Source organism: Ferruginibacter sp., from assembly GCF_028288465.1.
Taxonomy (GTDB): domain Bacteria; phylum Bacteroidota; class Bacteroidia; order Chitinophagales; family Chitinophagaceae; genus Ferruginibacter.
Genome location: NZ_JAQBNR010000042.1, coordinates 1 through 57671 on the forward strand (window position 1 = coordinate 1; position 57671 = coordinate 57671).

At 42.3% G+C, this 57671-nt stretch carries 40 protein-coding genes (1 of these 40 running past the window's edge); 23 read left to right on the plus strand and 17 right to left on the minus strand.

Annotated features, from left to right (window positions below):
* Positions 1 to 132 precede the first annotated feature (132 nt).
* Positions 133 to 1569 (minus strand): RNase adapter RapZ, encoded by a 1437-nt coding sequence (locus tag JWR61_RS16155; RefSeq protein ID WP_301928785.1) that lies wholly within the window; start codon positions 1567 to 1569, stop codon positions 133 to 135.
* A gap of 213 nt (positions 1570 to 1782) precedes the next feature.
* On the opposite strand from JWR61_RS16155, the gene JWR61_RS16160 reads away from it, so the two are divergent.
* Both JWR61_RS16160 and JWR61_RS16165 read left to right on the plus strand, forming a co-directional pair.
* A complete protein-coding gene (locus JWR61_RS16160; RefSeq protein ID WP_301928786.1) occupies positions 1783 to 3024 on the plus strand; it encodes an SGNH/GDSL hydrolase family protein in 1242 nt (413 codons plus the stop codon).
* A gap of 165 nt (positions 3025 to 3189) precedes the next feature.
* On the plus strand, positions 3190 to 4065 hold the full coding sequence (locus JWR61_RS16165) for an esterase family protein (RefSeq protein WP_301928787.1): 876 nt from the start codon (positions 3190 to 3192) through the stop codon (positions 4063 to 4065).
* A gap of 245 nt (positions 4066 to 4310) precedes the next feature.
* On the opposite strand, the gene JWR61_RS16170 is transcribed toward JWR61_RS16165, so the two are convergent.
* Entirely contained in the window at positions 4311 to 5162 is an 852-nt protein-coding gene (locus JWR61_RS16170) for an AraC family transcriptional regulator (protein ID WP_301928788.1), read from the minus strand.
* Positions 5163 to 5328: 166 nt separating this feature from the next.
* Here JWR61_RS16170 and JWR61_RS16175 point away from each other — a divergent pair, with 166 nt between their 5' ends.
* The 3 genes from JWR61_RS16175 (at position 5329) to JWR61_RS16185 (ending at position 9594) form a co-directional block, all read left to right on the plus strand.
* Positions 5329 to 6807, plus strand: coding sequence for a xylulokinase (locus JWR61_RS16175; RefSeq protein ID WP_301928789.1), 1479 nt, complete (start codon positions 5329 to 5331; stop codon positions 6805 to 6807).
* 193 nt (positions 6808 to 7000) lie between these two features.
* Positions 7001 to 8329 carry a xylose isomerase gene (gene xylA, locus JWR61_RS16180; protein ID WP_301928790.1) on the plus strand — a complete coding sequence of 443 codons (1329 nt, stop codon included), beginning with the start codon at positions 7001 to 7003 and terminating at the stop codon, positions 8327 to 8329.
* A gap of 218 nt (positions 8330 to 8547) precedes the next feature.
* Positions 8548 to 9594: a glycoside hydrolase family 43 protein gene (locus tag JWR61_RS16185; protein WP_301928791.1), complete on the plus strand. Its 1047-nt coding sequence runs from the start codon at positions 8548 to 8550 to the stop codon at positions 9592 to 9594.
* A gap of 381 nt (positions 9595 to 9975) precedes the next feature.
* Here the strand turns inward: JWR61_RS16185 and pepE are convergent, their stop codons facing one another.
* On the minus strand, positions 9976 to 10779 hold the full coding sequence (pepE, locus tag JWR61_RS16190) for a dipeptidase PepE (protein ID WP_301928792.1): 804 nt from the start codon (positions 10777 to 10779) through the stop codon (positions 9976 to 9978).
* Between the two features lie 49 nt (positions 10780 to 10828).
* Between pepE and JWR61_RS16195 the strand changes: the two genes are divergently transcribed.
* The 8 genes from JWR61_RS16195 (at position 10829) to JWR61_RS16230 (ending at position 18110) form a co-directional block, all read left to right on the plus strand.
* Positions 10829 to 11926: a transglutaminase domain-containing protein gene (locus JWR61_RS16195; protein ID WP_301928793.1), complete on the plus strand. Its 1098-nt coding sequence runs from the start codon at positions 10829 to 10831 to the stop codon at positions 11924 to 11926.
* A 170-nt stretch (positions 11927 to 12096) separates the two neighbouring features.
* The gene (locus JWR61_RS16200; RefSeq protein ID WP_301928794.1) at positions 12097 to 12741 is read left to right on the plus strand and encodes a DUF1080 domain-containing protein; all 645 of its coding nucleotides are present in this window, start codon (positions 12097 to 12099) and stop codon (positions 12739 to 12741) included.
* 100 nt (positions 12742 to 12841) lie between these two features.
* Complete coding sequence (locus tag JWR61_RS16205; RefSeq protein ID WP_301928795.1) at positions 12842 to 13432, plus strand: Crp/Fnr family transcriptional regulator; 591 nt, start codon at positions 12842 to 12844, stop codon at positions 13430 to 13432.
* Positions 13433 to 13544: 112 nt separating this feature from the next.
* Complete coding sequence (locus tag JWR61_RS16210; protein WP_301928796.1) at positions 13545 to 14261, plus strand: pirin family protein; 717 nt, start codon at positions 13545 to 13547, stop codon at positions 14259 to 14261.
* A gap of 110 nt (positions 14262 to 14371) precedes the next feature.
* The gene (locus JWR61_RS16215) at positions 14372 to 14716 is read left to right on the plus strand and encodes a hypothetical protein (RefSeq protein ID WP_301928797.1); all 345 of its coding nucleotides are present in this window, start codon (positions 14372 to 14374) and stop codon (positions 14714 to 14716) included.
* Positions 14717 to 14851: 135 nt separating this feature from the next.
* Positions 14852 to 16459, plus strand: coding sequence for a GMC family oxidoreductase (locus JWR61_RS16220; RefSeq protein WP_301928798.1), 1608 nt, complete (start codon positions 14852 to 14854; stop codon positions 16457 to 16459).
* Between the two features lie 126 nt (positions 16460 to 16585).
* Positions 16586 to 17155: an RDD family protein gene (locus tag JWR61_RS16225; RefSeq protein ID WP_301928799.1), complete on the plus strand. Its 570-nt coding sequence runs from the start codon at positions 16586 to 16588 to the stop codon at positions 17153 to 17155.
* Between the two features lie 142 nt (positions 17156 to 17297).
* Entirely contained in the window at positions 17298 to 18110 is an 813-nt protein-coding gene (locus JWR61_RS16230) for a DUF695 domain-containing protein (protein ID WP_301928800.1), read from the plus strand.
* Between the two features lie 62 nt (positions 18111 to 18172).
* On the opposite strand, the gene JWR61_RS16235 is transcribed toward JWR61_RS16230, so the two are convergent.
* The 6 genes from JWR61_RS16235 to JWR61_RS16260 form a co-directional block, all read right to left on the minus strand.
* Positions 18173 to 20719 carry a DUF5686 family protein gene (locus JWR61_RS16235; protein WP_301928801.1) on the minus strand — a complete coding sequence of 849 codons (2547 nt, stop codon included), beginning with the start codon at positions 20717 to 20719 and terminating at the stop codon, positions 18173 to 18175.
* Between the two features lie 337 nt (positions 20720 to 21056).
* Complete coding sequence (locus JWR61_RS16240) at positions 21057 to 21806, minus strand: SDR family NAD(P)-dependent oxidoreductase (protein ID WP_301928802.1); 750 nt, start codon at positions 21804 to 21806, stop codon at positions 21057 to 21059.
* A gap of 35 nt (positions 21807 to 21841) precedes the next feature.
* Positions 21842 to 23248, minus strand: coding sequence for an efflux transporter outer membrane subunit (locus JWR61_RS16245; protein WP_301928803.1), 1407 nt, complete (start codon positions 23246 to 23248; stop codon positions 21842 to 21844).
* 363 nt (positions 23249 to 23611) lie between these two features.
* A complete protein-coding gene (locus JWR61_RS16250) occupies positions 23612 to 26776 on the minus strand; it encodes an efflux RND transporter permease subunit (protein ID WP_301928804.1) in 3165 nt (1054 codons plus the stop codon).
* A gap of 227 nt (positions 26777 to 27003) precedes the next feature.
* Positions 27004 to 28179: an efflux RND transporter periplasmic adaptor subunit gene (locus JWR61_RS16255; RefSeq protein ID WP_301928805.1), complete on the minus strand. Its 1176-nt coding sequence runs from the start codon at positions 28177 to 28179 to the stop codon at positions 27004 to 27006.
* A 274-nt stretch (positions 28180 to 28453) separates the two neighbouring features.
* Positions 28454 to 29050: a TetR/AcrR family transcriptional regulator gene (locus tag JWR61_RS16260; protein ID WP_301928806.1), complete on the minus strand. Its 597-nt coding sequence runs from the start codon at positions 29048 to 29050 to the stop codon at positions 28454 to 28456.
* 218 nt (positions 29051 to 29268) lie between these two features.
* Here JWR61_RS16260 and JWR61_RS16265 point away from each other — a divergent pair, with 218 nt between their 5' ends.
* The 4 genes from JWR61_RS16265 to JWR61_RS16280 are packed head-to-tail and all read left to right on the plus strand — an operon-like array spanning position 29269 to position 34064.
* Positions 29269 to 30342, plus strand: a complete 1074-nt coding sequence (locus tag JWR61_RS16265) for a DNA cytosine methyltransferase (protein ID WP_301928807.1) — start codon at positions 29269 to 29271, stop codon at positions 30340 to 30342.
* Between the two features lie 3 nt (positions 30343 to 30345).
* Positions 30346 to 31410, plus strand: a complete 1065-nt coding sequence (locus JWR61_RS16270; RefSeq protein ID WP_301928808.1) for a hypothetical protein — start codon at positions 30346 to 30348, stop codon at positions 31408 to 31410.
* The gene (locus tag JWR61_RS16275; protein WP_301928809.1) at positions 31400 to 33172 is read left to right on the plus strand and encodes a hypothetical protein; all 1773 of its coding nucleotides are present in this window, start codon (positions 31400 to 31402) and stop codon (positions 33170 to 33172) included. The genes JWR61_RS16270 and JWR61_RS16275 overlap by 11 nt, the downstream gene beginning before the upstream one ends.
* Positions 33162 to 34064 carry a hypothetical protein gene (locus JWR61_RS16280; RefSeq protein WP_301928810.1) on the plus strand — a complete coding sequence of 301 codons (903 nt, stop codon included), beginning with the start codon at positions 33162 to 33164 and terminating at the stop codon, positions 34062 to 34064. The genes JWR61_RS16275 and JWR61_RS16280 overlap by 11 nt, the downstream gene beginning before the upstream one ends.
* 43 nt (positions 34065 to 34107) lie before the next feature.
* Here the strand turns inward: JWR61_RS16280 and JWR61_RS16285 are convergent, their stop codons facing one another.
* Positions 34108 to 36552, minus strand: coding sequence for a TonB-dependent receptor (locus tag JWR61_RS16285; RefSeq protein ID WP_301928811.1), 2445 nt, complete (start codon positions 36550 to 36552; stop codon positions 34108 to 34110).
* Positions 36553 to 36799: 247 nt separating this feature from the next.
* Here JWR61_RS16285 and JWR61_RS16290 point away from each other — a divergent pair, with 247 nt between their 5' ends.
* Together JWR61_RS16290 and JWR61_RS16295 are read left to right on the plus strand one after the other, a co-directional pair.
* Positions 36800 to 37840, plus strand: a complete 1041-nt coding sequence (locus tag JWR61_RS16290) for a sensor histidine kinase (protein WP_301928812.1) — start codon at positions 36800 to 36802, stop codon at positions 37838 to 37840.
* A gap of 1 nt (position 37841) precedes the next feature.
* Positions 37842 to 38558, plus strand: a complete 717-nt coding sequence (locus JWR61_RS16295; protein WP_301928813.1) for a LytTR family DNA-binding domain-containing protein — start codon at positions 37842 to 37844, stop codon at positions 38556 to 38558.
* A 316-nt stretch (positions 38559 to 38874) separates the two neighbouring features.
* Here the strand turns inward: JWR61_RS16295 and JWR61_RS16300 are convergent, their stop codons facing one another.
* Complete coding sequence (locus JWR61_RS16300) at positions 38875 to 39192, minus strand: DUF3175 domain-containing protein (protein WP_301928814.1); 318 nt, start codon at positions 39190 to 39192, stop codon at positions 38875 to 38877.
* A gap of 449 nt (positions 39193 to 39641) precedes the next feature.
* Here JWR61_RS16300 and JWR61_RS16305 point away from each other — a divergent pair, with 449 nt between their 5' ends.
* Both JWR61_RS16305 and JWR61_RS16310 read left to right on the plus strand, forming a co-directional pair.
* Positions 39642 to 40175: a nitroreductase family protein gene (locus JWR61_RS16305; protein ID WP_301928815.1), complete on the plus strand. Its 534-nt coding sequence runs from the start codon at positions 39642 to 39644 to the stop codon at positions 40173 to 40175.
* Between the two features lie 594 nt (positions 40176 to 40769).
* Positions 40770 to 43067 carry a cation:proton antiporter gene (locus tag JWR61_RS16310; protein WP_301928816.1) on the plus strand — a complete coding sequence of 766 codons (2298 nt, stop codon included), beginning with the start codon at positions 40770 to 40772 and terminating at the stop codon, positions 43065 to 43067.
* Positions 43068 to 43403: 336 nt separating this feature from the next.
* Here JWR61_RS16310 and JWR61_RS16315 read toward each other — a convergent pair whose 3' ends face one another.
* A complete protein-coding gene (locus JWR61_RS16315; protein WP_301928817.1) occupies positions 43404 to 43835 on the minus strand; it encodes a response regulator in 432 nt (143 codons plus the stop codon).
* A 12-nt stretch (positions 43836 to 43847) separates the two neighbouring features.
* The gene (locus JWR61_RS16320) at positions 43848 to 47960 is read right to left on the minus strand and encodes a PAS domain S-box protein (RefSeq protein ID WP_301928818.1); all 4113 of its coding nucleotides are present in this window, start codon (positions 47958 to 47960) and stop codon (positions 43848 to 43850) included.
* Positions 47961 to 48184: 224 nt separating this feature from the next.
* On the opposite strand from JWR61_RS16320, the gene JWR61_RS16325 reads away from it, so the two are divergent.
* Complete coding sequence (locus tag JWR61_RS16325; RefSeq protein WP_301928819.1) at positions 48185 to 49750, plus strand: M81 family metallopeptidase; 1566 nt, start codon at positions 48185 to 48187, stop codon at positions 49748 to 49750.
* A gap of 147 nt (positions 49751 to 49897) precedes the next feature.
* On the opposite strand, the gene JWR61_RS16330 is transcribed toward JWR61_RS16325, so the two are convergent.
* From JWR61_RS16330 to JWR61_RS16340, 3 genes are all read right to left on the minus strand, one after another.
* Positions 49898 to 50668 (minus strand): ABC transporter permease, encoded by a 771-nt coding sequence (locus JWR61_RS16330; protein WP_301928820.1) that lies wholly within the window; start codon positions 50666 to 50668, stop codon positions 49898 to 49900.
* A gap of 12 nt (positions 50669 to 50680) precedes the next feature.
* Positions 50681 to 51463 carry an ABC transporter ATP-binding protein gene (locus JWR61_RS16335; RefSeq protein WP_301928821.1) on the minus strand — a complete coding sequence of 261 codons (783 nt, stop codon included), beginning with the start codon at positions 51461 to 51463 and terminating at the stop codon, positions 50681 to 50683.
* Positions 51464 to 51636: 173 nt separating this feature from the next.
* Positions 51637 to 54534 carry an OmpA family protein gene (locus tag JWR61_RS16340; protein ID WP_301928822.1) on the minus strand — a complete coding sequence of 966 codons (2898 nt, stop codon included), beginning with the start codon at positions 54532 to 54534 and terminating at the stop codon, positions 51637 to 51639.
* A 283-nt stretch (positions 54535 to 54817) separates the two neighbouring features.
* On the opposite strand from JWR61_RS16340, the gene JWR61_RS16345 reads away from it, so the two are divergent.
* The gene (locus tag JWR61_RS16345; RefSeq protein WP_301928823.1) at positions 54818 to 55546 is read left to right on the plus strand and encodes a DNA-formamidopyrimidine glycosylase family protein; all 729 of its coding nucleotides are present in this window, start codon (positions 54818 to 54820) and stop codon (positions 55544 to 55546) included.
* Positions 55547 to 56106: 560 nt separating this feature from the next.
* Here the strand turns inward: JWR61_RS16345 and JWR61_RS16350 are convergent.
* Positions 56107 to 57671, minus strand: partial view of a M1 family metallopeptidase gene (locus JWR61_RS16350; RefSeq protein ID WP_301928824.1) — the 3' portion only. The gene runs 409 nt beyond the window's last position; only the last 1565 of its 1974 coding nucleotides appear in the window; its start codon lies beyond the right edge, outside the window — the gene reads right to left on this strand; the stop codon is at positions 56107 to 56109.

Sequence of the window (57671 nt, forward strand, 5' to 3'; positions counted from 1 at the left end):
CTGCAGGTATTCAATATTTCTTTGCAATAAAGACTTGCCATTTACCAGCGCCAGTGCTTTGGGGTGTGTATCTGTCCAGGGTTTAAAACGGGTTCCCAGCCCGGCTGAAAATATCATGGCTTTCATAAGCAATTATCCTTTTGTTTCTGTTATCTTTTGTTCAATATGATTCACTACAATTTTCACCCCGTATTTATTTCTTAAATGTCTCGCCACTGCATCAGCAGCGTATACACTGCGGTGCTGTCCGCCTGTACAACCAAAATTGATGGTTAAATTTTCAAACCCACGGGCGATATAATCTTCTACTGAAATATCCACCACTGCATACACACTGCTTAAAAACTCCGGCATTTTAGTCTGCTGTTCCAGGTACTCCTTTACGGGCTTATCGCGGCCTGTTAATTTTTTATACTCCTCAATTCTGCCGGGGTTTAATATGCCCCGCATATCAAACACAAATCCGCCACCGTTGGTAGTTTCTTCTCTTGGATAACCACTTTTTATAAAAGAAAAACTATTCACTTTTACCAGCAGTGGCGTATCGGAACTGGCTTTAACCGGTTGGAATTTTTTAATTACTTCATCGGCTGTAATCAGGTGTAACAAGCGCTCAAACTCAGGTAATCCCAGCCCGGTGTTTTTATGTTGCATAAACCACCCGAGGTTTTGCAATGCCAGGGGAATGCTGGTTAAAAAATGTGCCTTTCTTTCAAAAAGGCCGCGAAAACCATAGGCGCCCAATACCTGTAATAAGCGGATCAATACATAACCGTTGTATTCTTCTTCAAATTTCGCCTTATCCACCGGTTGCTGTAACAGGTTTTCCAGGCAACCAATATAATACTGCAGCAGGCTGCTCTTCCATTCGTCGCCCAGGTTAGCCTTGGCCTGCCAGAGCAAAGAAGCAACATCATATTGCACTGCTCCCTTCATGCCGCCCTGGTAATCTATAAAATGTACTGCATCATCTTTAACTATAATGTTCCTGCTTTGAAAATCACGGAACATAAAATACTTATGTTCGGTATTAAATAAATTATTGCTGAGGGTTTCAAATTCATCTACCAGCTTTTCTTTATCGTACGCTATCTTCAGCGTGTCTAAAAAATAATATTTAAAATATAACAGGTCGCTCAAAATTGCCTGCTTGCCGAAAGCACTGCTGGTGATGCAGTAGGTATAATCCAGGCCGCTATCGCCATGTACCTGCAGGCCAGCCAATGCCAGCAGACTTTTTTGAAACAAATTATATACACGATCCGTAAACCCTTCCTCTTCCAGGATATTGAGCAAAGAAGCTTCCCCCATATCCTGTTGCAGGTAGGCCGTTTTGTTTTCATTTACGGCATATATTTCCGGCACCGGGCTACCACATTTTTTAAACTGTTCGCTAAAATACAGGAAGGCTTCATTTTCCTTTATATTATAATTGGTTGTTGCTATAAAAGAACGTTCCGCAGTTTTAATCCTGTAATAAACCCTGTCGCCCCCGCTTTGCGGTATGGTTTCAATGTCTGTTATGGCATCTTTGCAGTATTGTTTAAATAATTGTTTTATATGCTCCATAACCCCGTGTTATTAATGATTTTGGTAAAAATAGCCCATTTTGTTCATCGGCTAAAACTGCCGGCAGAACGCAATATTAAGGCTATTGGAGCGTTAGGCACGTATCAATGTTATTGTTGATAACAAAATTATACATTCTCTATTTCCAAAATATTTCTGACTGCTCAAATAACTTGCATAGAACAGTGAGATTTTGCTTTTAACCGATACACTATGAACCGTAAATTATTCCTTCCGCTGGTTTTAGGATTGATGCTTTGTTTATCCCATGGAGTGATTGCTCAAAAAAAAGTTGTCATTATGGGCTCTTCAACGGCGGCAGGATATGGCGCCACCAGTTATGCGCTATCCTGGGGTGGATTACTGGAAAGCAGTTTCAATGTAAATACAAGCGACGGAACTGATACCTTATTTTACAATATTGCTATCGGCGGATATACCACCTATGATGAAATGTATAGCGGTTGTTATGTACCGCCCGGAAGACCATCTCCTGACCCAATGCACAATGTTACCATGGCATTGAGTTATACGCCAGATGTGGTGATTATCAACCTGCCCAGCAATGACGAGGGTGCAGGATTTTCTATCAATGAAACCATGTATAACCTGCGGCAGATGTATAGTACCATTACCGCCTCCGGTGCCAAATGTTATATCACCACAGCCCAGCCACGTGATGACTATTCTGTAAGTCAACGGCAGGACTTATATGATATGAAGGATTCTATCCTGGCCCAGTTTGGCACTTTTGCCGTTAACTTTTGGGACGACCTTGTTACTTCCGACGGACTAAATATGCTACGGCCTGACAGAAAAGATCCTTATACAGATATGCATCCCAACGATCTTGGGCACCGGTTTCTTTTTGAGCGGGTACAAGCCAAAAACATTTTTGGATTTGTTGTACTGCCCTTACAGATCACCCGCTTTAACGGACAGTTAAAAAATACTGGTACGGAACTGAACTGGCACATAGAACAACAGGAACTAAACACTGTTTTTGAAATTGAAAGAAGTGCTACCGGGCTTGATTTTGAACCTATTTTTTCCCTTACCTCAGTTACACCCAACACTTCGGGTGATTTTGCTGCCACAGATAGAAATCCATTGCCTGGCCACAGCTTCTACCGGCTGAAAGTGACTGAACCTGCCCGTTCGCTGTATTCAAGTACCATCAGCATCAACAATAACAATAATGTACTTAAAATTGCCCGCTTATTTACCAGTAACAGTGCTTCTACTGTAACAGCAGATATCAGCAGTACAAAAAATGAGCTGGCTATTATTACTTTGGTGAACAGTGCGGGGGTTGTATTGAAGCAGACAAAACAATATTTAACCACTCCATCTACACGAATCAGTTTAGCTGTATCTCATTTGGCAGAAGGGAAATATTACCTCAAAGTTACCACGGCTGGCAATGCCCAGGCTACAAGGGCTTTTATAAAATAAAAAACTGAACTCATTATAAAACGGATACCATGCACAACGCAATGTATCCGTTTTTTATTTTTAGCAGTTTGACTACGCAAACAGGTGCTCCTGGTTTTTCTTTGTTGATTTATGGGCTGTTAATTTTTATTGTCGATATTACAGCCCAAAATAAACGATCGACACATGAAAAAACTTATCTCTTTTCTTTTCTTCATTTTTATCTGCGCCTTTTCTTTTTCCCAGGGAAAAGCCACGGAAAGCCTCGTTATCCACAGTAAGATATTGGGCAAAGATGTGAAGTATTCTATTTACCTGCCGGCTGATTATGAAAATTCGCAACGCAGGTACCCCGTGCTGTATTTATTGCATGGTTACAGCGACGACGAAACCGGCTGGACACAATTTGGTGAAATGCAAAAAATTACCAACGAAACCATTGCCAAAGGTGATGCCACACAAATGATCATCGCTATGCCGGATGCGGGTGTATCCTGGTATATCAATGATGCAGCGGGCAAAGTGCCGTTTGAAGATTTCTTTGTAAAAGAATTTATTCCCTACATCGATTCTGTTTATAAAACACGTAACAAGAAAGAATTTCGTGCTGTAGCAGGCTTATCAATGGGCGGTTACGGCTCTTTAATTTACGGAACAAAACACCCTGAATTATTTGCTGCCTGTGCGCCGTTAAGCGCTGCTGTTTGGAATGATGACCATATTGCTGAACTGCCGCAAACAGACTGGACCAACTATAAATTCAATGAATTGTTTGGTACCAATGCAGAAGGAAAAAAACACCTGACTGACACGTGGTATAAAAATTCTATCCTGAAAATTGTTGCCACCACTCCTGCTGAAAAACTGAACACCGTGCGTTTTTACATTGATTGCGGGGATGATGATTTTTTAATAAAAGGCAATATGGAATTACATGCACTGTTAACAGACAGAAAAATAAAACATGAGTTTCGCGTAAGAGACGGCGCTCACAACTGGACCTACTGGAGAACAGCCCTACCAGAGGTACTGAAGTTTGTCAGCGAAAGTTTTCACCGGTAGAGAGCATGTCAGATGGCTCATTTTTTGATGTCTGATTTTCTGAAATTCGGATAAAATTACGAATGGCAGTGTTTTTATAAAACGAGGTTAGATTTAATGCAATATTAAGATCGCCATGAGCAATTTCTCATGGCGATTTTGAATTTAGATTAATCCGCTGTTGTTATGAAAGTGCAAGCTCCTTCCAGGAAAAATAAAGTAACAACCCGGAAGAAATCAGCCATCAGACATCAAAAAATCCGCCATCAGACATTGGCCTTATCCTCAAACTCTTTGCGATACTGCGATGGCGTTAGTTGCTTTACCTGCTTAAATTGTTTGCTGAAATGCGCCCAGCTGTTGTAGCCGCTTTCGTAACAAATTTCCATTACCGGTTTGTTGCTGTTGGTGAGTAATTTACAGGCGTGGCTGATGCGCAGGTCCTGGATAAAATCAAAATAAGTTTTCTTGATGTTCTTTTTAAAAAAACGGCAGAAAGTGGGGATACTCATATCTGCAACATCTGCCACCTGCTGTAATGTTACCGGCGTCAGGTAACGTTTAAAAGAGAAGTCAATAATTTTTTCAATGGCAGGATTAATATGGTTGTTATGCGATGCAAAATTTTGTGTAAGCATGGTGTAATGCGGCGTGGTACTGATCTTCTGCAAACACTGCAACAGTGCATTCATTCGCTGGAAGCCTTTCATTTCCTGCAGCTCATTTATAAAGCTTGCAATCTCTTTTTTTAGTTTAGGATGTATTTGTATGCCGTCATTTTTTTGCAATAATTGGTACACTGATTTTAGTTCGGGCAGTTGTAAAAATTCCCGGCCAAAAATTTCCTGTTTAAAATGCACTACCACAGCACTGCCTGTTATTTTATGGTGCTGCTTTTTAAACCAGTGCGGCAAATTGCCTGCGATAAAATACAGGTCGCCGGGCTGGTACTCGCCTATAAAATCGCCAATCATGGCGGTTCCGTACCCCTCGGTAATCAGTATCAGTTCAAACTCTTCGTGGCGGTGCCAGTTGGTCTCAAAATCGGGCGTACGGTAGGTGCGGCAGGCAAAACTCTGGTGCTCTTCCAGGTGTATTTTTTGAATCAGTGTTTTCATAATGAATATCCATTAGCTGCTATCTTATCAACTATTTCGCATAAATGTATCAATAACTGATAAGATAGCATATTTTATTTTAAAAATAGCGGTTGTATAAACACCGTAAAAGCCGGACCTTTATCTTTTAAAAAACGATTGTATCATAGTGTTTTAAAATTGCTGTATGCTGTTATTAGGTATTGATGTAGGAACTTCTTCTATTAAAGTCGCCATTGTAGATGCGCAAACCCAACAATGTATTACCACGGTACAATACCCGGATACAGAAACCGGCATTACTTCATTGCAGAAAGGCTGGGCAGAGCAAAGCCCGGACATGTGGTGGGAAAATGTACAGCAGGCTATCCTGAAAGCAAACGCTACTAAAAAATACAATTCAAAAGATATCATTGCCATCGGCATTGCCTACCAGATGCACGGGTTGGTTTGTGTGGATAAAAACCAGCAGGTGTTGCGTGATAGTATTATCTGGTGCGACAGCCGTGCGGTAGAGATTGGCAACAAGGCTTTTGACGCCATCGGCCATGAAAAAAGCTTACAGCACTTACTAAACTCACCTGGCAATTTTACTGCCGCTAAGCTGGCCTGGGTAAAAGAAAATGAGCCGGAAAAATATGCGCAGATTGACAAGATCATGTTGCCCGGCGATTTTATTGCCATGAAGCTAACCGGTGAAATTACCACCAGCGTTTCTTCTTTGAGCGAAGGCATTTTCTGGGATTTTAAAAACCAGGAATTGTCAAAAGATGTATTCAATTATTTCGGTTTTGAAACTTCAGTAATACCGGAAATAAAAGAAGTATTTACTCCCCATGGTGGTATTCAGGCAGGCATCGCCGACAAGCTGTCTTTAACAGCAGGTATCCCGGTAGCATACAAATCCGGAGATCAGCCAAACAATGCTTTATCGCTGAATGTGCTGGAGCCCGGCGAAGTAGCAGCAACAGCGGGAACGTCCGGCGTGATCTATGGTGTAAGCGATCAGCTGGTGTACGATCAGCAATCAAGGATCAACAGCTTTGCACATGTAAATTTTACAGAAACACAGACAAGAATTGGCGTGTTGCTCTGCATCAACGGCACCGGCATTTTAAACAGCTGGATAAAAAATATTACCGGAAATAAATTCTCTTACAACGAAATGAACCAGGCTGCAGCTGGCATTGAGCCTGGCAGCAACGGTTTGCAGATGCTCCCTTTTGGCAATGGTGTGGAACGCATGCTGGAAAATAAACTGGTGCAAAGCCATATGCACAATATTGATTTCAACGTGCACAAACCAGCGCATTTATTCAGGGCGGCCCAGGAAGGCATTGCCTTTGCATTCCGTTATGGCTTTGATATTATGCGGGCAAATGGCATGCGTCCGTCAGTGATTCGTGCAGGCAAGGCCAATATGTTTTTGAGTGATGTGTTTACCAATTGTTTTGTAAATGCCACCAATGTTCCGGTGGAGTTGCACGACTGTGATGGCAGCGTGGGTGCGGCCAAAGGTGCAGGCATTGGGGCTGGATTCTACAAAACAGCGAAAGAAGCTTTCACCAATTCGAAACCGTTGGATCTGGTAGAACCTACACAGGCTAAATTATATGATGAACTATACGCAGAATGGAAACAATTGCTGGATAAAAATATGGGTTAGTTGAAAGGATGCCCTTTATGAATAACTATATCAATTCGGAAAAAAGCCGCCATGAAAAACAAATTATGAATGGAGCGTCGGCAATAAAGTTTAATTAAAAAGCGGTCGCCGGTCAAATAAACAAAACAACAATCAAACATACAATTTCTAAACTTCCTTATCCTTTTTTAAGATAAGGGCAAACTAAAAAAATATGTCAGTAGTAACAGGTAACAAAGAATTTTTTAAAGGCATCGGGCAGGTAAAATTTGAAGGTGTTGAAAGTGATAACCCTATGGCTTTTCGCTGGTACGATGAAAATAAAATCGTAGCCGGTAAACCCATGAAAGAATATTTACGTTTTGCCTGCGCATACTGGCATTCGTTCGTAGGTAATGGGGGTGATCCTTTTGGTGAACCAACGCATTTGCATCCCTGGAACGAAAAGGCGGATGCCGTGGAAAGAGCAAAAGACAAAGCGGATGCGGCTTTTGAATTCATTACCAAACTGGGTTTGCCTTACTACTGTTTTCATGATGTGGATGTGGTAGATTATACCAATGATGTAAATGAAAACGACCGCCGCCTACAGGCCATGACAGCATACCTGAAACAAAAGCAGGCTGCCAGCGGTGTAAAATTATTATGGGGTACGGCCAATTTGTTTTCTCATAAAAGATATATGAACGGCGCTTCCACCAATCCTGATTTTCATGTGCTGGCACATGGCGGCGCTCAGGTAAAAGCGGCGCTGGATGCAACCATCGCATTGGGTGGCGAAAACTATGTTTTCTGGGGTGGCCGTGAAGGTTACATGAGTCTGCTGAACACCAACATGAAAAGAGAGAAGGAGCACATGGCCCGCTTTTTACATACGGCAAAAGATTACGCCCGTAAGAATGGTTTTAAAGGCACTTTCTTTATTGAACCAAAACCATGCGAACCAAGCAAGCACCAATACGATTACGACAGTGAAACCGTGATAGGCTTTTTACGCCAGTTTGATTTGCAGAATGATTTTAAATTAAACATTGAAGTAAACCATGCTACTCTTGCAGGACATACTTTTCAACACGAGTTACAAGTAGCAGCCGATACCGGCATGCTGGGCAGCATTGATGCCAACCGCGGTGATTACCAGAATGGATGGGATACCGACCAGTTCCCCAACAATGTAAATGAACTGGCAGAAGCGATGCTGGTAATTTTAGAAGCCGGTGGCTTTGGCGGTGGCGGTATCAACTTCGATGCGAAGATCCGCAGAAACTCAACCGACCCTGCTGATTTGTTCTACGCACACATTGGCGGCATGGATACTTTCGCCAGGGCACTGATCGTTGCGGATGCGGTGTTGAATAAATCTGATTACAAAAAAATCCGCACCAACCGCTACGCCAGTTTTGATAGTGGCAAGGGAGCTGAATATGAAGCCGGCAAATTATCACTGGAAGATTTAAGAACTTATGCAGCTGAAAATGGCGAACCAAAAACCATCAGCGGTCAGCAGGAATATTTGGAAAATATCATCAACCGGTACATTTAATACAAAGGGTGGGTACCCCAAAAAGGGTGGCTCTCCTTGATACTTTTGCACCCGCAGTCTCCAGGTGGGTCACCCCAAAAGGGTGGCTCACCTGGAGACTTTTTTTCAAAACACAATTTCACCGGGTTATCAAAAAAGTATGGCTTAACGGTCACCTTTTAATACTCTACAAATTCACCGGGTGAGCCACCCTTTTTGGGGTGACCCACCCTCACCATATGCTACACTTCAATTACCGAACAGCTTTTTTTGTTGCCACATTGATGGCTGCATTTTTAGTCAGCTCTGCACAGCAAAAAAAGCGATTGCCTATTTCGCAACCGCTCATTACCAGCATCTATACAGCCGATCCTGCTGTGCATGTGTTCAATGGCAAAATATACATTTACAATTCGCACGATATCGATGCAGCTGTTCCAGCAAACGGTGATCATTTTGTAATGAAGGATTATCATGTGTTGTCGATGGACAGCATCGGTGGAAAGGTTACAGACAATGGTGTGGCGCTGGATATAAAAGACATCCCCTGGGCGGGCCGCCAGCTATGGGCACCCGATGCGGCTTATAAAAATGGTACCTACTATTTGTATTTTCCGCTAAAAGACAAACAGGATGTTTTCAGGATCGGCGTAGCCACCGGCAAAAAACCAACCGGTCCTTTTAAAGCCGAACCGGCGCCGATTAAAGGAAGTTACAGCACCGACCCCTGCATTTTTAAAGACAAGGATGGCAGCTACTATTTATATTTCGGTGGTATCTGGGGCGGTCAGTTGCATCGCTGGACAAATGGCGTGTACGATTCGACAACACCCCAACGCAAGCCGGATGAATTGGCGGTATTACCAAAAGTTGCGAAGCTAAACGCCGACATGAAAAGCTTTGCAGAACCGGCAAAGGAAGTTGTAATGCTGGATGAAAATGGCAAACCTTTTTACGAAGCCAGCAACGACAAACGTTTTTTTGAAGGCGCCTGGATGCACCTGTACAAAGGCAAATACTATTTCAGTTATTCCACCGGCGACACACATAATATCTGCTATGCCATGGGCAACAGCCCCTATGGTCCGTTTACCTACAAAGGCATTATTTTAAAACCCGTAGACGGCTGGACGAGTCATACCTCGATTGTACAAATAAAAGGCAAATGGTATCTGTTTTACCATGATGCGCAGCTAAGCGGCCAAACACATTTGCGCAACGTAAAAGTAACGGAGTTGAAATACCGGAAAGATGGCAGCATCATTCCCATTGATGCGTATAAATAATATTGGTCCGGGCTACAAAGCAATGTGGATCATCGTTGCCCGTCCGAACGGATTCATCCGGGCGGGCATCGCCCTCTTGTAAAATAGCAGCTTTTTTGAACGCCTTCGGTTTGTTACGATTTTATCTGCATAATAGTAACGTCAAGCCGCCTCCGCTGCATAAAATATTTTCACCGTGTTGACCAGGGTAGAAACATTACAATAAAAGCGAAAGGGCTTCCCCAGGTAAAATTTCCCTTTTTAATACCAAGGTGGGTCACCCCAAAAGGGTGGCTCACCTTGGTATTTTTTACACGCCGCAAATTTCCGGGGTGAGCCACCCTTACTGGGGTGACCCACCCCGGAAGTTTCGTTGTTCCCTTTGTGTGAAAGAACAACACCCTACAATAAGAACGAAAGGTCTTCTCCAGGAATGATTTCCCGCTTTGTGGCTTTTTCATTTTCATCCCAATAAAATAACATACCCGGTTGCCCTCCGGAAAATTGCAGGTGGGCAGCTTCCAGTTGTAAAAAAGTTCCTTCCGGCAACGCAACAATTGGTAAGCCAGGATTCATCTGCATAAATTCTTCCAGCCGCTGGTCACGGGTTTCACCATGATGGCCTGCTGGTTTTGCATTGGTATAATGTGGGTTAATTTGAAACGGCAACAAACCCAATGCATTAAAACTTTTGGGTGCAATCACTGGCATATCGTTCGTAGTGCCAATACCCGGGCCGGTAATATTTGATCCGGCGCTCCAGCCAATATAAAGTATGCCCTTGTTCACTTTATCACGGATAATATCCAGCAACTGGCAATCATAAATATCATGCAATAATTTAAAGGTATTGCCGCCACCTACCATGATCACATCAGCCTTTTCAATCGTCGCTTTGGCATTTTCCGGCTGTACGGTTATGATAGTATGAGGCAAGCTACCCAAACCCAAACGAACCATTGCTGCATAGGCTTCATAATCCCCATCTACCGATGCAAAAGGAATAAAGGCAATCGTCAAAGCGCTGTCACCCAAAAAGTTTTTAATGGGTTCCAGGGCTGTTTCCAGGTAACCACCGTTACCCGCTCTTGAACTGCTGAATACCAGCAACCGGTTTGTATGCATAGTGAAATTTAAAGTTGGCTGAATTTCAAAGATATTCTTTAAAGCGGCATTCACCATCATTGCAATTGCTTTGGAATGCATACCGCATTTTTCGCTTTTTGTTATGCTGAATTTATAATAATTTTAGTAGATGAAATCTTGCCTGTTTTCAATGTTGCTGTTAGGTTGTGTGCTTATTACAAAAGGCCAGCGGGGAAGTTATTTTATTCCAGCGGCGCAAACCTATTCTACCACATCCATAGCAAGTTACGTGCAGGATAATTTTACAACAGACCGCGATAAGCTGGAAGCTATTTATGGCTGGGTTACCGCTAACATCCGCTACGATAAAGACAGCATGTACAATATCAACTGGGGCGTGGATGAACATACAAAAGCAGCATCTACTATCAGGCGAAGAAAAGGTGTGTGCGAAAATTTTGCCACCGTTTTTACAGACATTGTTTCCAAATGTGGCATCCCGGCTTTTACCATCACGGGTTATACCAATGTCGCTGGCAATATCAAAAGAAGCGGCCATAGCTGGAGCGCTGTTCAGCTGGATAAAGAATGGCTGCTCTGCGACCCAACCTGGGATGCGGGTGTTGGTTACCATACCAACTGGTTTTTATTACCCCCGGCGCAGTTCATCGAAACACACATGCCTTTCGATCCGCTCTGGCAATTGTTACCGCAACCTGTATCGCAGCAGGAGTTTAACAATGGCCGTTCGGGTGCTAAAAAAAATGCCCTTGCCTGGAACGTCGCTGACTCGGTAGATAGCTTTATGCAACTGGATAGTCTGCAGCAACTGGAAGCAACTTCCCGGCGGATAAAGCAGGCGGGCACCAACGATGAAATGACCCGGGTTTGGCGGAATTATGTGGACATGAAAATTGCGATTGTATATGGCGATCAGGATATGAATTATTACAACGGCGCAGTGGCTGATCTTAACAAAGCCACTTCCATCTTTAACAATTTTGTTACTTACCGCAACAATCGTTTTATACCCGCCAGGCCGGATGTTGAAACTGCGGCCATGCTGAATCCCATCGATAAATTGCTGGCGGCTGCCCGCAACAAAATAAAACACATTGGTGAAACGGTAGAGAATGCACAGTACGATACCAGCAGCATTCAGGACCGGCTGAACCGCCTTGCGACAAGGGTTTTAGAGCAACAGGCTTTTTTAAAACAATATGTATCCAGCGAGCTTGCCAACAGGGAAAAGTTATTTTACAAGTAAGCAATTTCACATAACGAAACAACGGCAACAGAAGACACAAAGACTGGTTCAATATTATATTGATTCCTCTACTGCTTAAGCGACCGGTGTGGGAAACCCTTCAGATGAAACCCGGAAAAAACAAAGTAGATTCGTATCTGCAATTATTGTTTACTGATTAAATACATTTCATGAAAAAAGTCCTCCTGATTTTAGCAGTTTGTACCGCCTTGTTTTCTGTAACCGCGTTTATAGCAAAGCCTGCTGATGATGGCTGGGTTGCTTTGTTTGATGGCAAGACACTGACCAACTGGAAAGTGGGCGACCATGCGGCTACATTCAGCGTGCAGGATGGCACCATTGCAGTGCATGGCGAAACCGCCCATTTGTTTTACGATGGCCCAATACAGCAACACCAGTTTAAAAATTTTGAATTTAAGGCCGATGTGATGACTTATCCCGGATCCAACTCCGGCATCTATTTTCACACTGACTTTCAGCAGGGTGGCTGGCCCGCCAAAGGTTACGAAGTACAGGTAAACAATTCGCACACCGACTGGCGCAGAACTGGCAGCCTGTATGGCATACAGGACGTAAAAGAAGTGTATGTAAAAGACAATGAATGGTACACCGAATACATTAAGGTGGTCGGTAAAAAAGTAACCATAAAAATCAATGACAAAACAGTAGTAGAATATACAGAGCCCGAAAATTTGAAACGTGAAGGTGGTGATTCCTTACGCAGGATATCCAGCGGTACTTTTGCATTACAGGGTCACGATCCAAAGAGTGAAGTGCATTTTAAAAATATTATGGTAAAGGTTTTGCCAGAGTAGATTAATTTTTCAATTCCTTTTTAGTTTGCAAAGAGGCAAGCCCCTGTAACTGGCTTGCCTCTTTGCATTTATTCAAAACCTGAATGTTTACATTTGCTACATGAGCGTTCAAAAATTAATTGACAGTTTACAAAAGCATATCCATTTATCAAACACAGAGCAGGAAATGCTGTCCGATTTTTTAGTGTTTAAAGCCATTAAAAAAAGACAGTTCCTCCTGCATGAAGGCCAGGTAGCAAAGGAAGTCGCCTTTGTCATAAGCGGTTGCCTGCGCTCCTATTCCATCGATCCAAATGGCTTTGAACATATCCTTCAATTTGCGCCGGAAGGCTGGTGGATTACCGACATGTACAGTTTCATTTCTGAACAGGAAGGCCATTTAAATATTGATGCATTGATGGATACAGAAGTCTATCTATTAAGCCGCAAAAATCAACTCGCTTTATTTGACAAAATACCGGCACTGGAACGATATTTCAGGATCGTTACTGAAAATTCTTTGGTGAGCAGCCGCCAAAGATTGGTAGATAGTCTGAGTTTAACTGCCAGCCAGCGCTACGGCAATTTCTGCAACACTTATCCTACGCTGATACACGATCTGCCGCAAAAATTGATTGCTTCCTATATTGGCGTTACGCCGGAATTTTTGAGTAAGCTGCGCAATGAGCGTTCGAAAGTCAAAATATCTTAACCTACATTAAGCTGATTTCTTAACCTGCCTTATTGCAAATGGCAGGTGTTAATGTGCATCTTTGCAGTATCAATTTTTAATCAAACTTTTTAAAAATATAAATACTACAATTATGGCAAACACAGTATTACATAAAGCCGATACCCGTGGTGATGCAAACCATGGCTGGCTGCACAGCAAACACACGTTTAGTTTTGCAAACTATTATAATCCCGAAAGAATGCACTTTGGCGTGCTGCGGGTATTAAATGATGATACCGTTGCAGGCGGTAGAGGCTTCGGCACACATCCGCATGATAACATGGAAATCATCAGCATTCCGCTGGAAGGCGACCTGGAACATAAAGACAGTATGGGTAATGTAGCCGTTATAAAAAATGGCGAGATACAGGTGATGAGCGCCGGTACAGGAATACAGCACAGCGAATACAATAAGAGCACCAACAGCACGGTTAAGTTCCTGCAGATATGGGTGTTCCCCAACAAAAAAAATGTCACCCCGCGGTACGACCAGATTCCTTTAAACCTGGAAGACAGGAAAAATAAATTGCAGCAGATTTTATCTCCTAACCCTGATGATGCCGGTGTTTGGATCCATCAGAATGCCTGGTTTCATTTAGCCAATTTTGATAAAGGCACCACCACGGAATACCAGTTTAAGGCAAAAGGAAATGGCCTGTATGTGTTTAATTTAAAAGGCGATTTAAAAGTAGATAATCAGTTATTAAAGACCCGCGATGGCTTCGGCATCTGGGATACAGACAAAGTGCAGATTACAGCCGAAAGCGATGCTGAATTTTTACTGATGGAAGTGCCTATGACAATGTAATAGTGAATGGTCAGTGGTGAATCGTGAATAGGGAGCACAGTCACGATGCGCTGTAACATACTCACCACTGACCACTCTACATTCACCAACCCACTGACTAAAAAAATAAAATGAACAAAATACAAATATTGGTAATCGGCAGGGATGCAGACATTCTGCAAACCGTGGTCCGGTTGGTTAATAAAAATGAAGAATGGAATGCTACCGGAACAAGTGAAGACGAGGCAGCCATTGAACTGTTTCACCAGCATCCATATGATTTAGTACTGCTTGGTGGCGGCATTGAAAATGATAGCGAACTTAAATTGCGCAAGATCTTTACACTGCAAAATCCTAACATAAAAATCATTCAGCACTGGGGCGGAGGCAGTGGCTTGCTGGAAAATGAAATACATTCAGCACTGGAAAATAACGAAGGTGGCAACTTTAATATTCTTGACAATCCTTTTAGTTGATTGTTGGATGCTTCTTTAACAAGGCGCAGCAGAAAATGCTGCGCCTTTCTTTATTAAAGCTCATAATATTTGTACTTTACAGGCACTTGCCACATCTCCTTTTATAACCCGGCATGGACTTTTAAAATGATCGCTATGCTGTATGATTACATTATTATCGGTGCCGGAAGTGCTGGTTGTGTGCTGGCTAACCGGCTATCCGCCGACCCTGCAAATAAAGTCTTGCTGGTAGAAGCCGGCGGTCCGGATAAAAAAATGGAGATCCATATTCCGGCAGGCTATATCAAACTACACCGCAGTAAGGCAGACTGGAATGGTTACTGGACCGAACCGCAGGAGCACGTGTTAAACCGGAAAATTTATTTACCAAGAGGCAAAGTGTTGGGCGGTTGCAGCTCCACCAATGCAATGGCATATGTGAGGGGCAATAAAGCAGATTACAACGATTGGGCTGCGCTTGGTAATGAGGGCTGGAGTTATGACGATGTACTTCCCTATTTTAAAAAATCAGAAAATAATGAAGACCTGTTGAACGATTACCACGGGCAACAGGGTGAGCTGACTACCGGCTTCGCCAAACGTTTTAAAACTCCTTTTGCCAGCGCCTTTATAAAAGCCTCCATGCAATGTGGCTTCGCAGAAAACAATGATTACAACGGTGCGCAAATGGGAGGCGTTGGTCCATTTCAATTTAATATTAAAGACGGCAAAAGACAAAGCTCGGCAGTGGCCTTTTTAAAGCCTGCAATGAACAGAAAAAACCTCGTTGTTTTAACCAATGCGCACATCAAAAAAATTATCCTTCAACAGCATAAAGCGGTTGGCGTGGAGTTGATGACAGGTAACAATTCTACCCAAGAAATAAAGGCCGCTAAAGAAGTCATACTATCAGCAGGTTCCTTTGCCTCGCCGCAATTATTAATGCTTTCAGGCATTGGAGATAAAGATGAATTAAAGGAATTGGGTATTGATTGCTTACATCCATTACCCGGCGTTGGAAAAAATTTACAGGATCATCTTTTTTATCCTGTTAGTACGCTGGCCAGGCAGCAGCTTGGGCAAAACCATCACCTGCAGCCATTGCATCAACTGAAGGACTTGCTGCAATACCTGGCTTTTAAAAAAGGTCCGTTAACCATTGGCCCATTGGAAGCGGTAGCTTTTGGCAGTACAAACCAAAGTCCCGGCCGCGTAGATTACCAGTTGCATTTTGCTTCTTTCCAGGTGGGCAATCAATACAATGTAGATTTTTATGATGCAAAAACATTTCCTGCTGACAACGATGGTTATAGCATTTTGCCCACATTACTAAGGCCCCAGAGCCGCGGCTATGTCAGCTTGCGCAGCAACAATCCATTCGACTTCCCGATTATACAACCCAATTTTTTAAGTGCAGAAGCAGATAAAAAATTGCTGATAGCAGCCGGTAAAAAAGCCATCGAAATAATGGCCGCTGCTGCATTTGATATCTACCGCAAAGAACTGCTTTACCCACCGGATTGCAGCAGTGATGAAGCCATTTTACTGCACATACAAAAAAGTGTAGAGACTGTGTATCACCCCGTTGGCACCTGTAAAATGGGCAAGGATGAAATGGCTGTTGTAGACAATAGCCTCCGGGTACACAACATCGAAAACCTGCGGGTAGTGGATGCCTCTGTGATGCCAACAATTGTATCGGGTAACACAAACGCCCCTGTGTATATGATTGCAGAAAAAGCAGCTGATATGATACTGCAATAACATGCTGCTCTCATGAAAAGTACTCAAATAAAACATGGATGCAATAAATAAAAGTAGTTTGAGTTTTAATGAATATTTTCAACAGCCTTTCTTTCAAAACGATTGTTCAATAATTAAACCATCCCTATGTTACAAGCAACAGAAAATGTATTAAATGAGTTTGAAGAAATTCCTTCGTCTTATGGAACTTTTAAAGACCGTGTATTTGCATTGCTTATTGACGGCCTCGTTCTACTTCCTATATCTATTATTATCTGGCTTGATAAGACAACCTGGAAAAGTCAATTGGTATTAATTATCGTGGCTTTGATACAAGTATTATACAAGCCCTTTTGTGAATATAAGTACGGCGCAACCATCGGAAAAAGGGCGATGAAACTGATTGTAGTAGACAAAAGCTTTTTAAAAGCCGGTTTAAAAGAAGTAGTGATACGAAATATCTTCAACATCGTTTGGGGGATCTTTTTTTCCGGTATTACATTGCTTGTTTTTAGAACCGCAGCTTTTGCATCGGTTAATTCTAACGCCGAATTCACGCTCTTGCAGAATAAAGTATTTAATATCAATCCCTACCTGGTTGTTTATTGTATGTTGATTATAGCCGAGATTATTTTTATACTATCAGATAACAGCAGGCGGGCCCTTCATGACAGGTTGGGTGGCACTTTTGTTGTTAAACATGCTGACCTCAATTAATAATTTACCAAAAGAAAACAGTTAATGCCGAATAAATTTTGCGGCAGCAGCCTCCATTAAATTACCCTCCTTCGTGTGCCGTGGTGCGCCAGATAATACAAACTGAAATATTCCGTTATACTCATTCACCCGGTATCAAACTATGATTAAATCATACCTTATTTTAACTGTATTTGTAACGTTGGCGTTCAACGCATTCTCGCAGGAAGATGTTTGGGATGTTTATTTGACGGAGCACGAAAAAGGCACGGGATCTACATTAGTAAATATGTCTTTAAAGGACGCAGCGCCTATGCTGCGGTTACCCTACCTGCTTACAACCGGGGTAAGTTTAAACATTTGCAGTCCACACGGACTGCCGGAAAAAGAAGAGTTCAATACGCTTTACCAAATTTCCGATACAGTAAAAGCTGCGCTGAATACAAGATTGAGGGCGGTGGCGGCAGGCACGTTTTCTTACCAGTGCAAAAGAATTGATTATTATTATTTACCAGATACAACAGGCATACGCAAGTTGCTGGAGACGGCCTACAAAAAAAATTTCCCCGGGTATCAATACCACATCAATATAAAAAACGACGCTGATTGGAAAGTGTATCTCGACTCTTTATTTCCAGACGAGGAGCACCTTGACCAGCTCACCAATCAAAAAGTAATTCTTAATTTAACCGATGCGGGTGATGATTTAAGCAAACCACGAATGGTTGATCACTGGTTGTATTTTAAAACCGATGCGGAAAGAAGTAGTTTTATTCCGTACGGTGTAAAGGAAAAATTTAAGATTGCTAAAAGCTTCTCGCCTAATACAAGACTTACTTACCAGCTGCAATTGTCCCGCACAGACAAAGTTGATCTTGCTTCCATTTCACTCATTACATCCACACTCAGAAAAAAAGCCACCGAACTGCATGGTCAGTACGATGGCTGGGAAACGGTAGTTATCAAAAAGAAATAATTATTTTTTCATACCCCGAAAAAGTATTTATTGCAGCAAACATTTATTGCCGCAGATGTCAATTAAAAATCAAATTTCACCCGGCTTCTTATACCCCATTGTGAAACACCGGGGTTATCCAGGTACGTTAATCTTTTAACCAGGTCAACCCTGAACAGTTTAAAAATATTGGCAAGGCCAACACTTACTTCCACATAAGGCTTGCTGTTTAAAGCATAAGTTGTGGATGTACCGGTGGTATTGTTCTTGGGAAAATCCAGGTAAGATTGCATGGTTGACGGATTGTTTTCATCCCGTACACCTCCATACAAAATTTTCGCACTTGCCACTTCCCGCAGTTTTAATTTTTTTACCAGTGGAATTTTATTCAGAATAAAACCATTGAAATAATAATCCATGTTGGCAGAAGCATAATGGTCGCTGATAAACTCCAGTGCATTCATCAGGTTAAACGAATTAAGCTGGTAGGCATAGGTTTGATTGGCCCGGTGAATGGTGAGCAAAGGGTAAGGCAGTTTACCAAAAATATACCCGCCTTCGGCAGAAAAATCAGCATAACCCAATTGTGAAAAATACACCCGTTTAAAAATATTCAGGTTCAGGTTATGGTAATTGTATTCGCTGTTGAACAGGCCTTTTATACCGGCGATATAACGCAGTTTAAAAATCGGGTACTTATTAAAAATCGGGATGCGGTATACCTTGCCCTGGTAAAATTGTTCATGCGGCGCCCAGCGTAACTCAGCAGATAATTCGGTGGTGGTAATGTCTTTTACAGTCACCAATTCATTGTTCACCGTCTTGTCAAAAGTGATGGCTCCTGCGGGTGATTGTTTCCAGTTTTTAAATCCAAACGTGTAGGAAATATTTTTACCAAACTCCCGCACATACTCTGCTTTAAAAATATTGTTGTATAAAAATTTATCGTTGTCGCCTCTTTTAAAAGAGAGTAAAAAATTATCTTCCTGCACAAACTGTAATTCCTGTCCCGGTATTTTTGTATCGTATTGGTAACTCAGTTTTACATAGTTCATCGGGAAAGTATAGATCGATTTTTTATTCAGCGAATACGCTGTTGACAGAAAATATTTTGTCTTCTGATCTTTAAATCCGTAAGCCAGGTAATTCTCCAGGTAGATGCGTTTGCTAAAGTTCGGTGTGGTTCTGCCACCTGCCCTTATCCTAAAACCTTCCACCGGGTTAAAACTATAAAAGGCATTTACCGGACCAACTTCATACCCACCAAAATTTTTGTAACCAGCAAGCACCAACGTGGCGATATCCATAAAGCGCCTATACGATTTCATGTTCTGCAGGCTGTCAATATTGCTGTACACTTTTGCTTCAATGGCGGTCAACGGTTGGTGACGATTGGTCGTCCAAAAACTATCAGTTCCGGCAGGTCGTTCATCACCTGGATCCAATTCCCTTCTCTTATAAATGCTATCCGCAGCAGGTTGATTCACAACAAAGTTTTTAAAAGAAACAGTACGTTCGCCCATAATACCACCATCTGAATTTTTACTAAAAGCAAATTCAGCCAGCATATTACTCATTGCAAGATGGTATCTCCCATCCACACCTTTTTCAAAATCCTGTTTAATCCGCAAGCCTCTTGTCCAGTTAAGGTTGGCGTTTTTACTTACGCTCATGTTGAGCTTTTGCACGGCATAATTTCCATCCAGCGTAACGTACAAAGTACCCTTAAATAAAAGGTCGCTGGTGTTGCGGGGCATAAAGTTTAAACGCACCAGTTGAACGCCGTCTTCCTGCACCGTATCACGGATATAAAACCTATAAAAAGTCGGAGCCGAACCGGCTACGGGGCTTAAAAACTGGTTGGTTAAAATGGTAATATTATTTTCATACACATCAATATCCGCGTACAGTTTATTTACATAACTGCTGATACCATTGTTATCTACAAACTCACCGAAATTTACTTTTTTCTGACCGGTGATAAAGGTCTTTTGCTTGTCAGGATTTTTACGGAAATATTTATCCGATAAAGTTTCTTCCAGGTAAACCGGTACCAATGCTTTGCCCGCAACCTTATCTGTATCCTGGTTATCCAAAATAAAAACATAGTTTTTCAGCAGCTTATTTTTCATCAGCTTCTCCGGCTTGTTGGTAAGCGACAGTTCCATTTTTTCATACTGCTGGTACTGCACAAAATCATAGGCGCTGATCCTGTTCTTGTCTTTATTGTCAATCACTTTACGGATCAGTTCCACAGCCGGATTATCCTTGTTGCTGTACTTGCCTCTTTTTGTTTTTATCACCACGGCGTTCATCACCGGCTGTTCCATTTCAATGTCCAGCACCGTTTCTTTGCCTGCTTCTACCTCCTTTACTATTTTTTTATAGCCACCATAAGAAAACTCCACCTGTGTTAATTTGCTGTTGATGGTACTCAATTTGTAACTGCCATCTTCTGCACTGGAGATGCCTTTGCCGCCTTTAAAATACACGCTCACAAATGGCATCGGCTGATGCGTAGCGCTGTTGGTAATTGTACCTTTTATGACAGTTTGTGCCCTTGCTATATTTGTTGCTGATGCCAGTATTACAAGCACCAGTAAAAAAATAATTTTTGTAAAATTTTTCATTGCTAATTTATTTGTTGTTTGAAGCCCTGTTTAAAACTTACAGTACAGCTTACTTTTCAGCATTGCGATGCCGTATTACTTTTCAAATGGCTTTCACTAAATCCTTCCGCACCTTCCTATTGCAACCGATCTGCCGGTTCACTTTTCTAACTCTTCTCTTTATTACAAAATCAAATTTGTACCATTTATTTATCCTTAAAAATGCCTTCGTGCCTGAGCCGTACAATTAGCTGCCTGAAGCGTCCGGGAAGCGGAATGAGTTGTTCACCCTTTTGCTTTTTATTCTAAATAGTAAGTAAAGCATCCCTTAAAAAGAGATGCTTTACTTTACGCCTCACTATCTCAATCCACCAGAAACATTGATCTTTTCTCCATTTACCCAACCGGCATCATCCGATGCAAGAAACACGGCTACTTTAGCAATATCATTCGGCTGACCGATTCTTCCGAGTGGCGTGCCGGCTACCATTTGTGTTTCAAAATCGCTGCCGATGATGCCTGCAGTATGCGTGCCTTCTGTCTCTACGCCTCCCGGTGCTATTGTATTGAAACGGATTTTTTTACTGCCCAGTTCTTTAGACAAAGCCACTGCAATGGTATCCACGGCACCCTTGGTGGCAGAGTATACAACAGAGTATGCCGGAGGATTGCTGCTCACCACCGAACTGATGTTGATGATGCTGCCGCCATTGTCGCCAAAATCTTCCACCGCCTGCTGTGTAGCCAGGATGGTACCCAGTACATTGGTGTTAAACTGGCGGTGAAATTCTTCTTCCGTAACTGTTTCCAGTCCGCCAAATTGAAACACACCGGCATTGTTTACCAGGATATCAATTTGACCGTACGCTTCTTTTGTTGCTTTAAATAATTGCTTTACATCTGCTGCTATGGCAACACTTCCCTGCACCGCCAAAGCTCTTCCGCCGTTGGCAACAATTTCATTTACTACCCGTTCTGCACCTGCTTTGTCAGATGAATAATTTACTACTACCGATGCGCCTTCGCTGCCATAGGCTTTTGCAATACCGGCACCAATTCCTTTTGAAGCGCCTGTTACGATGGCTACTTTGTTTTTTAATTTTGACATGTTCTTGATTTTATATTTTAATTAAATTTTGATTGTTAATTCCAGCCGCCGCCCAATGCCCGGTATAGTTCTACTACTGCGCTCAGCTGCTCTTTTTTAAGTGCTGCCAGTTCCAGTTCGCCCTGCAATGTGTTGCTCTGTGCGGTGATTACTTCGAGGTAAGTGGCCATACCATTTTTAAATAAAAGATCTGCATTCGATATGGCTTGCTGCAGGGTGTTGACCCTTGTAGTGGCAACGGTTTCCTGCTCTTTAAGTTTGGTTGTTTTTACCAGTGCATCCGATACTTCGCCTACGGCATTGAGTACCGATTGCCTGAACTGTATCACTGTTTTTTCTCTTTCGACTTTCGCCAGTTCGTACTGCGTTTTTAATTGCTTGCGTTGAAACAAAGGCTGGGTGATACCGCCCAATGCAGTTCCAAATAAAGACGCAGGAATATTGAACCAGTTGCTCGCTTTGAAAGAATTTACACCACCCGCCGCAGTTATGGTGAGCGATGGATACAGGTTAGCTTTTGCAATACCGGTGTTGGCATTGGCAATAGTCAATGCCAGTTCATACATTTTTACATCCGGCCGGCTGCTTACTAACTGAGACGGAACACCCGATGAAATATTTTGAGCCGCGACAATATTTTTTAATTCGCTGCTGCGTTCGATGGCCGCCGGCACCACACCGGTTAAAACACTCAAAGCGTTTTCCTGGATGGTGATGGTCTGTTGCAAAAGGGGAATCAATTGTACTGCCACCAGTCGTTGCGCTTCGGCCTGTTGAACGCCCAAAGCCGTTACCTGGCCTGCATTGTATTGCAGCTGGATGATCCGTAAAGTACTGTCATTGAGCAACACATTTTTTCGGGCAATGGCGAGCTGTGCGTCCAGCATCAGCAGGTTGTAATAACCTTTTGCTACGTCTGCTACCAGGTTTGTCTGGATGGCTTTTCTTGCTTCGGCTGTTTGCAAATAAGTGGCCAGCGCTTTTGCTTTTTGGTTTTTTATTTTTCCCCAGATATCGGCTTCCCAGGAAAGCGCCAGGCTGGCACTGTAATCTTCTACATACGATTTGCCGAGAAACTGGCTCAGGCTCAACCCATTTAAACTATTGTCTGATGGCCGGTTGATGCTGGCACCAATCTGCAAATTGGCAGCAGGCAGGTTACCCAATTTTGTTTGTTTTACAATCAGCTGCGCCGCTTCGATATTTTTTACTGCAACCTGCATATCGTAGTTATTGCTGATGGCGCTGTCAACCAGTTTTTGCAAAGCCGCATCGGTAAAAAATGTTTTCCATTGAATGGTGGCGATGTTTGCGGTGTCCTCCGTTCCATTTCTGAATGCCGCTGGTGTTGTATTGACTGGAGTTGAAATATCTTTTGATACGGTACATCCGCTTAATAGCAGCAGGAATGCTGCGGTGTATGTGATGATTCTTGTTATCATTTTTTATTTTTTATTTTTTTAAACGGGCTATTGTGCTTGCTTCAACATTGTTGTGTCACTCACTTGTACTTTTATAGCTTTATTGAGCAAGCCTTCGCTTCATTTACGCTTCTTTAAAATTGTTATAGTCGCCTCCTCAGCCGGCGGGCTGCGTCACCGGAACGTCGCTGCTTTTTCCCCTTTGAAAATATGCTACGCATTTTTTTCAATTCCGACTGTGTCGGAACCGGAGAAAAAGAGGCGACTTATCCGGTGACTGTGTTCAATTCGAAGGCCGACTCGAAGAGCATCCATTTATTCAAATGACCTTATATGCCTCTCTCTGCTTTTTGCTTTCTGCTTTTGGCTTTCTGCCTTCTGCCTTTATCCTATCGCCGGTGTTACCGCTGTGTTTGGTGCATCTTTTACTACTGTCTTCTTACTCACCACCCTTTCCTGCAGCGATTGAAAGACCACGAACAAAACCGGGATGATGAAGATGCCCAGCAACACGCCTGTAAGCATGCCACCGACTGCACCTGTACCAATGGAACGGTTGCCCATGGCGGATGCACCGGTGGCTCTTACAAGTGGTATTAAGCCTGCAATAAAAGCGAAGGACGTCATAAGGATGGGCCTTAACCTTAACCTGGCTGCTTCAATTGCAGCAGCTGCAATGGTAAGCCCGGCCTTTCTTCTTTGCACGGCGTACTCAACAATCAGGATGGCATTTTTTGCCAGCAAACCTATCAGCATGATGAGGCCGACCTGTACATAAATATTATTTTCTATGCCCGCCATGTTGATGAAAGCGAACGTGCCCAGCAAGCCGGTTGGTACTGATAAAATAACGGCCAGCGGAAGAATATAACTTTCGTATTGCGCTGCCAGCAGGAAGTAAACAAACACCAGCGACATGATAAATATCCAGGTGGTTTGTGAGCCCGACTGCTGCTCTTCTCTTGTCAAGCCGCTCCACTCGTAGGCATAACCACGGGGCAAATAATTAGCCGCTACTTCCTCTACTGCTTTCAATGCTTCGCCGGAACTATAGCCCGGTTTGGGTATACCATTAATGGTAACTGCATTGAACAGGTTGTTCCTGGTGACTGTTTCCGGACCGTATACTTTTTCTAAATTGATCAGTGTTTTTACCGGGATCATTTGTCCTGCATTGTTCTTTACATTGACTTCATTCAGCGTGGAGGGATCAACACGGTAGGCAATGTCACTTTGCATAATGACTTTATATTGTTTACCAAAGCGGTTGAAATCAGATGCCTGGTAACTGCCGTAATACACCTGTAATGTCTGCAGCAATTCGCTGATAGAAACGCCCAGTTGTTTTGCTTTGGCTTCGTCTATGTTTACTTTGTATTGCGGGTTGCCCGTGTTGAAAGTGGTGAAGGCATACATGATTTCCTTGCGTTTCATCAATTCACCAATAAAGCCATAAGCCGTGCTGCTCAGGTCTTCCAGCTTGCCGCCGTGCCTGTCCTGCAGCAATACTTCAAAACCATTGGTGTTACCAAAACCTTGTACCGTTGGTAAGGTAAATGTGAATAAATCCGCGGCTGAGATGATGGATAATTTTTGATTGACTTCCGCCAGAATTTTATTGATGTCTTCTGTTTTGCCCCTGGTGCCAGGCTTTTTTAATTTTACAAATGCCAGTGCGCTGATGGGGCTGGTGGCATTGGTGATGATATTCATACCCGCTACGCTGTATGATTTTTCTACTGCTTCCACTGTGGCGATAATGCTGTCAACTCTTTCAACTACTTTCTTTGTTCTTTCCAGGGAAGCACCGGCAGGCATGTTCAGCGAATACAAAAAGATACTCTGATCTTCTGTCGGGATAAAACCTGTAGGTGTTTGTTTTACCAAAAACACCGTGCTGATGGTAATGATTACCAAACCTGCAAGAGCGATCCATTTTGTTTTTATTAAAAACTGCAGGCTGTTGCTGTAGCGGTTGGTGAGGTTGCTAAAGCCCGCATTAAAGGCGCCGTAAAATCTTTCTTTAAATCCTTTTTTTGTTTCGCCCGGCTGGTGGTTGTTCTTTAAAAACAAAGCTGCCAGGGCCGGACTTAATGTAAGCGCATTCAATGCAGAAATTAAGATGGCGATGCCCAGTGTAAAACCAAACTGTTTATAGAAGATACCGGCGGGGCCTTTCATAAAACCAACGGGAACAAACACAGCAGCCATTACCAGTGTGATGGAGATGATGGCGCCGGATATTTCACCCATACTTTTAATGGTAGCTTCCCGGGCGGGTAAGTGCTCATTCTCCATTTTTGTATGCACCGCTTCTACCACTACGATGGCATCATCCACCACGATACCGATGGCCAGTATCAAAGCAAATAATGTAAGCAGGTTGATGGTGAAACCAAACAGCTGCATAAAAAAGAAAGTGCCCAAAATAGCGACTGGTACTGCAATAGCAGGGATGAGCGTTGAACGAAAATCCTGTAAGAAAAGGAATACCACGATGAAGACGAGTATGAAAGCTTCTATCAACGTGTGCTTCACTTTTTCAATAGAAGCATCTAAAAATTCTTTGGAAGAATAAGGCACAAATGTGTTAATACCCCGGGGTAAATTCTTGTTTACGCCGTCCATTATTTTATTTACTTCAGTAAGAATATCGTTGGCGTTGGAGCCTGCAGTTTGATAAATCAGGATACCTGTTGAAGGGCCTTTATCTACTTTGGCATCGGCAGTATAACTGAAAGATCCAAATTCCACACGGGCAATGTCTTTTAGTTTGATTGCCGCCCCATCATTGTTACTTTTAAGGATGATGTTTTCGTAATCTTCGTTGCGGTTAAGCTTGCCTTTGTATTTGATGACGTACTCAAAAGATTCCTTGCTGCCTTCACCGAATTTGCCGGGCGCTGCTTCCAGGTTTTGTTCTTTGATGGCTGCGAGCACTTCCTGTGCGGATAAATTATAGGCCGCCAGCCGGTCTGGTTTTAGCCAGATGCGCATGGCATAATCTTTTGACCCAAAGATGGTGGCTTGTCCTACACCATGCACTCTTTGTATTTCGGGTACGATATTAATCCGGGCATAGTTTTGTAAAAAGGCTTCATCATATGCACTGTCTTTGCTGTACAAAGCAATGGCCATGATAATGCTGTTTTGTTGCTTTTGTGTGCTCAGCCCGGCCTGCAATACTTCCGCAGGAATCAGGCTGGTGGCCTTTGCAACACGGTTCTGCACGTTTACCGAAGCAATGTCCGGGTCGGTGCCCGACTTAAAAAATACACTCAACGTCATGGTGCCATCGTTGTTGCTGTTGGAGGTCATGTAAGTCATGTTCTCCACACCATTGATCGCTTCTTCCAACGGCGTAGCTACCGAGCGGGCCACTACTTCCGCACTGGCGCCGGGATAAGCTGCAGTAACCTGCACGGCCGGTGGCGCAATATCCGGGAACTGTGTAATGGGCAATGATAACAGTGAAACGAGGCCGAGCAATACCAGCAGTATGGAAATAACCGTGGACAGTACCGGGCGTTCTATAAATTTTTGAAACATAATTAAAATTTGAAAAAAGGGCTCCCTCACCGCTCAAAATGGAGCGGTTTACAGAGTACTGTTTGGATGATGTGTTTTAAATTGTTAGTGTTGGTATCGAAAGGATATGAGTGACAACAGGTGATTTTTTTTACCACGTAGAAACATAGATAACATAGTTTTAAAATGCAGTTGCCTTATGTTTTTCTATGTGTACTCAATACCTATGGGGTTAAATGTTTTATGAATTAGTTTTTTGTTTGAGCTGCATCGTTCTTAGGAATCAATGTTGCCTGCAACACACTGTCTGCTGAAATATTTTGTGGTGTAATTACGGCACCGTCTTTCAGGCGTTGAATGCCACTGAATACTATCTTTTCACCGTTTGCGAGGCCCTTGCTTACCAAATAATTGTTACCGCTTTTGCCGCTTACATTTATTTGTTTGCTGGTTACTTTATTGCTGTCGCCAAGGGCGAAAACAAATACCTTATCCTGCATTTCAAAAGTAGATTCCTGCGGTACCAGTAACTGGTCCTGGTGTTGCGATGGAATGCGTATTTTGCCGGTGATGCCTGAACGTAACAACTTATCGTTGTTAGCAAACAATGCTCTAAAACTGATGGTGCCTGAGCTGCGGTCAAACTGGCCCTGAACCAATTCTATTTTTCCTTTGCTGTTGTAGATGGTATTGTCGGGCAACTGAAGGTCAACAGCAGGAATATGTTGTATTTTTTCTTCCGTTGATTTGCCTTCATAACCGGCAATAAATTGAAGGAAGTCAGCTTCGCTCATGGAGAAATAGGCGTGAACGCTATTTACTGCAGATACAACCGTAAGTGGCAACGTTTCACCCTTGCCGATAAGGCTACCCTGCTTAAAAGGAATGTGGCCAACATAGCCGCTAACCGGTGCTGTTATTAGTGTGTAGCCAACAGAAATATCTGCGCTTCCCTTGCCCGAGATGGCTTGTGCATGTTCCGCTTTGGCCGCATCCAGGTTGGCTTTGGCGGTTTTCAATTGTGTTTCTGCAATTACTTTATTTTCTACCAACGGCTTCAGACGGTCATATTCTACCTGGGCTTTTTCTATTGAAGCATTGGCTGATTGTACCGTGGCAGCAGCATTCCTGCTCAGCTCGCTATATTCCCTACTATTGATTTTAAACAGTGGCTGGCCCTGGTTTACATAAGTGCCTTCTTCCACATAAATCTTTTCCAGGTAGCCGCTTACCTGCGGGCGTATTTCTACATTGGTACTGCCTTCAATGGTGGCCGGATATTCCAGCCAGGTGGTGGCAGCACCGGCATTGATTTTTATAACGGGTAAAGATGGAGGCGCCGGCGTGGGGTTCATTGCCTGGCCTGCACAGGCGGCTAAAAATAAAACGCCTGCGTATAAAATGTAGGTGATTAGCTTGCTCATAACGTGTGTAAATTGTTTAACAGTGTTAAGTAATGAATTTAAAAAAAACAGTTTTTTTTATAACTGTCAAATGCGCTCAGCAAGGCGAAAATTTCCGGATCATTTCAGCCTGCTGTTGTTGTTTTCTCCTGATTTTTTTCTTTAAAAAACGATCAGTTGGGTGAAGGATTTGTTGTTGTTGTTTTGGGTTTGATAGTGGGTAATCAATTTCATTGTGTCGTTATAACGCAATTAAATCGTTTAACAGTGTTAAGTAACAAGGCAAAAAAAATGCTTATTTCATAGAGGCAATAATACCGCCGATGGCATCTTTTAAAACCTGTTTGTTCATTTCGTCCGATGTTAATTTACGGGTCATGTTGATGGAAATTAATCCGTGTACTACCGACCAGCAGGTGTAATATTTTGTGTCCACATATTCCTCCGTTCTTTTATCGGCCGGGATAATTTCTTCTATTTTATCCCAAAGCATATTCATGGGCTTCTGTATATCCGGACACATATTCTGCATAGCACAACAGTTGACTTCCACCCCGTACATTACCTGGTACAATTCCTTTTCTGCAAAGGCGAAATTCCAGTAAGCCAGCCACATCGCTTCCAATTGCTGCGCAGGGTCGCTGTGTTCGCTGATGGCTTGTTGCATCAGGTTGCCCAGCTTTACGTAGCCCTGCCGCGTAAGTTCGTTCAGGATGGCGTCCTTGTTGGCAAAGTATTCGTAGATGATCGGTGCAGTATATTCTATCTTATCCGCAATTTTACGCATACTCAACGCCTGCCATCCCTCTTCTTTTACAATATCAATAGATGCCGCCAGGATATTATTCCTCGTGTCATCTTTCAATCGTAAAATTCTGTCTTTACTGGCCATTTGTGGTTTACTCCTTTACAGCGGTTAAATAATCTAACACTGTTAAGCAAAGGTAATAGTATTTGAATTTAACTGCCAAATTTTTTTTTGGAAAGTTTTGTTAAGGAGAAATTTCCTTCAAATTAAATGGGTATGGCAAATTCGAATTAATGACATAAAAAATATTTTTTAATACTTACAAGGAGTTCTTGATATTTTCTTACATTACGCCCCTTTCGATGATAAAAAAAAACTTCATAGGCATTGATCTTTTTTCTGGAGCAGGTGGCATGTCCATTGGTGCAATTAGTGCGGGCGTGGATGTAAAAGTTGCTGTTGAAATTGATAAATATGCAGCTTTCACGTATCAAGCTAATCATCCCAACACTACCTTATTTAATGAGGATGTCCGCAGGGTTAAAATAAATGGTATTTGCCAGGCTGGAAAAAATGATATTAAAATATTATTTGGCGGTCCACCCTGTCAGGGATTCTCAACATCAAATCAAAAGACAAGAAATAAACTGAATGTAAATAATTGGCTGTTTAAAGAATATCTCCGACTAACAAAAGAACAAAATCCGGATTGGGTAATTGTTGAAAACGTAAAAGGAATTGTTGAAACCGAAAATGGTTTTTTCTTTGACAAAATAAATACAGAATTAAAAAAACTAGGCTATACGACCACTCATGCAATCCTTAATGCAGCGGATTATGGTGTTCCACAAATTAGGAATAGAGTCTTTATAGTTGGGTCATTGCATGGAATAAATTATGAGTTCCCAAAATCAACATCAAAAAAATATCTAACTGTAAGCGATGCGATTTCAGATTTGCCCCGACTTGAAAATGGAGCTAATACACACGAATTAGACTATCAAAATATAGCACAGAATAAATATCAGTTGTCCATCAGAAAACAATCAAAAAAAGCTGTTAATAATCTTGTTACTGCTAATGCCGATTTGATATTAAAACGGTATAAACATATTCCCCAAGGCGGAAACTGGGAAAATATCCCTGTCAAGTTGATGGGTAATTATAAAGATTATACAAGATGTCATACTGGAATCTATCATCGTTTAGTAGCAGACAACCCTTCTGTTGTAATTGGCAATTATCGAAAAAATATGTTGATACATCCAACAGAGGATAGAGGACTTAGCGTAAGGGAAGCCGCAAGAATACAATCTTTCCCAGATAACTTTCATTTTCATGGGAGCATTGGATTTCAACAACAACAAGTAGGGAATTCGGTTCCTCCACTTTTAGCAAAAGCAGTTTTTAAAAAAATTATAGAATCTACGTTTTAACCTATGGCTTGGACACTACAAGAGATTGAAGTCGCATTAGAAAAAAATCTGAAAAGGAAATTCAAACACTCCCCTGCAGAAGCAACCAAGTACTTTGGTTATTATACTTATGCCAGAGACACTTTAATTAGTGAAAAAATATTTGATGCAGTAGGATCTTTAAAAAAAGATTTATCTGACCATGGACAGGATCACATTATGAATGTTTTGGCTAACGCTGGAAAATTATTAGGGAAAGAAGTCGATAAAATGGATGCAATTCAATTGTATTTCATTTGTATGACAGTTCTCTTTCACGATGTCGGCAACCTAATTGCCAATAGAGAAACACATCATCAACATAATATTATCAGGGAGATTTACGACTACGTCCGAAATAAGGCAAAAGAATTTAGTGACGAAAGGATGCTTGTACCTGAAGTAGCGAGCAAGCATTCAGGAACTGCTGGTGATGGGTCCAAAGACACAATAAAGGAGTTGCATGAAGAGACTCCGTATTTATTTGAAACTCCCATTCACACTAAGATGACAGCAGCATTATTACGATTAGCTGATGAGATGGCTGAAGGGTATCATCGAACTTCAATTTACATGAACAAATATTACAATTATCCCTATGCAGAAAATTCTAAAATTTATCATAAATATGGAGAAATAGCAAGGCCATTTATTGATAGAAAGGGCAAAAGAATTGGAATTACATATTATTTCACGTTGTGTGCAAAAGATGGAATAATAACTGAAGAATCTCATAACGACTTCATAGAACTTTACTCGTTTACAATACGCAGGATGTTGAAAATTGAAGCCGAAAGAAAATACTGCAAGTATTATTGTGAATGGCTCTCCCCATTTAATAAAACCGATATTACTTTTAATTATTTTGTAGACAACGACACTAATGGAGAGATTAAATCTAAACAAGTCCGGTTAGACAATGCACAATTAGTCTTAAACGATTTGGTATTGCCAATAGACGAAACGCTCGAAAAATTTTTTAAAGAGAAAAGTTCGTATGAACCTGAAAATGTTTTTAATTCTATAAAGTCAGCATTCGATGAAAAGTAAAAGACCAACCAACCCATTTGAATACGAAGCCGCTGTAAATTTTGCAACAGATGAACTCATTGAATACTTTGTTGAGGATCATAATTACTCGAGATTTATTCAATCAGGGCGAAATATTTTTATTGTAGGTGAGAGAGGATGCGGTAAGTCAATGACTTTGCTTTACAATTCATATCAAAAGCAATTCCGTAAAGCTGCGAAGGATAAGGTCGCTTTCGATTATTCAAAACTAGGTATATATATACCTTGTACAAACGCCTTGTTTTTTAAGAAAGAATATGAACTAATAAATAACCCCTTTAAGGTTTCAGTTTTATCTGAACATTTCTTTGTTCTCGCAATCGCATTTGAATTATCTAATGTGCTATCAACAATTAGCGATATCTGCTCCGAAGAGGAAGAGCAAGTAATTAGACAAGATCTAGACTACATCTTGAATATCAAACTTCCCTCCGAGTTTTCAGTTTTCAAAGGGCTTGTAAAGTACTTTCAAAAACTAAACAGCGAAACACAAAACCAAATTAATAATAGTGAAGACAGTTTTAGTGATCGATGTGTTTCGTTTTACTCTCTTATCATTCCTTTAGTCAGGATAATTAAAAGTATTGACAAGTTAGATCACACACATTTTCTCTTGTTAATTGATGATGCCCATGATTTAAATTCTCACCAAATTAGGGCTCTTAATTCTTGGATCGCCTATAGAGACCACTCAGATTTTAGTTTTAAGGTTGCAGTTGCAAAAGTTCGCAAACATACCTACGTGACGGCAACAGGAAGTTCCATTTTGGAGGGACACGACTTTTTGAAGATTGACATGGAAAAACCTTTTCAAAATAAGTTCTCTGATTTTGGATTATGGGCAAAAGATATTATTGAAAGGAGGTTAGAAAAATACGGCGTTGGCAAAATTGAAGCGACAACATTCTTTCCAACAAATCCAAGTGTTGACCAGGATTTAATAAAATATAAGGAAATAGTTAAAAAGAAAGCCGAAGCTATTTATACAGATTTAAACGATCCGAAGCGTCAAAAGAAAATAGATGATTATGTTTATAAATATCACCGAGCTGAATACTTTCGTAATAGGCCTGCTAAAGCTAATTTGCCTCATTATGCGGGCTGGGAAACTGTAGTCCACCTATCAACCGGAGTTGTTAGAAATCTTCTTTACCCATGTTATTGGATGTACGACAAAGAGTATTCTACATTGCTTGATGAATTGAAAGAAGACAAGGAGAATATTAAAGTAAAACACATACGACCCTCATATCAAGACGAAGTGATAAAGGAAAAGAGTCAAGAATTATGGGATAGGATTAAAAATGACTTATTTAATAATATTCAGGATTGCTCAACAAAGCAAGGCATACAAATAAAAAGCCTATTTGACAATTTAGTGCTCCTTTTCAAAGAGAGACTTTCTTCGGAGGTTTCAGAGCCGAGGGCTATAATGTTTAGCATTTCTGCAATGGATAAACTAAACTCTGCACAAGCAAAAGAGCTGGAGGATTTACTTAGAATTTCTAAGGAAGCTCAAATTTTATATGACAGAGAATCAACAGCAAAGGATGCAGGAGAGAGAGAGACATATTATGTACCAAATAGACTTTTATTTCCAATAAGAGGATTGGATGTAGTTGGTCAACATGCAAGAGTTTCAATAAAAGCAATTGAGCTTTATAAAGCTGCAATTGATGGGAAAGCAATAAATTCAAAAGAAGTTTTATCTCAAAAAACATTGTTTGATCATGAAATGTGACATTTTAATCGCAGTTTTAAGTTGGGAGGAGAGATATATCAAGGGATTGGTAAAAAGTATTTCTGAATATAACCCAGATAAAGTTCTGTTGTTCAAATATGATAATCCGTTGACTGCTGAATGGAAAATGGATAATTATAAAATGACTAAACAACTTCTTGGGGATAAATTAGTAGAAGTTGAAATTAAAGTTCAAAGGCCCGAGGAAAATTGGTTCATTTTTTTAAAAATTTTCCATGAGAATTGTAAAGGAAAAAAAGTGGTGCTTGATTCGACGACCATGACACGGGAGGCAATCTGGTTATGTCTATATAACTGTAAAATAAATGGTTGCCAAGCGAATTATATATACTATACACCCAATGATTATTCAGGGGATTGGATAAGCCGTGATCCTGGTAAACCAAGATTATTATATAAGATGTCAGGTATTGCTAAACTTGGCGCACCTACCCTTTTACTTGTAACAACTGGCTTTGACCTCGAAAGATTGGATAGCTTAATTTATTGTTTCGAACCTAAACTGACAATGGTTTTTTTACCAAATAGTAATAATGAAAGAAATAGAGAAAACTCAAAGCGATGTAAAGATTTATTAAAAAGAAAATATAACATTGAACTCTTCTATGAGTATTCTCCATATGATACGGAAGCTTCATTTAAACTAATTCTTGAAAAACTACAGCAAGCGGAAAATGGTGGGACTGATAGTTATTTAGATACTCACAATATTATTTTTAATTCTTTAGGAGCAAAAACTTCAGCAATTACCCTCTTCAATATATGGCTAAAATATCCACAAGTTGCTCTAAGTTATATTCCTTCAAAAGAATATAATAAAGAATATTCAACTGGTATCGGTGAAAGTTATAGGGGTAAGATTGAGTTTTAATTCATCTATTCCCAACAAACTATTCCAACATCAAACAACCAACTCACTCCACCCGACCCTTCTCCTCATCAGAAGCATTGTCATTGTGTCTGCTCTTTCTTGCAAAGGTGGATTTGCCAAAACGCCAGGTAAAGGCAAGGCCCAACCGTTGTGTATCTGTTTCGGTAATTTGTAAATACTGCGCCTGTTTTACACCCACTGATTTGTTGTGATATACCCAGGAATGAAAAATATCATCGGCCGAAAGGCGAATACTGGCTTTGTCTTTCCATACCTTTTTTTGTACGGCTGCGTTCACCCGCACCATTCCGCTTGTAACTGCCTGGCCGTTCAAATCCCTGCTGGCGTAATACCCGCCAAAATCTGCACTCCAGCCATTGTTAAACCGCAGCTGGTTGAGCAGGTTGATGCGGGCTACATACACATTGGTGACCAGGTTTTCGGTATAGGCTTTTCCGTTCAGGCCCATGTGCGAAAGCAAGATGTCAAGGTTTAAGTTCCACCATTTGGCGGGTGCTAGTGAAAGACCGGAGTTTAATAAAATCATATAACCCATGGCAATATTTTGAGGCCGGGTAATAAAAATAGAATCAACAGCCTGCGTGGTTTGAAAGATCACATTGGTAAACCTGTTAAAACTTAAAGCGGTGCGAAAGAGTTGTTTGTGGGTGTATTTCAGTTCAAGCCGGTACTGGTATTGCGGATTCAGCATTGGGTTACCGGCACTGTAAGAATACTGATCCCTGAAAAATACAAAGGGATTCAGCAACTGGTAGTTGGGGCGGTTGATTCTTTTTACGGCCAGCAAATTCAATGTATTGTTACCGGCACTATCCAGTTTATAGCTGAAGTACATACTGGGAAATACACCGGTATAATTTTTACTGAAACTGCTGTCGCCTGCCACCCCATTGCCCAGCTGGTTGCCGCGAAGGTTCGTGTTTTCTATCCGAAGGCCAGACTGTACGCCCCAGCGCTGCCAGTTTTTTTGACCGTTTATATACAGCGCATTGATGTTTTCATGGTATTTAAAATGGTTGGACCGGCTGTAATCAATCACAGGTATTTCCAACATCCTGTCAAAATAATCCACCACATTATCGTTGTCAACTATCGATGATTTGATACCTGCTTCCAACTTTGCTTTGTTTTTAAACGGGTGCATATAATCTGCCTTGGCCGTATAAATATTGATGAACGATGGCAACAGGTATTGAAATTTAGTAGCCCCATTCAATGCGCCATCAGGCTGAAAGATAAAATTTTCGAGCAGCTGGTTGCCATCGGTTTTATAATGCAGGTAATTGATATCTCCCGAAAGCTCCCGTCCCTTCTCATTCAGCTTATGTACCACGCTGAGGTTGATGCTGCCATTTCTCCTGTTATCTCCGCCTGTGTTATTGCTGGCACTCACTCCCATCAGCTGATCATTTTTATTATAGTTATTACCGGCAGCACTAAACCAGCCATTTCTTTTTCCGTCATTAAAATTCAATACCACACCATAGGTTGTTTTTGGTGTGACTGCATAATCCAGCCCCAGGTTAATATTAGCGCCCTGATTGTTATATTGCTGGTTGTTTGATAAAGACACTACAGAATTTAACGTGCCTTCCGCAGTATAAAATTTACGGTCATACAAATCACTGGTGTAATTCTGCTCTTTATTGAAACCAATATTTGCAAACAGGTTTAGTTTTTTACGGTTGTAATTTAAATTTACCGCATCGTTTAAACGGGCATACCTGCCCGGCGAATAACCCATAGAAATGTTGCCTGTAAAGCCCGCCATCCTGTTTTTCTTCAACCGAATGTTGATGATGGCATTGCCGGCTGCATCATACCTTGCAGGCGGATTGTCCATCAACTCAATTTTATCCAGCACGCTCCCTGGCAGGGATTTTAAATAAGCCGCCAGATCCTGACCAGACATATAGGTTTGCCGCCCGTCAATCAACACCAATGCGCCCTGGCCGTTCAGGTTAATATCGTTGTTTACACCAATGGTAATGCCTGGCGTTTTCTCCAGCACTTCCAGTGTGTTGCTGGTGGCACTGCTGATCATCGCATCGACATTCACAATTGTTTTGTCAATTTGCTGTTCTATCAGCGGGCGCCTTGCCGTTACGGTCACCCCGGAAAGGTCGATGTTTTTTGCCGGCTGCAACACCAACGGCGGCAGCAGCATATCCTGGTGTGTACTATCCACCGTAAGCAACACGGGGTTATTTTGTTTTTGCCCAACAGTTGTAACTATCAGCCTGTAAGCGCCTTCTCCAATGCCGTTCAATCTAAATTTTCCATTGTCATTTGTAAGTGTTTCTTTTATGGTGGTAGAATCTTTTGTATTTACCAACCTTACTGTTGCTAACCTGATGAGTTCGTTTTTTGTATCGGTTACCGTACCCGCCAGGGTTATTCCTGCTGTTTGAGCACACATGGTAGTGGTAAGAAAGAGGAAGAATATAAACGTGCTGATACCTTTCATTCTTTTCTATTTTACTGAGTGTTGAAATAATGAGGATACAAATATTGCGGTCATCAGGCGGCCGGTAAAACAATTGTGTTGTACATTGTAAAACGGCTGACGGAATGCGGCTGAACGCGGTTGAATAAATTGGAAAGCCGGCACAAGCTTTCCGTCAGTGCAAAGGGCACATTCGTCACAGCAATTTATCCAAGGCCTTACCGTGGTGCATATTTACAATATCCATCAACAGGTAAACAGTAAAAAAATGAGCGAAATTAATCATACAACACAGGATGTTTTTTATGGCAGAAAGCTTTATATTCTTTTAGCGGTCATCGCTTCTGTTCCACTTTTTTTGGCCATTGAATCATATGTAAAAGCAATTGGTGTACATGAAGATGAAGCCGTATCAACCGCGGCCACCATGTGTTTTATTGCGGGTGTATTTGCCGGCCGCTACCTGGCTCAGATATGGACACATCAATTAAAATCAGCGCCCAATGGCGTTATCATTTTGCTGGTAACTATAATAGTGGCTTGTGTTGGCTGGCTTTTTTTTCATGCCGATTTTCCGTTGCAGGGAAGGGTAGCTATTAACTTAATATTGTTCTGGTTGCCCTTTGCCATTTGCAGCCTGGCCGTGGGTATGCTGATAAAAATCGTAAGGGCTTATACGCAAAACCGGTTAAGGGAAGCGCAGGCGGCGGCGGCGCAGAATAAGAGTGAACTGCATTTACTGCAATCGCAACTGAGTCCGCATTTTTTATTTAATACACTCAACAACATGTATGGTCTTTCGCTTACCGAACATGAAAAAATTCCTCCGCTGCTGTTGAAATTATCTGACCTGTTGCGGTACACGGTATACGAGGCCAATGAAGTATTTGTACCCCTGAAAGATGAATTGAATTACATCAGCAATTATATTGCGTTCGAGCAGATAAGGCTTGGTGACCGGTTGGTTTTAAACATGGATATAGAGTCCGTTACAAGTGCCGATATAAAGATAGCCCCGATGTTGCTGATTGTGTTTATAGAGAATGCATTTAAACATTCCCGCAATTCCGCAGCGCAGCAAATATTTATTACCATCAGTCTCAAATTATGGGGAAATTTGATTTTGTTTTCTGTAAAGAATTCGCAAAGCAGTGCGAAAGAAGACCGCCCGCAAATGGACAAGCACAGCGGCTTTGGCCTTGCCAGTGTAACAAAACGACTGGACCTTTTATACCCTGGTGAACACCAGCTAACGGTAGACAATGCCAATGAATTATATACGGTTATGCTACAGTTAAAAAAGAAATAAGATGAATCAAATTAATTGTTTGGTTGTAGATGATGAACCGATCGCAAGAAGAATTATTGAAACCTATTGCGGCCACCTGCCATACCTGTCGGTTGTTACATCCTGCGGTACCGCCCTTGAAGCAAAGCATGTTTTACAACAACAAAAAATTGACATTTTATTTTTAGATATCAACATGCCCGTACTGGATGGCATCTCTTTTTTAAAAACATTGAAGGTACAGCCGCAGGTAATCTTCACTACCGCCTATAAAGAATATGCGCTGGATGCATTTGACCTGGCAGCCTGCGATTATTTGCTAAAGCCCTTTTCGCTGGAGCGGTTTATCATCGCCGTTGATAAGGCGGTAGAAAAATTACAACCGCAATCACTCACCGCTTCTGAACCTGTTGACACAAAATCGGATGATTATATTTTTATCAAAACCGATGGGAAGATTTTTAAGATTCAGTTCAATGATTTACTGTATGCTGAAGCCAGTGGCAACTATACCAAAATAGTCACCACCCAACAGGTATTGCTGCCAACCATGACGTTTTCAAATTTTGAAGAACAGCTTCCGCACAACCTTTTTCTACGGGTACATCGCTCCTTCATTATCAACAAATCTAAAATAAGCCATGTGGAAGGCAACCGGGTGTTTATCAATAAAACTGAAATACCGATCGGTATAAATTATAAAGAAGCGTTTTTAAAAGAGTTGGGATTTTCTTCCTGATGCGACTTAATAATTACAATGAGTTGAACGAATATTTTTCCGGAAAATAAGTCATACAAAAAAAACCTTCTCTCGAAGGTTTTGCAATGGATAATGGTTTCAGTTTAAACAGGATTGGAATTGGTTTCATTGGGTATCGGGTTTCATTGGATAATGTAAAGTTGCAACTATAATTTAAAAAGATTTGTAGTAATAGAGATTAATACGCTGTAGCAATATCCCTTTTATCCATCCGCTGAATTTCGACAGATACATTTTTTACCGAAACAACATGCTTGTAAATTAACCGCTAGTCCGAAAAGAATTTGCCCTGCATTTATTTTTGTTCCGGCTTTTTAAACGCCTTTCGCAATTCGTCTTTTGCCTGTTCCAGTATTTCTTTTCTTGCTTCGGGTAAATTTTTACCAGCACGGTTAATATAAAAATTGAGCATCGACATGGCAGATTGAAATGGCGTACCCTTGCGGCGGTGGCTATGTGTAGCAGACCGTTTTAAGGATGCCGCAATTTTTTCCGGATCAGTTCCGGCGAACACGCCATTGTCTAAATCCAATGCATTGCTATGCTCTGTTACCCCGACAGACCATTTTCTGGTTTTGCCTTTTGCAGTTGCTTTTTTCTTAGTCGTTGCCATAATTAAACAAGATTTAATTTCTTAAAAAAGTCTTTATCATTATTTAGTGAATGTCGCCAACCTTAACGATGACAAAAAAGAATAAATAGTGAATGGCTCCATCTTCTTCAACTGCCATAAATATTGTACCGTTTATTTACCCGGCTGAGATAGCTTTTCCACTAATTTTTATCAGGGTGAATTTCAGCAGCACTAATATGATTCCTTCCTTCTCACAAAAATTATAAAAAAAGAATTTCACTTCAGCTTTTGGCTGTTTGTTTGCTGCAACCATTACAGACGATCGTATGATAAGCGGTATTTATTTTCCTGCAAATAAAGATTGCTAACCTTATCATAAAAATGTTCTTGACTACTATCAGCACCAGCTCTAATAGCCGTCATTGATCATTACCTGCCGGGTGTCTACTTTTAAAAAATATTGGAAATAAAATTTAAAAATTTAGTATATGGAAACTATAACCGCCAAAGATGCCATTACAGTAATCATGGAAAGAAAAAGCGTACGTAGCTACACTGGTGAACCGGTAAGCAAAGAAGATATCGACATCATCCTTCGGGCAGCCATGGCTGCACCGGCGGCCATACATTTACTTCCATGGAAATTTATTGTGGTAACGAACAGGTCGACATTGGAAACACTGGCCGAAGGCTTGCCCTTTGCACGGATGATTAGCAATGCAGGTACCGCGATCGTTGTGTGTGCTGTACCGGAAGAAGCAGCCATGAACAGCGAAGCCTTTGCCATCCTGGATTGTACCTGTGCCAGCGAAAATATTTTACTGGCAGCTGAATCGCTGGGCCTGGGCGCTGTATGGACAGCCACTTACCCCGATAAAGAACTCATGGCTTTTGTAAGAATAACATTGGGTATTCCCTCCAACGTTATTCCGCTGAATGTAATTCCGATCGGCTATCCACGGGGCGAAGAAGATGCCCAGGATAAATTTGATCCCAGGAACGTTCACTGGCAAAAATGGTGAGCAAAAAAACGGCAGCACAGTTTATCAGCGACTGCGGGCCATTCTGCAGGCAAGCGTGTGCAACATAAACAGCAAAGGCTTCAATTTATCAAAGGGATATTTATAAGCATCGCAACGCCGGAATGTACGCTTTACTGGTGACTGTAATTGCGGAAGCAATAAATCACCGGGTTAAGATTGTTAGGATTTCACAACGGCTGTTTGCGTGAATAAACACAAATAAAAAAACCTTCTCACCGAAGGTTTTTTCATAGATAATGTTTCAGGTTTTGTTAGGATTGGCTGGTCTCAGCAGGTATCGGATTTCAGTACATTTGCTGCTGTAAATATCCACCCTTTTTAAAAGAAAATTGTAGTGAATAAAGTAAACAGGGTGTAGAAAAATGCCTACTCTTCAGCAACGGGCACACATGACATATTCATAATTATTATTCAGAGGAATAATAAACAGCTCCAGTGAAGAGAATTTTTGAAAAGCTGTAACCTTCCTGCAGCCATTCGGTTTTACCTGCTGTCCATTATTTTGGCAGGCACTTACATTATTTCTTTATTAAGCAGCAAGGATGGCTTATAATTTGTTAAGACTGCAACAAGATGAAGCGATTTAAAAACAGTTTTTTTTACCTGGCCGTAATCGGTGGCTTCTCTGTGCTGATTTATTGCATACTCCGCTGGGGTATTCAATTGCAGCAGGGCAGGGCCATCGCTGTGCCTGAAGGTGGTAAAAATAAATGGCAGGATTTTATCAACTCCCTGGTGAGTAACCTGGAGCATCCCCTGGCATTGCTTTTGGCGCAAATCATCACCATCATACTCGTGGCCCGTTTGTTTGGATGGATATGTAAAAAAATCGGCCAGCCTTCCGTAATTGGTGAAATTGTAGCGGGTATTGTACTTGGCCCTTCACTGGCAGGTTTACTTTTCCCGGGCTTCAGTGCCTTTCTTTTCCCGCCGCAGTCGCTCGGCAACCTGCAGTTCCTGAGCCAGATTGGCCTGATACTTTTTATGTTTATCATTGGCATGGAACTGGACCTGAAAGTGCTGAAAAATAAAGCCCATGAAGCGGTGGTAATCAGTCATGCCAGTATTATTTTTCCTTTTGCGCTGGGTATCGGCCTGGCTTATTTTATCTACAATCATTTTGCTCCCGCAGGCATCAACTTCGCTTCGTTTGCCTTGTTTACAGGCATCTCCATGAGCATTACGGCCTTCCCGGTGCTGGCCCGTATTATACAGGAAAGGGGCATTCATAAAACAAGACTGGGCACCATTGTAATTACCTGTGCCGCCGCGGATGACATTACCGCATGGTGTATACTGGCAGCGGTAATTGCCATTGTAAAAGCCGGCTCATTTGTAAGTGCCTTATACACCATTGCACTGGCCGTGTTGTATGTATTGCTGATGATAAAAATAGTACGGCCTTTTTTAAAACGTGTGGGTGATCTCTATGTAACCAAAAAGAACATGAGCAAGGGCATTGTGGCGATATTTTTTATCACACTGATCATCTCTTCCTATGCCACCGAAGTGATCGGTATACATGCCTTGTTCGGGGCCTTTATGGCGGGTGCTATTATGCCCGATAATGCCCGGTTCAGAAATATTTTTATTGAGAAGATAGAAGATATTGCACTGGTTTTGCTGCTGCCTTTATTCTTTGTTTTCACCGGTTTACGTACGCAGATTGGCTTACTGAATGATGTGTATTTATGGAAAGTTACCGGCATGATTATACTGGTGGCGGTAACCGGTAAATTCATTGGAAGCGCTGTAGCTGCAAAGGTGGTAGGGCAAAGCTGGAAAGACAGTTTGGTGATTGGCGCCCTGATGAATACCCGCGGCCTGATGGAACTGGTGGTACTGAACATTGGGTATGACCTGGGGGTATTGAAACCTGAACTTTTCGCCATGATGGTGATTATGGCTTTGGTGACTACATTTATGACCGGTCCTGCATTGGATTTGATTGCCTGGGCCTTCCGTTCCAACAACAGGGCAAATAAAACAAATGCACTAACCGATGACCAGTACAATATTTTAGTATCTTTCGGCAACCCGGAACGTGGCAGATCTTTATTGCGGCTGGCCAATGACCTGGTAAAAAATACAGCCAAATCAGCCATCACCGCCATGCACCTGTCACAGGTGAATGATCTTCATTTGTACAATATTGATGCATATGAAAAAGAGAGTTTTGCACCTGTAATTGAAGAGTCGGCAAACCTGCAACAAAAAATCACTACCTTATTTAAAGCTTCCGCCAATATCAATGCGGAGATTGCAGAAGTGGCCAATAAGGGCAATTATGATTTGCTGCTGATTGGCGTTGGGCAGTCCATTTATGAAGGCAGCCTCCTCGGGAAAATTTTAGGCTTCACTACCCGTATCATTAACCCCGAGCGCTTAATGGACCAGGTAGCCGGCAGGGAAAGTCTTTTTGAAGACTCGCCTTTTGATGAACATACAAGACTGATATTATCCAAAAGCAATATCCCCGTGGGTGTGCTGATTGATAAAGGATTTCAGCAGGCTGACATTGTATTTGTTCCTGCTTTGTCTGAAAAAGATGGCTGGCTGGCTGAATACATTGAAAAGCTGGTACACAATGCCGGCTCCATTATTACCGTTGCTGACGGATACCAGGTTTTGCAAAAAATAAGAGTATTGGCCATCGCAGGCGAAGAAGCTGAAGATACCATCAACGATGATATTCAATTTGTAAATGAACAACTGGTGGACAGCACCTTTTTGCATCAGCAAAGCCTGATGGTAATCAGCGAAGAAAGCTGGCGAAAACTAATTGAATCAAAAAGCGACTGGCTGGCGAATATTCCTTCAACACTCATACTCTCTTCAGGCGTCAGGCAGGGCACAAGGTGGTTAGGCTAATGGTGTATTCATTTTACCTTATATCAAATAGTGTTTCACCGTTTTATAAAAATGAAAAAACCTTCGCGAAGGAAGGCTTTTCATAGACATTTTTTTTAGTTTAAACAGGACTGGATTGGATCGGTTTTGGTTTTTGTTCGGTAGGAATTGGATATTTGTTTGATGATGTAAAGATGCAACCCTTTTTTAAAACAATTTGTAGTGATTAAAATAGATATCCTGTAGCAAAAATTCTACCTGTATTTACCTCTCTTAATCGTACCGTTTCTATTAAATATTTTTACAGCAAGCCGAAACGTCAGACAGGAAGGGCCCACATTTTATATGAAAGAACATTTATCTTTTACCCGGCAGCTTTACAATGTTAATCCAGAAGTCTTCTACTTTTTCAATAGCGGTGATAAACTCCTTTACTTCCACCGGCTTGGTAATATAACAGTTGGCATATTTCCGGTAGGAGTCAACGATGTCTTTCTCAGAACTGGAAGTGGTAAGCATAATAACCGGTATCTGCTTCAGCGTGTCAGATGTTTTAATGATCTCCAGTACTTCCAGCCCGTTTTTTTTCGGAAGATTCACATCCAGTAAAATTAAATCAGGCGCCATCGCATCCATGTAAATACCGGTACGATTTAAAAAATGAACGGCCGCATCTCCGTCTTTTACCACGCTTATGTGGTTGCAGATGCGGCCTTCCTCAAGGGCTTCTGTTGTTAATACGATATCTCCTTCATTGTCTTCTACCAACAGGATGTGAATCGATTTCATATGGTTTTGATTTTAAGTTTTAGGTAAGGTAAAATAAAAAGTGCTTCCCTTGCCTTCAGCTGATTCCACCCAAATTTGACCACCCATTTTTTCTATAATTTTTTTTGTAACTGCCAGGCCTATACCGGTACCCGAATATTCATCTTTATTATGCAGGCGCTGAAAAATAATAAATATTTTGTCGAAATAGGCTTTTTCAATACCAATTCCATTATCTGCAACCATAAATTGCCAGTGCGTGCCCGCATCTTTTGAACCGATGGTAATTTCAGGCGTATTACCTTCCCGCTGGTATTTCAGTCCGTTGCTTATAAGGTTTTGGAAAACCTGCCGCAAAGGCGTCTTTTGTATTTTTAAAACAGGCAGATTTCCTTTTTTTATCCGGGCTTTTTTTTCTTGAATCGCTTCCTGTTGCAGCGAAATTATTTCATCCATCAATACATTTAAATCAGTCTCCTCCCAATCTTCGTTACCTTTTCCCACCAGCGAAAAGTCCAGCAGGTCAAGGATAATCTGGCGCATCCGTTTGGCACCGTTTACCGCAAAGCCAATATACTGCCTGGCTTTGCCGTCGAGCGCATCGCTGTATTTCAACTCCAGCTTGGTAAGAAAACTGGTTACCATACGCAGGGGTTCCTGTAAATCGTGCGAAGCAACATAGGCATACTGTTCCAGCTCTTTGTTGGAAACAGCCAGTTCGCTGGTTTGCTTTTGCAGGCTTTCGTTTAACCTATTCAACTGAATTTCGTGCTGCTTGCGTTCGGTGATGTTTTTAAAATATACAGACAATCCGTTGGGAGCCGGGTAGGCGATTACCTCATACCAGACGGCGCTTCCTTCTACAAACGTTTCAAAACGCTGCACCCTGTTTTCACTGACTGCAAGGTGATAATACATATAAGCAGGCGTGTTTATCGCCTCCGGAAAAACTTCCCAGATATTCCTTCCAATAACATCACAGACCGGTTTATTTAATTTCTTTTCAGCAGTTTTGTTCCAAAAAGTAATCAACCAATTTTTATCGAGTGTAAAAAAAGCATCGTCAATACTTTCTAATATGCTGGCTTTTTCCGCCAGTACATTCATTACGGCAAGCTCTGCTTTTTTACGGGCATCGATATCCTGGAAAGTACCAAATAGAAATACACAACGGCCATTGCTCATTTCTGCCTGCCCAATACCGCGTATCCAGCGTTCATTTCCCTTAGCAGTTATTATCTGCAATTCCTCATCCCATGATATCCCTTGTTCAATGGCCTGCTGTATAACGGAGGTAATTTTCTCCCTGTTAAATCCTGCTTTGTAAAAATTAATTCCATTTTCCATGGTCGGGATAAAATCATCATCCACTTCATGAATTACCCTGGTAATTTTAGAAAAAAACACGGTATTACTTGCCATGTCTACTTCCCAACTACCGATCCGGGCCAGCGTATTAGCTCTTTCCAGGTTTTCTTCCAGTGATTTTTTGTCTGTAATGTCTTTGGCCACAGCAAACACATGGCCGTCGGGCGAAGGAGTAGAACTCCATGAAAGCCATTTTATTTTGCCTGCTTTTGTAATAAACCGGTTTTCAAACTGCAGGGTGGTGTTACCATTTATCAATTTTGATGTAGCCGATATAGTTCCATCCCTGTCTGCAGGATACACCAGTTGTATAAAAGGTATGGTAAGCAACTCCTGCTGCGTATACCCCAGCAATTCGCTGGCCGCCCGGTTTATTTTTGTAAAGTAACCTTCCTTATTGCCGATGCAAATAATATCCGGGGCAAAATTAAATACCTGGTTCAGCTCCTCTTCCAACTGCTTTCGTTTAATCTCAGACCCCAGGTGCGGCCCTATTTTTTCAAAAAGCTGGGTAAACTGATTATCCCACAGATTCTCCTTGCCAACACCAATTAACAGTACGCCGATAACTTCATTTTTATGTGTTAACGGAAAAGCATGTACCGATTGTAGCCCGGCTTTTGCTGCCGCTTCGCTTCGTGTAAACTGTCCGTGTGTCGCGGGGTTTTTCCAGTGTTGTGGCGTTCCCTGCATCCAGGTTACGCCGGGCAAACCCTCTCCTTTTAAAAAAGTCTTTATCCCGCCATTGGCTTCATAAAATAGTACGGCTTCGCTGGTTTGTGAAAAACAGGCCGCAAGATTGATCGCTATTTTTTCGGGATCTGCAAGCCAGATTTCGGCCATCACAAACGGACCAAATTCTACTATTTTATTGAGTACTTTATCCAGTTTTTCCTTTAGCAGCGCCCTTTCTAAAAAAGCCTGGCTTACTTCCGCAGACAGTTGTTTTTGAAGCTCTTCATTTTTGATTGCTGTTACATCTCTTTCAATGGCTATCCAGTGGGTAAACCAACCGGTTTCATCAGCTACCGGTTTTAATGAAAAATTGATCCAGAAAGTATCTCCATTTTTTTTGTAATTGATGGTGGTAATTTCGCAGGGCTGCCAGTTACGGATGGCATCACTTAATTTTTTCAATTGGGTTTTGTCTGACCTCGGCCCCTGCAATATCCTGGGCGATTTGCCTATCACCTCTTCTGCTGTATACCCGGTCATCTGTGTAAAGGCTGTATTTACATATACAATCCTGGGGCCCGGTTCATCAAAGGGCTCCGCCTCAGTTATTAACACAGCATCACTTGCGCTGTCAATAAAGAGTTCAAGTAATTTCAACCGGTTCTCTTCTTTTTTTCTTTTGGTAATATCCTGCATGGCTCCTACCATCCTGGTGGCTTTACCACTTTCATCTCTTATAACAAACCCCCTGTCTGCAACATAAGCATAGCTATTGTCCGCTTTCAAAAACCGGTATTCATCTATCCATTTATCTGCTCGCCCATCTATAGCTTCTGCAAGGTGCTTAAGCACGCGATCCCGGTCCTCTGCATGCAGCCGGCTGCTCCAAAAGTTACCGTTGATCAGCTCCTGCGCTTCATATCCAAATAGTTTTTGCATGCCAGCTCCCCAATACATGGTATCTGCTGTAATATTCCAGTCCCAGATGGTATCAGAAGTGGCTTTTGTCACAAATTCAAAACGCTGGTGGCTCTCTTCCAACTCTCTTTCTTTTCGTTTGCGCTCCGTAATATCCCTGATAAAAACTGAAATACCATTGGCCGAAGGGTAGACATGATTTTCCTGCCAAAGATCAAGCGGGGCATAATAATCCTGGTTGTACAGGTATTTTTTTTCCGCCATCACCTGGTGAAAAAGATTCCAGGTAGCGGAACCAATTGCGCCGGGAAAAACTTCCCACACATTTTTGCCAATGAGTGATATTGGCTCATGATTTATTAACTCACCCGCCACCTTATTGATGTATGTGTAACGCCAGTTATTATCCAGTGAAATAAATCCGTCATCAATGCGCTGCAGAATTTCTTCCATACTATTTTTTTCAGTTAGCAGATCATTGGTTCTTTCCAGTACCCGTTGCTCCAGTTCCCGGTTTAGATTAGCCAGTTTATCGGCGGCTTGTTTTTTCTCAACAAGGTCAATACTTACTTTGCGTATAAAAAATACCAACAGCAACAAAACAAAAATGATGACCAACAACAAAATCCTGTTGAGTTGAACCATCTGCCTTTCGTTTTTCTGCCGTCTTTGCTCAAGCAACTCATTTTCTGTACTTTGAATTTTTGCAACAAACAATCTCACTTTATCCATCAGTTCTTTCCCTCTTCCCGAACCTATAAGTGCCAATGCGGCATTCATGCCCTTTGAATCATACATGGCTATCATACGGTCGGAAAATGCCAGCCGCTCATGTATATATGCAGTTAAAGTATCGGTCCTGGCCAGTTGGATTGAGTTACCCCTGACGAGCGTTTTCAACTTTTCAAGTTCCGCAGGAAGTTTCTGTTTAGATAAAGTCAGGGGCTCCAGAAAAGCCTTTTGCCCGGTGGCGGTATAGCCTCTTGCCCCTGTTTCATTATCCAGCATTAAAGTAAGCAGATTGCCTGATTGAATCAATATATCCTGGGTATGTGACACCATTTGCGTAGTGTCTTTCAACTTGTTTGATCCGTTAATGGAAGCGATAATAACTATTCCTATTATAATTAACAGCAAGCCTATCGATACTATAAGCAGTATGCCGGAAGATAATTTTTTTCTCAAAAGGTAGATGATTTAAGGAGCAAAGACTTTGTAATTTAATACTTTATTTTAGTTAACCACTTCATCAGTTAGTCAGTCAAATCAAAAAGTAACAGGCGAATGCAACTAATAGTTCATCCGGGATGTATCTTGTATGGCAGGCTTCACTTAATTTGCTTGCTCCAGTTATCCTGAATTAGAGCTATTTTCTTTTTTCAGGCTATTAACCTAACTAAATTTAATGTATGAAGTATAAAATAACCTCGTTTGTTTTTTTGCTGTTAATGACAGCCAGCACAAAGGCTCAGCGATCTCCCAAAAAGAATTTACCGCGTATTGCTATTGCAGGCATTGCTATAGAATCCAGCACCTTCTCACCAGCCCATACAGATGAAGCCGCATTTCATGCACAATATGGAAAAGATCTTTTAAAGGTGTATCCATTCTTATCAACCGATTCACCCATGCTTCAAAGAGCCGTCTGGATACCGACCCTTGGCGGACACGCATTGCCCGGTGGCGCCGTAACCCGCAAAGCGTATGAGTCATTGGTAAATAAAACACTGGATTCGCTGAAGAAACATTTGCCGTATGACGGACTTTTTTTTGACATCCATGGTGCAATGAGCGTAACCGGACTGGATGATCCGGAAGGCGATTTTATTGTACGGATCAGGAAAGTTGTCGGTACCAAAACCATTATTTCTACGTCGATGGATTTGCATGGCAATGTATCCTGGCGGCTGGCGGCCAATTCGGATTTAATTACCTGCTATCGAATGGCGCCGCATGAAGATGCGATGCAAACCAAACAACGGGCAGTAGAAAATTTATTGCAAAGAATTGAAAGCGGAAAAGGAAAGCCGAAGTACAAAGCATATGTTTCTATCCCCATTTTATTACCCGGCGAAAAAACAAGTACCCGGATAGAGCCAGGCAAAACGATTTATGCTGCCGTTGCACCAGCTTCGGTACAGCCGGGCGTTGTGGATGCGGCCATCTGGATTGGCTACGCCTGGGCAGATGAACCCCGCAACCATGCAGTAGTAATGGTAACGGGAGATGATGCAATAGCCGTAAAAAGGGAAGCCACACAACTGGCAAAACGTTTTTGGGATTTAAGAAACGATTTTGTTTTTGTAGCGCCAACTGGTACACTGGAAGAAGCTTTAACGAAAGCATTGGCAAGCAAAGTACATCCGTATTTTATCAGCGACTCCGGTGACAATCCTACCGCTGGTGGGGCAGGTGATGTAACCTGGACAATCACAGAGATATTAAAAAATCCGGCCTTTGCCAAACCCGACGGACCATCCTTAATTTATGCGTCCATCCCAGGCCCGGAGTTGGTTAAGAAAGCAATTGCTGCTGGTGTTGGCAACGCGGTGGATGGTTATGCAGGCGCCGCCGTGGATGCCAGGTTTGCGCCACCGGTGCATTTAACAGGCACCGTAGAATCTATCGAATATGGCGATAAAGATGCAGAAGTGGAAGTGGTAGTAAAAGTGGGCAGCGTGCATGTGATCGTAACACAAAAACGCAAGCCCTATCATAAGGAAATTGATTTTACCCGCCTGGGATTGCAACCACGCAAAGCCGACATCGTTGTGGTAAAAATAGGTTACCTGGAACCGGAATTATTTGCCATGCGGGCAGACTGGCTGCTTGCACTAACACCCGGTGGTGTGGACCAAAACTTAGAGCGATTACCGTTTAAAAGAATTCAGCGGCCCATGTTCCCTTTTGATAAAAACATGAAGATGCCGGATCTTTCTGCCAGGCTGGTGCCATTATCGGGCAGGTTGAAGTAGATCAGGCAAACGCTATTTTATTCAAACAGGCAAGGGGTCTTAGTTATCCAAATGAACATCAGCAGCATTCAGGCTGTGCTTTTGTTGACCTTTACGTGCTGTCAGTATTCTTTCGCAGTAACTGTTTAAGTTCTCATTTATCCTCCCTTACCTGCTACTACTCCACTTAAACTTTTTAATGCCAACAGCGGCAAATACAATAGCATAGCCGATGGTGAGCAACAACGAAATAGTGGTATCACTGCTCCAGGTGGCGGGTTCAAGACCGGTGGATACAATGTGGCGCACCACGCCATAAGGGGACCATTTTACTATCTTGCCAATTTGGTCGCCCAGCATACCTATATCGCCAGCGTTTCCCAGTTCGCCAAACATACCCACCATGATAAAAACAAAATACACCAGCCGGGTTGCGGCGTTCACTGATTCCGGATTTTTGATGAGGCCGACAATGGCCTGGCCGAGGCCAAGGTACAATGCACCACCTGCAATGGACATCAGCAGTGCTACAGCATATCCCGTTAAACTCATGCTTATGCCATCTGCATAATAGCCGGCAATAAATACTGCCATGGTGACCAGTAGAATCATGGCCAGTTGTACCAGCAAGCGGCTGATCATAATATTGCGGGCCGATACCGGCGCTACCCGCAGGCGTTGAAAAATCCCCTTGTCGCGGTCACGGGCAATGGCATTGGAATAGCCCATCAGGCCAATGGCGTTTAGGCCAATGGTGATACAGTTGGACAACACAAAAGCACCGCCCAGTTTATCCACCAGTCCTTTCCAGGAAATAAGGATGATCACCGGAACGAGTAGCAGCAACACTACCGAACGGCGGTTGCGCCACTGAGCTGTAAAGTCTGCGGTAAGCAGCGACTTCAGCGCATTTAAATCAGAAGGTATAATGGTTTGCATGTGTAGTTTTATTTAAGAGCGTACAGCCGTTCCCGTCAGGCCGATAAAAACATCTTCCAGTGTTATTTTTCCGCGGCGGCTGGCAGCAATTACTTCGGGATCGTCGCGGTGTTTGGTGATGAGTGCTTCTGGTGTATCAATGGCTATCACTTTACCATGATCGATGATGGCAATGCGGTCGCACACGGCTTCGGCCTCTTCCATAGAATGGGTGGTAAGCAGTATCGCATGCCCCTTCGCTTTTAAGCCTTCCATGCGCACCCACAACTGGCGACGGCTTTGCGGATCAAGCCCGGTGGTAGGCTCATCCAGCAGCACAATCTGCGGCTCATGTATCATGGCAATTACCAGCGATACCCGCTGCTGCTGACCGCCGGACAACTGGCCAAACCTTTTCTTACTGGCATCGCCCAACTGAATGTTGTTGAGGATATCCTGCATTCGTTCCTTGCTCAAATCAACGGCATGTAAACTGGCGTACAACCGTATAATTTCTGCCACCGTAAGTTCCGGTTGAAAGTTGGTAGACTGCAATTGCACGCCCATATTGGCCCGGGCATGCAGTGGCTTTTCCCTGTTATTAAAACCAGCCACAGTGATGGTGCCGGAGTCAGGAATGATGAGCCCTTCAATAGAACTAAGGGTACTGGTTTTGCCGGCACCATTGGGGCCCAGTAAACCAAAAATTTCACCCGGCGTTACACTAAAAGAAACATCCTGCACTGCCTGGAACTTGCCATAAAAAACATTGAGCTGATCAACCTGTAAAATAGGAGCTGATGGAGTTGTTTGCATTGAACCTTTTATGTTAAAGGTTACTAAGTTAGCGGATTTATGATGCGGCGTTTATAAATTGTTGTTAACGGTAAAATGTGTTTAGCAAGGGCGGCTTAAAAAAAGTAGAGCCCGGTATTCCCATTGGCACTTTTAAAAAAAAGTCTATTGCCGTACTTAACTACTGCAGGAAATTATTTATTAATAATCTTTATAACCACCCTTCTGTTCTGGCTGCTGGCTGATTTAGAACTGCCCATTACAGCGGGGTCCAGAAAAGATACAGCGGAGGTTACGAGACTCGATGGTGGTACGCCTCTATCGATAAGATAAGCCGCTACATGTTGCGCCCGCTTTAAAGAAAGAGCTTTATTCACTTCGGGCGAACCGGATTTATCCGTATGGCCGGTAATGGCTGCCTGCAGGTTGGGTTGCTTTATTAAAATACCAGCAATATAATCCAGCCGGCTATGATAAACAGGTTGCACATCAGCCTTGCCAAGCCCAAACAAAATAATATCTGCAGGCATGGCTGTATAATCAAAGGCAGGTTCTTTTGCAACCGGCTCTTTTGCAATTGGTGTAACAACGGGTGCAGGCGCAACTACCGGGTTTAAAATTTCTTTTTTTGCAAGCGTAAGCGTATCCCTGATGCGGATGGTATCTTTTACATACACCGTGTCTCTTATAACACTTGCCGGTGCAGCCACCAGCTGTTGTGTTTTGGAGGCTGGAATTACAACCGGCAAAACAGTATTGCCATTTCTGTACTCCCGGTCGCTTGAATTAACGGATCGCTGCAACCGGCGGATATCGCCTTTCAATGAAGCTGATTCATCCATGTAGCGTCGCAATAAATCATCCTGCTGGCGTAATTGCCGGCGGCGGTAGTCCCGCTCATCTGCAGCAATTGCTGACTGTTGCTGCAATTGCTTTTCGTTGTTCAGGGCCAGCTGATCGCTTAACCTTGTGTCAGCAATAACTTCCCTCCCAGGGTTGTTGGCCAATCTTTTTTTTTTGAGCAGGCTATCCAAAATCAGTAAACTATCTGCACTTCGTTTGCCAGCGGCATAGTCTGTTTTCATCAACTGTACAGCTGAATCCATTGCTCTTTTGTTGGCCAGTGCCTGGCTATCCAACTGGTTCATTAATTTTTTATTGGCAGGATTATATCCGTGCAAACTATCTGTTCTCTTAATACTATCCATTTGTATTTGCAACAGCTGCATGTCTTTGATCAAACTATCCAGCTGTTGCTTTTTTAATTGCAGACTGTCTGTTTGCAATCTTTTAATGCTGTCTGCTATGCGTTTGTTCTGCTGTTGCATGACACTGTCTCTACGCCAGTCGATGCGGTTATTGGATAGCAAAGTATCGGCCACCAATGTTTGTGCAGCCGGATTATTTACAGCACCCGGCAGACTGTTATAATAGTAATTATTATTTACAATGATGATGTTCCCCTTCACATTCGGCAGGTCATAAATTTTGCCCTTGTTGTAATCAATCAGCAGGCGGCTGGTGTCATTTTTTTGTACAAACACCGTGTCCCTGTTTTGATAATATACTGGTGTTTGCGCAACAGTATCTGTACTGTGTTTACGGGCGAATATTTTTTGAAAATAAGTACTGGCTTTATTCGGTTTACCATAAGTGATCCCCACTTTCAACCCGATAAAGATATCTGCTGAACTCAGGTTTTTATTAAATGCCATCGTACCCAGGTTGCTGCTGCCGACAAAGAGCGGGCCCGCACGCAGCGTGGCTCCCAGCGTGTTCTGCCGGTAACTGGTGGAAGCATTTTTTTCTGTAATGGTATATGGAAAATATACGCCGAAGTGCCTGCTTTCCCACCTTGGTGTAATGGTGTAAAACCCATAATTATCAAAACGGCTGCCTGCGCTGCTGCCCAGTTTAACCGGGTGATATAGCATGGCATTCAGGTATAATCCTTTAACAAATTTAATGTCGAGCTGTACACTCAATGCAGCCGGCAAATACACGTTATAAGTACGGGGATCATTGGCGTTGGCATTTACCCTTGCGGCCAACGCTGTATCAAATGCCTTAATCGTTTTGTAATGCGCATTGGCAATACTCCAGTTGGCAACATTGGCGCTGAATGAATTTACATTGTCCGGTTTATCAAACTTAAACATACCGGCATCCAGTAAAGAAACCCCCAGTTTAAAAATATATTTGTTTACATCCCTGCGTTCTGCCTCATAAGATTTTTCATCATCATTGCGGATGTATTTAAACTTGTCCAGGTTGCCCCTGTACTCATACACCAGCCCCGCATCAAAACCAAATGAAGTCGCATCCGGCCGGAAACTTTTGTCAAACACCATATCAAAATCCGCATTCTTATTGTGGTTATAATTGAAGTTGCTGGTATTGAAATTAATGGAACTGTCATTGTTTACACTGATCCTGAAATCGTTGGTGCTCATATTCAACGAAGCAACACCTGCCAGGTACTTAGCAGTAAACGCCGCCTTTATAAAATGCTTGTTGGAGGAATACAATACACGGCCATACGTCAACCCAACCTCTACCCAATTGAGTGACTGGATGGCAATACCCGATGCGTCAATGGGGGTATTGTTTAATGGCGGATAATAAAAACCGTTGTAAGCCATGTTGGCAAGATCTCCCGAAATGCCCCTGCCCTGGATCTTTGACCTTGATTGTATGTTCAATGCAATGGCCGACTTCTTGCCAAGCGTGGCCATAAAACTCAGCGGCACCTGTGTTCTGTTATTGATATTGAAAAACACTTTTTCACCGGCAGATAAATTTCTTACCGATAAATAATTGGCTTTAAAAGACTGGTAGTCGGAGAAATTATTTTTATTGAATTTAAGGATGGCGCTTCTGTCGACCAGGAAATAATTGTTGCTATAATTGACACCGGAAGAAATGAGGTTGATATCAAATTTGTAGCGGCTGTCAACGATGCTGGCGGGTTGAAGCATTACACCTGTAACACCGGCATAATTGCCTGTATTAATGCCAGAAAAACTCTGTGCCCAAAGAGATGAAAATGAGCCTATCAATAAGGTTGTAAGACTAAGTAATTTTTTTGTCATGCAGTTGTTTTTAAAAAGATATTCTTACAACTGTAATTACGATTACTATGCCATTACCAAATGCCACTCCTGCATTCACTCATGGCTGTTCTTATTTTGTTTAAGGGAAAATTTATACCCGATACGAGCGTATTCTCCACCTGTTATAGCTTTCAATAACGGGTGCCATAGTTATGCATTCAGATGTAGTTTATCCACTTTTGTTATTAAGACAGGTCTCAAATTTGCATCAATATCAGCAGCAAACAACTGCTTTTACAATTACGTTATTAAACAATCAACTATGCCCGAAGGCCCGTCTATCTTGCATTTAAAAAACCAGTTACAACCTTTCAAAGGCAAGCTCGTAAAGCATGCCGGAGGCTATGGCCCAATGCCCACCGCCTGGATCAATGGCAAGAAATTACTCAATATAAAAACCTGGGGCAAACACCTGTTGCTGGTGTTCAGCAATGGTACGGTAAGGGTGCACCTGGGTTTGTTTGGCGATATCCTCGTCAACGAACGCAAAAAAGTAAACCGGTCTTTTTATCTTGAATTTGCCAAAGGCGAAATCAATGGCTATGTGGTTAAGGCTACCAAACTGGAGCAACCGCTGGAAGCAATATACGACTGGCGCACAGACATATTAAGCCCGCATTTTGATAAAGCATGGGTAAAAACATTGCTGAAAAAACAAGCCGCCAAAACCATCGATGATGTACTGATGGACCAGGCAATTTTTACCGGCGTGGGCAACAAAATCAGGAACGAAGCCCTGTACCGGGCTGCCATTCATCCGCTGAGCATAGCAGGCAAAATACCGGCGGCAAAAATTACCAAACTCATCAACGAAGTGGTGAACTACGCCCATATATTTTACAAACAATTGGAATCAACCGGTGTCAATGATTTCTTCCAGGTGTACCAGCAAAACTATGCAGCCGATGGCAGCGAAGTAACGATGAAGGTATTGCCGAAAACGAAACGAAAAATATTCTTCAGTGAACACCGGCAGCATTTGTACGGGTAACAATTTCAACTGCCGGTACATCAATATTTAAAGCAATAACAATCACCCACACGCTCACATTTCACCACTCACTAATCAATGTAGTTTACCCAGGAAAATTTCGATCCGGGAAAAGGTGGTTGACCTTGTTCAAAAACCGATAGCTATAAAAAGGTCGACCACCTTATTTCGCTAAGTAAAAGACATTCACTCACCATTCACTATCGCCCGTATACAATTTAATAAAGCCATTAAAATTTATATCGATAGCAATGCTTTGCAAAAAAGCATGAAGTTTACAAGTTATGTTTCGAATTTAAAACAGTAACTGGATAAGCTGCCTCTTTTGGTTCGGTCCCGCCTCAGGCGGGATTCAAAAAAATGCGCAGCATATTTTTTTGAAAGAAGCAAAAGCAGCAGCGTTCCAGTTACGCAGCCCGCCGGCTGAGGGGGCGAAATCAACAAATTGAAAAGCAGTAACGAATGTAAAAGGATCCTTCAGTTTATCAAATTAGTTGCCCAAGTAAACGACATGATTCACCATTGCCCATTCACAGTTCACCATTCACCATTCACAAAACTCACTTCTTCCCCCAAACATCATTCCCCCGCTCCACATCCGGCAACACATGCTCCGGGTCCAGCACAACCTTATCAATCTTACTTGCAGATGCATATTTAAAAGTCCACGTGCCACCGCGTTGCCATACTTCTACCGGTAAGGTGATGGTACTGGTTTTACCATTGCTTTCCGTTACTTGTACAATCGCAGGTAAAATCATCCGGCCTTTATTCACGATGGTAATCAGGGCGCCTTTGCTGGCATCATTGTCTACGTATTGCACATCCGCAATGGCCTGGTCAAAAGTCCAGGTGGTGAAGAACCATTCCTTCCAGAACCAGTTTAAATCTTCACCGGCGGCGCTGTTGATGGCATGAAAAAAGTCGTAGGGTGTGGGATGTTTATAGGCCCATGTTTCCGTGTATTTTCTAAAGGCATAATCAAAACGTTCCTTGCCAATCACCACGTCCCGCAAAAGCTTGAGGCCAACCGCTGTTTTGCTGTAGTACTGGTAATGCTGACCATAATCCATCGCTTCACTCACTGTCATCATCGGGTCTTTCAGCTTTGGTAATTCGGTTTGGTCCAGCCAGGCGAAATGCCTTTTACTAAACAGCGCCGGGTCGTGCGCATACTCGCCGTTGTTAAAAATGTCGTTCGCATAATAATTAATGTACGAGTTAAAACCTTCATCCTGCCACATGTATTTGCGTTCGTTGTTGCCCACTACCATCGGGTACCAGTTGTGCCCAATCTCATGCGCAATCACAAACCAAAGCGCCGCCTTCTTTTCCAGGTAATCATTAAAAATCATGCCCGGGTATTCCATGCCCGTGATGTTGCAACCCATGTCTACCGCCACATTCCAGGGATACTCAAAAAAGTTTTTCGAATAAATTTCCATGCTGTATTTTAAATATTCGGTGGCCCTGCTCCAGGCCGTATCGCCAATGCTTTCCACCGGGTAAGCCGACATCGCCATCACTTTTCTGCCCGAAGGAACATTCACTCTCGCCGCATCCCATACCAATGCTGTCGATGCAGCCCAGGCCACATCCCTTGTGTTCTTCATGGTAAAATGCCAGGTAAGGTTGCCGCTGTTAGTCGGGCGCATGTTGGGTTTGCCCACTTCGCCCGGTTCTATAATGGCCACTGTTTTATCAGAAGTGGCGGCCTTTGCCAGCCGTTGAATTTCAGTAGGCGTTAATACCTGCGCCGCATTTTGCAGGTCGCCACTGCCATATACAATCATGCCCGCAGGCGCCGTAATGTAATAATCAAAATTGCCGTACTCGCAGTAAAACTCGCCCAGGCCCATGTAAGGCAGCGTGTTCCAGCCTTCCACATCATCGTACACACACATGCGGGGATACCACTGTGCGATGGTATACACGATGCCATTCTTTGTGTACACCCGGCCCATCCTGTCTGCCCCATACGCCGGTATATTAAACCGGTAATTTATTTTTATTGACACCTTGTCGCCCTTTGGCAACAGGCTGCTGTTTAGCCGAACCTGCATCCGCGTATCCGAAATTACGGGTTGTACTTTGTACGTTTTACCACCGTAGGTTACGCTCACAT

Excerpts from the sequence above, each read along its gene's own strand:
- JWR61_RS16155 (WP_301928785.1), bottom strand. The coding sequence starts at position 1,569 with ATGGAGCATATAAAACAATTATTTAAACAATACTGCAAAGATGCCATA.
- JWR61_RS16160 (WP_301928786.1), top strand. The coding sequence starts at position 1,783 with ATGAACCGTAAATTATTCCTTCCGCTGGTTTTAGGATTGATGCTTTGT.
- JWR61_RS16165 (WP_301928787.1), top strand. The coding sequence starts at position 3,190 with ATGAAAAAACTTATCTCTTTTCTTTTCTTCATTTTTATCTGCGCCTTT.
- JWR61_RS16170 (WP_301928788.1), bottom strand. The coding sequence starts at position 5,162 with ATGAAAACACTGATTCAAAAAATACACCTGGAAGAGCACCAGAGTTTT.
- JWR61_RS16175 (WP_301928789.1), top strand. The coding sequence starts at position 5,329 with ATGCTGTTATTAGGTATTGATGTAGGAACTTCTTCTATTAAAGTCGCC.
- xylA (WP_301928790.1), top strand. The coding sequence starts at position 7,001 with ATGTCAGTAGTAACAGGTAACAAAGAATTTTTTAAAGGCATCGGGCAG.
- JWR61_RS16185 (WP_301928791.1), top strand. The coding sequence starts at position 8,548 with ATGCTACACTTCAATTACCGAACAGCTTTTTTTGTTGCCACATTGATG.
- pepE (WP_301928792.1), bottom strand. The coding sequence starts at position 10,779 with ATGCATTCCAAAGCAATTGCAATGATGGTGAATGCCGCTTTAAAGAAT.
- JWR61_RS16195 (WP_301928793.1), top strand. The coding sequence starts at position 10,829 with ATGAAATCTTGCCTGTTTTCAATGTTGCTGTTAGGTTGTGTGCTTATT.
- JWR61_RS16200 (WP_301928794.1), top strand. The coding sequence starts at position 12,097 with ATGAAAAAAGTCCTCCTGATTTTAGCAGTTTGTACCGCCTTGTTTTCT.
- JWR61_RS16205 (WP_301928795.1), top strand. The coding sequence starts at position 12,842 with ATGAGCGTTCAAAAATTAATTGACAGTTTACAAAAGCATATCCATTTA.
- JWR61_RS16210 (WP_301928796.1), top strand. The coding sequence starts at position 13,545 with ATGGCAAACACAGTATTACATAAAGCCGATACCCGTGGTGATGCAAAC.
- JWR61_RS16215 (WP_301928797.1), top strand. The coding sequence starts at position 14,372 with ATGAACAAAATACAAATATTGGTAATCGGCAGGGATGCAGACATTCTG.
- JWR61_RS16220 (WP_301928798.1), top strand. The coding sequence starts at position 14,852 with ATGCTGTATGATTACATTATTATCGGTGCCGGAAGTGCTGGTTGTGTG.
- JWR61_RS16225 (WP_301928799.1), top strand. The coding sequence starts at position 16,586 with ATGTTACAAGCAACAGAAAATGTATTAAATGAGTTTGAAGAAATTCCT.
- JWR61_RS16230 (WP_301928800.1), top strand. The coding sequence starts at position 17,298 with ATGATTAAATCATACCTTATTTTAACTGTATTTGTAACGTTGGCGTTC.
- JWR61_RS16235 (WP_301928801.1), bottom strand. The coding sequence starts at position 20,719 with ATGAAAAATTTTACAAAAATTATTTTTTTACTGGTGCTTGTAATACTG.
- JWR61_RS16240 (WP_301928802.1), bottom strand. The coding sequence starts at position 21,806 with ATGTCAAAATTAAAAAACAAAGTAGCCATCGTAACAGGCGCTTCAAAA.
- JWR61_RS16245 (WP_301928803.1), bottom strand. The coding sequence starts at position 23,248 with ATGATAACAAGAATCATCACATACACCGCAGCATTCCTGCTGCTATTA.
- JWR61_RS16250 (WP_301928804.1), bottom strand. The coding sequence starts at position 26,776 with ATGTTTCAAAAATTTATAGAACGCCCGGTACTGTCCACGGTTATTTCC.
- JWR61_RS16255 (WP_301928805.1), bottom strand. The coding sequence starts at position 28,179 with ATGAGCAAGCTAATCACCTACATTTTATACGCAGGCGTTTTATTTTTA.
- JWR61_RS16260 (WP_301928806.1), bottom strand. The coding sequence starts at position 29,050 with ATGGCCAGTAAAGACAGAATTTTACGATTGAAAGATGACACGAGGAAT.
- JWR61_RS16265 (WP_301928807.1), top strand. The coding sequence starts at position 29,269 with ATGATAAAAAAAAACTTCATAGGCATTGATCTTTTTTCTGGAGCAGGT.
- JWR61_RS16270 (WP_301928808.1), top strand. The coding sequence starts at position 30,346 with ATGGCTTGGACACTACAAGAGATTGAAGTCGCATTAGAAAAAAATCTG.
- JWR61_RS16275 (WP_301928809.1), top strand. The coding sequence starts at position 31,400 with ATGAAAAGTAAAAGACCAACCAACCCATTTGAATACGAAGCCGCTGTA.
- JWR61_RS16280 (WP_301928810.1), top strand. The coding sequence starts at position 33,162 with ATGAAATGTGACATTTTAATCGCAGTTTTAAGTTGGGAGGAGAGATAT.
- JWR61_RS16285 (WP_301928811.1), bottom strand. The coding sequence starts at position 36,552 with ATGAAAGGTATCAGCACGTTTATATTCTTCCTCTTTCTTACCACTACC.
- JWR61_RS16290 (WP_301928812.1), top strand. The coding sequence starts at position 36,800 with ATGAGCGAAATTAATCATACAACACAGGATGTTTTTTATGGCAGAAAG.
- JWR61_RS16295 (WP_301928813.1), top strand. The coding sequence starts at position 37,842 with ATGAATCAAATTAATTGTTTGGTTGTAGATGATGAACCGATCGCAAGA.
- JWR61_RS16300 (WP_301928814.1), bottom strand. The coding sequence starts at position 39,192 with ATGGCAACGACTAAGAAAAAAGCAACTGCAAAAGGCAAAACCAGAAAA.
- JWR61_RS16305 (WP_301928815.1), top strand. The coding sequence starts at position 39,642 with ATGGAAACTATAACCGCCAAAGATGCCATTACAGTAATCATGGAAAGA.
- JWR61_RS16310 (WP_301928816.1), top strand. The coding sequence starts at position 40,770 with ATGAAGCGATTTAAAAACAGTTTTTTTTACCTGGCCGTAATCGGTGGC.
- JWR61_RS16315 (WP_301928817.1), bottom strand. The coding sequence starts at position 43,835 with ATGAAATCGATTCACATCCTGTTGGTAGAAGACAATGAAGGAGATATC.
- JWR61_RS16325 (WP_301928819.1), top strand. The coding sequence starts at position 48,185 with ATGAAGTATAAAATAACCTCGTTTGTTTTTTTGCTGTTAATGACAGCC.
- JWR61_RS16330 (WP_301928820.1), bottom strand. The coding sequence starts at position 50,668 with ATGCAAACCATTATACCTTCTGATTTAAATGCGCTGAAGTCGCTGCTT.
- JWR61_RS16335 (WP_301928821.1), bottom strand. The coding sequence starts at position 51,463 with ATGCAAACAACTCCATCAGCTCCTATTTTACAGGTTGATCAGCTCAAT.
- JWR61_RS16340 (WP_301928822.1), bottom strand. The coding sequence starts at position 54,534 with ATGACAAAAAAATTACTTAGTCTTACAACCTTATTGATAGGCTCATTT.
- JWR61_RS16345 (WP_301928823.1), top strand. The coding sequence starts at position 54,818 with ATGCCCGAAGGCCCGTCTATCTTGCATTTAAAAAACCAGTTACAACCT.